This is a genomic window from Mycolicibacterium hodleri (assembly GCF_025822245.1).
Lineage (GTDB): Bacteria > Actinomycetota > Actinomycetes > Mycobacteriales > Mycobacteriaceae > Mycobacterium > Mycobacterium hodleri.
This window is the reverse complement of record NZ_JACKTL010000063.1, coordinates 1-45,027: the sequence shown is the minus strand read 5'-3', so window position 1 is coordinate 45,027 and position 45,027 is coordinate 1. Positions and strand designations below refer to the sequence as shown.

The window sequence follows — 45,027 nt, the reverse complement described above, 5'->3', positions numbered from 1 at the left end:
TGTGGTTCCCCCGAAATCGTGGAGGGTTTCCTATGCCGCTTCCGGCTTGGACTTGGATTCCCTGATCTCGTAGTTGACGGGCGATAACCCATCGGCGGCACTGTGTCGGCGTTGGTGATTGTAGAAGGTGTAACACCAGTCGATAACCACAGCCTGCGCATGGATAGTATCACGGAAACGGTTGCGCGACAGCACTTCCCATTCCAACGAAGAGAAGAACGCCTCCGCGGCAGCATTATCGAAACACGATCCGACCCGGCCCATCGACTGCCGAATCCCCAACTCCCAGCACAACTTCGTGAACGCGTGTGCGGTATAAGTACCAGGTTCAACCGGTCGACGCAACACCTCGATGATGGAGGTGCTTTCGATGGGACGACCACCAGGCTGGGCGGCAGCGTTGACAGGGCGGGCGGTGATGCGTTCCCCGGGTCGGCCTCCGATACGTCGGGATCTCGAACGGGCATTCTGGGTGCAGATCGCGGCCGGGCTTACCAGCGAGGACGCGGCGGTCGCGTGCGGCGTGTCGGGTCCGGTGGGGACGCGGTGGTTCCGCAACGCTGGCGGGATGCCGCCGATCGAGCTGGCCCCAGCGTCGGGGAGATACCTGTCCTTCACTGAACGAGAGGACATCGCCGTCATGCGCGCGAAGGGAATCAGCATGCGGCAGATCGCGATCAAGTTGAAGAGATCGCCGTCGACCATATCGCGGGAACTCCGCCGCAACGCCGCCACGCGGGGTAGCAATCTCGAGTACCGGGCGTCGACGGCCCAGTGGAAGGCCGACCTCGCCGCGCGACGACCCAAGACGGCGAAACTCGTTGAGCATGAACAGCTTCGCGCGTATGTGCAGGACAAGCTGTCCGGGGTTTTGCGAGACGACAATGGTGAGGTGGTGGGCCCGTTCGCTTCGTGGAAGGGCCGTAACAAGCCGCGGCGAGCCGATCGCCGGTGGGCAACGGCGTGGAGCCCGCAGCAGATCGCCAGCCGATTGCCCATCGACTACCCCGACGACGAGTCGATGCGGATCTCCCACGAAGCGATCTACCAATCCCTCTACATCGAAGGACGCGGGGCGTTGGAACGGGCGCTGGTGGCGTGCCTGCGGACCGGGCGGGCACTGCGCAAGCCACGGGCTCGGGCGAAGAAACTGCGCACCGGATTCATCACCGACGACGTGACGATCGGCGCCCGCCCCGATGAGGTCGAGGACCGGGCCACAGCCGGGCATTGGGAATCTCAATGCTGTTGTCAAGCCGCCAGTGCGGGGTTGGCGGTGTCGGGTTCGCGGTAGTGGGTGTGGTCGCGGAGCATGGCCCAGATGACGTTGATGCGGCGTCGGGCCAGGGCGATGAGTGCTTGTTTGTGCGATTTTCCTTCAGCGCGTTTGCGATCGTAGAACGCTCGGGAGGCCGGACTGTTCTTCAGGCTGGACAGCGCAGCCAGGTAGCAGGTTCGCAGCAGTCGGCGGTTGAAGCGGCGGGGCCGGTGCAGGTTGCCGCTGATGCGCCCGGAGTCGCGTGGGACCGGGGCCAAGCCGGCGACGCAGGCCAGCCGGTCGACCGAGTCGAAGCCATCGAGGCTGCCGCTGATCTGTGCGAGGAACGTGGCGGCCAGCACGGGCCCGAATCCGGGCATGCTGGTGAGGATTTCGGCGCTCCGATGGTGTTCGAAGCGGCCGGCGATGTCGGTGTCGATCTGTTTGAGTTCCTCGTCGATCGCGGTGATCTCGGCGGCGAGCCTAGCCACCAGCTTCGCTCCGATCGTCTGGGTGGGCAGTGTGCTCCGTTGAGCCTGGGCGGCATCGACGGCCATTTGGGCGACTGTGGTGCTGTTACGGGCGCCGCGTGCTTTGAGCCATGCCGCCAGTCTGGTGGCACCGATCCGGCGCAACGCCTCCGGGGTCTGATACCCAGATAGAAGCGTAAGTGCTGCTTTGCTTTTCGAGTAGTCGAAGGCTCGCTCGAGCGCCGGGAAGTACTCAAGCATCGTCGCTCGGAGACGGTTGATCGCCCGCACCCGATCACAGACAACATCAGTGCGGCGTGCAGTAAGCAACCGAAGATCGGTGGCGATCGGATCAGACCGCCGGACCGGCTGCAGATCGGTGCGCATCCGAGCCTGATCGGCAATGATCCGCGCGTCCTTGGCATCGGTCTTTCCATCGCCACGATAGGTCGCCGCTGCATGGTGCACGATGCGTCCTGGAAGATAGAGCAGGTGCTGACCATGGGCGGTGAGCAACGCGATGAGCATTGCCGCCCCACCAGCGTTCAAGTCCGTCGCCCAGCACACCGCAGCGCCGGCCGCGATACCGGCAACGGTGCCGATCAGCTCCAGCAGCGCCGTTTCATCGTTGTCCACCTTCGTCGACAGCAGCACATTGCCGTGCTCGTCGAGCACCACGCAGTGGTGTGACCGCTTCCCGGCGTCGATGCCGGCCCAAATCGTTGGCATGTTGGTGTCCTCCTCTCGTCGTTGTGCCAAACTGCCCTGACGATGACCGTGCCGACACGTCCTTAACCAGCGATCGACGTCGCAATTCTCAATCAGCGGTCGAGCCATCGGCGGGCAGCGGGCGGCCATTCCCAGTGAGCCGTCCCAGCGGCAGGGAGACCTGAGCCATACCCGCCACCCGAGGGTGATCAGGACCTTACGACGGCTCCGAAACACCCTTCCAACAACTTAAGGAGGGAGATCTCATCATTGGCCTCAACCGCTCCGCGGTCGGCACCCTGGTGGAGCGGACCAGCAGGTTCACCACACTGCTCCATCTGCCGCGCAAAGATGGTTATGGCGCAGCTCCGGTAATCAAGAACGGGCCGGCGCTATCGGGGTATGGATCGGAGTCGGTTCGCGACGCGCTCGCGGTGGCGTTGACACCGTTGCCGGAGCATCTGCGCAGGTCGGTGACGTGGGACCGGGGTAAGGAGTTGGCTCGTCATGCCGAGTTGACCGCGGCGATGGGAATCAAGGTGTACTTCTGCGATCCCTACAGTCCGTGGCAACGCGGGACGAATGAGAACACCAATGGGCTGCTGCGGCAATACTTTCCGAAAGGAACCGACCTTGCTCGCTACGATCGCAGAGAGGTGCAGGCGGTGGCCGATGCACTCAACAACCGCCCCCGCAAGATACTCGGGTGGAGAACACCCGCGGAAGTGCTTGCAGACCAACTACACTCAGGATCACGGCACGGTGTTGCGACGACCAGTTGAATCCGCCAGTACTACCGCGGTCGGTATGGAATATGACCCGCTCGGACTCCTCATCTCGCCAGATCGTTTGGCGGNCACCGCGCGCGGCCACCGCCATCTTGATCGCCGCACACGCCAGCTCGGCATCGGGGTGCAGGCCCATAGCCGCCCCCAACAGCCGGCGACTGTAGAGGTCGATCACCGTCGCCAGATACAATTTTTGTCCAGATCCGGTGGGGATCTCGGTCATGTCACCGACCCATTTGCAGTTCGGCGCGGACGCAGTGAAGTCCCGTTTGACCAGGTCAGGAAACTTCGGTGCCGTCTTGTCCTGCCTGGTCAACCCATTACGGCGCTTGATGCGGCGCGCCACCAAACCCTGACGGCGCATCGAGTCGGCCACCGTCTTCTCCGACACCTCCCACCCCAGATCACGCAGGTCAGCGATCAACCGCGGCGAACCATGCAGTCCCCTGGCCACCTGAAACGCCACAGCGACCGCCGCGTCGAGCTGCGCGCGGCGCCGATCAGTGTCGGTATGCAACCCATCGGTGGCCCCAGCACGGATGATCCACTTGTAGAACCACGACACACTGACACCCAACAACACGCATGTAATCGTATGCGGCACACGGTATTTGGTCCTCTGGTCGGCGATGAAACGTGCCACACTCACTTCGTCGCCTCCTTCACCCACAGGACCACTGATCGCTTGAGGACATCGCGCTCCATTCGGAGTTCAGCGTTCTCGCTGCGTAAGCGTTTGAGCTCCTCCACGTTGTCGCGCGTCAACTCGCCGCGGCCCTCCCGGGACTCGCGGTCCTGGTTCACCCAGTTGCCGAGCGTGCCCTCGTTCATCCCCAGATCCCGCGCGACCTGAGCGATCGGCTTACCCGTCTCACGCACGATCCGCACAGCCACAGGGTGTTGCCCCAACCGCTGCCGGGCAGTTCGTCGGCGTCGAACCCGCGCTGGAGGTCCTCTCCGGTGACGCCCCATAGGAACGTCTCGACACCGTATTCGGCACCGCCGGAGGTGGCGATGCGCGGCGCACGCTCCAGCGTGGACGCGACGACGGTGCGGTAGCCGCGCAGCGGCGGGTCGAGGACGTACAGCCCGGCGTCACCGAACCATTCGACGACCTGCTGGCCGTCGTGGACGACCCCGGCGGCCGGGCCGACGAAGCGTGCAGATCCCATGGTGTCGTTCATTGTCATCGCCCCTTCGGGGTTCGGTGGCTCCACCCTCAGGTGGAGCCGATTGGGTTATCGCGCGGCGCGATTCGCGTTACATCTGATTCTACCGGTGGGCACTGACAAGGTGCCCCGGCGTCACGGCCACGGGTCGTCCTCCGACCACCTCTCACCTGCCGCGAGGGGGTCGAAGTCCGGCGGCGCCATCTCGGGGTAACGAGCGCGGATCGCGTCCATCTTCGGTGCGGTGCGCTCGTAGTAGACCTCCCAGTGGTGGTCGCAACGGGTGTAGTGCTCGCCGCTTCCCGACAGCGCCGGCCGAGGGAATACGTCCCCGCTGCACCGTTCGGGGCCGTCCAGGCAGTCGTCGGTGTCGTAGTGGGTGCTCGTGTCAGACATTGAGGTGGCCCTTTCGTTGGTGACCGACCCCGCGGGGTTGGCCGTTTGTGTTGTCGGACGGTTGCATCCGGCGTTACACGACAACGCTATCAACGACCACTGACACGTCCGGTGGGTGCAGCCGGCCGCGATGAGGGTGGGGAGCCGTCAGGAACGGCGGTAGGTGGACTCCAGTTCGAGGGCTTCGCCGGTCTGCGCCGCGGTGCGGATCTTGGCCAGGGCCGCCTTCGTGATGCCGGTGTCGCGGTCGGCGGGGTCGACGTCGAGGCTGCCCAGGATGCTGTACAGCTCGTCGTCGGACAGGTCTCCGGCGCGGTGCAGGGTGATGGCCCCTATGAGTGCTTCGAGCATGACGCGTTCCTCGGGGGCGTACTTGGAGAACTCCGCGCCGGCCCACGCCATGGGTTCGTCGTCGGCGCGCCGGAGCCGGTTGAGTGCGCCGTCGACGTCCCCGCGGAAGCGGCGCAGGAAACCGGTTTCTTCGTCGGTGAGTCCGGTTCCGGCCAGTTCGGCATCGGCGTCGGCCAGCCACCGTTCCAGCATTGCGTAGACACCTTTGCGGTCAGCGAATGCCAGTGCGCGCCAGAAGGTTCGGAAGGCGCCCATGTAGCGCTTGTCCTGGGGGTGCCGAGGCACGAGGTGGGAGCGGATCACGATGTCGCCGTGTTTGGATTTGGCGACCTTGCCCACCCAGGCTGGGGTGAGGCGGCCCTCTGGGAACTCCACGGGCGTCGCCGGTGGGTACCAGGGCTGGGCCGGCGTGTACACGCGGCTGTCGGTCATGATTGAGGCTCCTTCGGTATGGGTGGGTCGTCCCGGCAAGGCCGGGTTGCGCTTCGGGGGTGGCGGCTAGCTGCGTCGATGGCATGTCCCCGCGTGCGGGCGGGGTGTCTGTTGATGGTCATAGCAATCCTTGCGGGCTCAGGTGCAGGCCGAGGATGATGCCGGTCAGCAGGGCCAGGACCATCAGTGCGGTCGCCAGCGCGGTGGCGGCGAACGGCCAGTGCCGTGGACTCATGGGGGTGGGCGCGACGCGGGTCCAGTAGTCCAGCGCGGCGTGCAGGGCGTCGGGGTGGGTCGGTGACTCGCGCATGGCGGTCTGGACCCATTGCCAGCGCACTCCGTAGGCCAGCATGAGCGCGGCGACCTGGGCGCGCAGAACGTCGCTGTCGGCGAAGCAGCGTGTGGAGGCGGTGCTGTTGGCGGGCTGGAGGAGTTCGGCGATGACGGGCCCGGGTAGGCCGACGCGGATCGCGATCTCGTCCTCTGTGAGCTGCATGTGGTGGTTCCCATCGGGGTCGTGGGACTGGGTACGCATACCCGGCCGGTTGCTGTTGTGGCGCGCCTTGGCGGCGGATTCTTCGTGGCTCACTGTACTGGGCGTCGACACTGTGCGGTCGGGCGTCCTCAGGTCAGGGTGTCGGGCTTCTTGACGGCATCCAGGTGTGCGCACACCTGGTCGATGGTCTCCATGCTCAGCCCCGCCCAGCGTGCCGATCCGCCGTCGCCGAAGTCGACCCAGATCGCGCCGTACGGCTCCGGTTGGATCGGCGTCGACGCCAAGGCGCGGGCATTGCCGGTGACGGTGGTCCGGGTGGGTTCGGTGTGTGTTGTGGCCATGAGCGACATCCTCTTTCGGTTGGCGACCTGACACGCATGTCTGGCCGGATGGTGGAACTGGTGATGGCGTTGACTCTAGTCGGGAGCACCGACAGGATCATTGCGCTCTGCTCGTCAGTCGCGGATGTTCAAGCTAATGATCGTCCGTACCGTGTAGGTGCGAGTGATGTTGCCGTCCCAGCCGATCAGGATCGTCTGAGCGATCTGTACGCCGAGAATTTCCTTCTGTGCCTCGATGTCGCCTGCGGCGTAGGCCTCGATGAAGTCGTCGGCGTCGACACCATCTAGCGTCACATTGCCTGTCAGGTGTTTACCGACGTCGAGGGTTTCTGGCTCATCCAGGCTGTGCTGGCCGTGCTGCAGATCCCCGGTGACGTCGAAATCGACGACGATGGTTTCCGAGGTGTGGATGGGACCGCCCGAGTCCCGCCAACGGCGGGCCTGGTGGGAGCTGATCTTGGCCTTGGACGCGAACTGCTTGAGGCCGCCGGCGCGGTCGATGGCGGCTTGGCGGTCGAGGCGCTGTTGGTCTGCCCCCTTCGGGGTCTTGCCCTTCGACGCGTTGCGGGTCACTGTGCTCGACGCTGGCCGCTTTCCGGTCTCGCGTTGCAGGCGCTTGCTCATCTCGTCGGTGCCGCGGCGGCGCGCTTCAGCCCGGCGCTTGGCTTCTGAGACGCCCTGCCAGCGCTGGGTTTTGCTCAGCTCGCGAAACTTGCGTTCAACGAGCGCTCGCAGTGCGGCGCCGAACCCCTTACCGGTCGACGGCTGGGGCCCTGAGCCGCCGCTCGGCGGCGGTGTGGTCGGGCTGGCCGCAGAGGACGGCGGCGTGGATGGCGGCGTCGGCGACGAGCTGGCGAAGCGGCCTTTCTTCACTGGTTCCCGCCTTGGTCCTCCGCGTCTGATGGCTTGTCGGCGCTGGTCCATTTGATGCGGTATTTACCGTTGGCAGTGGAGTTTTCGTCGAGGATCTGCGGATCGGCGCTTGGCGGTAGTCGGTAGATCCATGCATCGAGTTCGGCGGCGATCGGGTAGAGCCCGTGTTGGGCCGCGATGCCGGCGGCGTAGCGCATGGCGCGGAAGCGGGTGTCCGCGCGGATTGCGGCGTACCAGGCGGGTTGCTGGTGCTGACTCTGAAAGGGGGGCCATTTGCCGCTGCCCATGCGGCCCAGGTAGGTGGTGTAGATGGCTTTGATCATCTGCTGGTAGTCCAGCCGTTCGGCGTCGCGGGCCTCCTGGAGCTTGCCGCGGAGGGCATCGGCCCATCCGCGGAGTAGCCGGGACTGCTCCGGCCAGACCCAGGCGGTGTCGATGTCGAGTTCTTCGACGGCCAGCCCCGCGCCGCCAGCGTCCACGGGGGCCGTGAGGTGCTGGATGCTGCGGGTGGTGACCCAGATGGTGGTGGGCTCTTTCCAGTGCATGCCCGGATGCGGCAGCGGCAGTTTCGTGGTCAGACCGTCCATCTGCTCGGCCGGGGGAAGGTGTAGCCGCCACAGACCGAATGGGGGGCGTTGTTCGTGGAAGACGTCGACCTTGATCTGGTGCAGCTCTTTGGGCTTTCCGTAGCCGAGTTCGACTTGGCCTGCGGAGGCGAGGTAGGCCGCGCGCTGGTCTACCTGGACATCTACGGCGTTTTCTCGGGCGCGGTGCGGGCGGTGGTCCCACTTCACCGGGAGCGTGGGTTCCAGGTCGGCGCCGGCCTCGACGGCCACGTCGGTGGGCAGCGGGCAGGCTTCGATGGGTTTCGTGCGTCCGGAAGCCCGCTTGCGCTCTAGCAGCTGCGCCCCGACGTTGGCCCACCGCGCTGCAGGCACGAGGCCGGCGTCGCCCACGCCGGCGAGCCAGGCGATCCTGTCGGCGAGGATTCTGACTGCCTCGGTTTCGTCTTCGGGCAGTTCGGTGGGTGTGTTCTCCTTGCCTGCCACTCCCATGTCTCCGGGTTGCTGTGGGGCAGGGTCGAGGTACAGCAGCGGCATGAGGACGATCTGCGCTTTGCGTTTCGTGCCGTCGTGGTCCTCGAAACGGCATCCGAACCAACCAGATTGGCTGTAGGTGACCTCGCAGTTGAATGTGGTGGCGACCATGCCGGCGAGATCGTCGGGCAGGTTGTCCATGGGGACCCCGAGCGACACGAGCGCCTCGTAGGTGAACCACACCTGCGGCTGTTCTTTCGGGCTGGGGCCCCAGTTCCACACGAGGAACTTGTGCAGCGCATCCGCGCCGGGCATGGGGCCGGCCACGACCACGCCGGAGGGCTTGACGATGCCTCTGCTGGTGACGATGGCGACGCGGCCGTCGGCGACGATCGGGGTGTCGGTCCACTGCCGGGTCTTGGGTGTCCAGGGGGACGTGCCGTCGTCGCTGGTGGCGGCCTGATCCTCGCCGGCACTCTCGGCCTCGACGGCGGTGTCGAGGACTCGCTCTTCATAGTCGCGGACAGTGGATTCGAACCATCCTCTCCAGAAACCGTTTTCGCGGCTCTTGTCTCCGATCGTCATGTCGGAGGCAGGGAAGTCGGTCGGAAGGGCGCTGCGGCCCAGCCGGGCCACCACCTGCTGGCGGGACAGGCCTGCGAGGTCCTCGGGCGTGCCCTTGGTCTCGATGTACCACTGCAGAATGTCGCTGGTCTCGTCGTCGGCGTCGATGCGGTACGTGCGGCCGCCAACGGTCAGTCGGTAGATCATGGGGTTCCCCGTTCTGTTCAGCGCTGGTCTTTGCGCGGCGGAGGGATGTGCATGGCCAAGACGTCCGGCAGGCGGCCCTGGCGCCATCGCAGTCGCAGCGATTCCACTGCGCTGGCGGTACGGCCGACCTTCAAGGCCGCTTCCGGCACGGTCAGGTTCAGGTTGAGAGCGGTCTTGGCTTCGTCGACGCTCCACGGCTTCTTGACGTTCTTCGCGCGACCCGGAACCGCGGTGCGGGCCGCGCGGCGCTCTATGTAGCGGCGGCGCTCCTCGCGACGCCCCTCGGCGAAACCACCGTCGTAGTCCATGGCGCTCACGCTGCCACCGCCACACATCCCAGATGGCCACTCGGCTCCTGTGGCGTGGCGCTCATCTGCGGTCCCCCCTGGGTTGTTCGGCGGTGCGTCTGCATTTGCCTCGCAGCCTATCACCCCTCAGGTATTACGGTCGGGATACCTGAGTGATATGTTTGGTGTCGCGCGGCACCAAGCGCGGGCCGACCCGAGTTGTCAGAGCCCGCCGCTACAGTGCCCAACGAACGCCGGAACACGTTCTGGCGCTGAGAAACGGCCGGCCTTGAGGGGCTGGTCACCGAACCGAAAGGTGCCCCGATGGCTCCCACTCTCTCCGCCGCCCGCGCCGCAGTCCACGCCGTGCACGTCTTGAAGACTCTGCGCCACGGCGCCACCCCCGCCGCTGAACAACGCGCCCAGCTGGAGCAGTTCCCCGGCTGGGGCGCAGCAGCCCCGCTGTTCGACCCCCAGCCCGCCAACTCGTGGGCGGCGTTGGCCGACGAACTCGACGATGCGGATCCGGCGGCGATGAAAGCTGCCGCGCGCGTCGTGGATACGTCGTTCTACACCCCGCCGGCGCTGATCGGCCACATCTACGCGCTGCTGCAGCACGCGGGCTTCCGCGGCGGCGACGTCCTGGACCTCGGGTGCGGCAACGGCCGCTTCCTGAGCCACGCCCCTACTGCGCTGCCCATCACCTACACCGGCGTCGAGGTGGATCCGGTCGCCGCGCGCATCGCATCCGTGTTACACCCTGAGGCAACGATTATCGACCAGCGGCTACAGCAGGTGTCTCTGTCCGGCAACCGCTTTGACGCCGCGGTGGGCAATGTTCCGTTCTCGGCTGCCAATGTCTCCGATTCGGCGATCGCGTTCTACGGCCCCTTGCACGAGTACTTCCTGGTGCGCGCCGTGCGGGCGGTGCGCCCGGGCGGCTACGTGGTCATGGTGACCTCGCGGCACACCTTGGATGCGGCCAGCGGTCTGTCCTACTCGGTGCGCTCGCACGCTGATCTGCTGGCGGCTATCCGCCTGCCCGCCGGCTATTTCGCCAACGAGGGCACCGATGTGGTCGCCGACGTCCTGGTACTGCGGGTCCGCGGCGCCGACGAGCCGCGGCAGGGTTGGGACACCCGAACGCCCCACCTTTACCTGAGCAGCCCCGACGGGCACGGCCGCACGGACTCCGCTCGAGTGAGCGGGTTCTGGTCAGATCATCCCGAACTCGTCGCCGGCACGATGCGACTGACCGGGTTTCATCAGAACCCGGTCACCGTCGACGCCGACAACCCGCACACAGCAGTCGCCGCCGCATTCGCCGCAGCGCGCCGCCTGCTGCTGCCCTACCCGACCAGCGCTGCGGCCGGCCACCACTTCACCGACGTCACGCTCACCGACGCCGACGGACGCAAGGAGGGCTCGTTTCATCTCGTCGACGGCACGATGGCCCGCGTCGTGGACGGCCAGCTGCAGCCCGTCACGCGGCCGAGCAAGGAACTGCACGCGCTGGTCGCGCTGCGCGACGCCACGGTCGACCTAGTGACCGCAGAGGCCAACTGGGACACCCCTGGCGCGGCGCTGGACCCGCTGCGCGCCCTCTGCCGTGAGTCCTACCTGTCCTACGTCGAGCGCTTCGGCGCGCTCAACCGCGGCACACTGGTCGAGGGCAAGACCGACCCCGACACCGGCCTGCCCAAGCTGAGCTGGCGCGTGCCGCCCATGTCGGGGTTCCGGGGCGACCCGGACTCCGCTTTGGTGTTCGCGCTGGAGCGCTTCGATCAGGAGACCGGGGACGCCGCGCCGGCGGCCATCCTGCAGCGGCGAGTCAACCGGCGACCTGTTCCGGTGACCCGGGCCGACAGTGCCGGGGAGGCCATGGCCGTCTCCCTCGGTGAGGGCCGCGGCTTGGACCTGGCCCGGATTGCCGAACTCCTGGGACTGCCGACAGCCGAGGCCGCGTTCGCCGCCCTCGGCGACCTGGCCTACCGCGATCCGGCCACCGGCCGGGTGCACACCGCCCGCGACTACCTGTGCGGCGACGTCCGGACCAAGTTGCAGGACGCTCTGGCGGCCGCAGCAACCGACGCGTCCTACGAACGCAATGTGTCGGCGCTGCAACAGGTTCAGCCGCGCTGGCTGGGCCGCGATGAGGTGCGCATCGAGCTGGGCTCCCCGTGGGTGGCCGCCGGTGACATCGAGGACTTCTGCCGTGAGGTGTTCGGCGCATCCTGGGTCAGGGTCCACCACATCGCTCCTCTAGCGGCCTGGGAGGTCGAGGGCAACGCCCACAACATCTCCCCCGATGCCAAGATCACCTACACCACGACCCGCAAGTCTGCGTTCGACCTGTTGCAGGCAGGCTTGAACAGCAGCTCCCCCACTGTCTATGACGAGGTGTACGACCCTGCGGCCCGCACGACCCGTCGGGTGCGCAACGCCGACGAGACCGAGGCCGCTCAGGCGGCATTGACGGCCATCGAGCAGCGTTTCTCACTGTGGGTGTGGGAGTCGCCGCAACGCGAGCAGCGCCTTCTCGATCGCTACAACCAGGCGATGAACTCCCATGTACTGCGCCGCGATGACGGCTCGTACCTGACCTTCCCTGCCCTGGCCGACGATTTGCAGTTGTGGTCCTGGCAGCGCGATTTCGTCGATCGCGCCCTGTCCATCCCTGCCGCGTTCGCTGCCCATTCCGTGGGTTTGGGCAAGACCCGTACTGCGATCGCGTTGTGCATGACGTTGCGGCAGTTCGGGATTGCCAACCGTCCGCTCTATATCGTGCCCAACCACCTCATTGAGCAAGCCCAGAGAGAGGCCCTGCAGACGGCCCCGGCGGGCAAGATTTTGGTGGTCACTCGCGAGGACCTGACCCGATACGGCCGGCGGTTGTTCGCCGCTCGTTGCGCCACCGGTGACTGGGACATGGTGATCATGACCCACGAGACGTTCGCTTCCATGCCGGTCCCTGCCGAGGTGGAACGTGAATGGCTCGACGACCAGCTTGCCGAGCTGGAGGACTACAAGCGCAGCCAGGGCAACAACGGTAAGCGCATCGCCGCGGCCGTGCGCTCGCTGGAGGGCCGCATCGAGCGACTGCGCGATGTCGCCACTGACGACGACGCGATCACCTTCGACATGCTCGGGATCGACTACCTGGCCGTCGACGAGGCCGATCGGTTTCGGCGGCTCCCGATCACCACGCGCGCGGAAGGGTTCAGCATGGGCGCCTCCAAACGCGCCACCGACCTGCTGCTGAAGCTGTCGATGCTGCGCCGCGCCAATCCCTCTCGCCCGCACGCGAGCCTGTTCACCGGCACCCCCTACACCAACACGCTCGCCGAAGCGTTTGTCTGGCAACGGTTCTGCGACCCTGACCGCCTGACAGACTCGGGACTGGGCCACTTCGACGCCTGGGCGGCTCAGTTCGTCCGCTACGAAACCCTCGTGGAGGTCAGCCCGGACGGCTCGGGCTTCCGCAGCCGCCGCCGCCCGGTCGTGATCCAGAACGTGCCCGAACTCAGGACCATGATCGGGGCGTTCATGTCGATGGTGCGCAGCTCGATGACCGACCTGACACTGCCGACACCGCACCAGCACACCATCGTCGTCCAGCCCACGGACAACACTCGCGCGTTCATGACCACACTGGTCAAGCGTGCCGACGATCTGCGGGCTCGGCGAGTCCAACCGGATGCGGACAACATGCTGGCGATCTGCGGGGACGGCCGCAAGGTGGCGCTGGATCCCAACCTGGTCGGGTTCGCCGAGGTGGCCCCGAAACTGGAGGCCGTCGCGGAGAACGTCGCGGCGATCTATCACCGAACCCGAGATGCGGTGTACCCGAATTCATCTGAGCCGGGCGCGTTTCAGCTGGTCTTGTGCGATCTGGGCACACCACATCCCGGCGATGCGCAGAGCTACGGCAGGATCCGCGACGGTCTGATTGCCCGAGGTATCCCGGCTGATCGGATCCGGTTCATCCATGAGGCGACCAGCTCGAAAGCGCGCGAAGCGCTGTTCGCCGCGTGCCGCGACGGCCGTGTCTCAGTGCTGTTCGGATCGACGCCGAAAGTGGGTGTGGGCACCAACATTCAGAACCGCATGGTCGCCCTGCACCACGTGGACCCGACGTGGACCGCTCGGGACTGGGATCAGCGCAACGGCCGCGGTGTGCGCACCGGCAACCTGCACGACGACATCGACATCTACTGCTACGCGGTGCAGGGCTCTTTCGACGCCTACATGTTCCAGCTCGCCGAGCGTAAGAGCCGCGGCTTCGAACAGCTCTATCGCGCAGATAGCGAGGTGCGCGAGATCGAGGACCTGGGCGGGGACGGCACCTTGAGCTTCGGGGAGCTGAAGGCCGCGGCCGCCGGCAACTCGCTGCTGCTGCGCCAGCACGAGCTGCAGGTCACCGTCCGCAAGCTGCGCCTGACGCACTTGACCGCACGGCAGAACGTCAACGCCGCACTGCACGCCGCCACCGAGTCCGAGCGCCGCGCGGATACTCTGCAGTCGCGTGCCGAACGTCTCGCCGAGCTGGTCGAGTACCGCCCGCAGCTGGCCACCCTGGACCTGTCGCGTTGCGCCGAGGCCGCGGTAAGCGGCAACGGTCACCGCGCCCGCTGGTCCAGCGGCCCCCTGCTGGTGGAGATCGTCTCCGAGCACGGGGACCAACACCTGCAGGCGAGCTTCGGCTACCGGTCGCTGTGGACGCTGATGCTGCCCGCCAAGGTGCGCCGCCGCGGCGCCGAGGCCGTCGCCGCGTGGTCTCACCAGGTGATCACCGGGTGGCTCGATGGCGCGGTCGACGAGGCTGCCACCACCGCGGCCCGGGCGCAGGATGCACGCGATCGTGCCGCGCAGTCCCGCGCGGCGGCCGCCGGCACCGACCTGTCTGCCCCGGCCGAACTGGTCGCCGCGGAGGTCGAGCTGGCCGAGGTCAGCGCCACCATCAAGGCCGAGATCCTCGACGCCGAGACCGGCCCGCGCGGCGAGCAGGCCGCCTGACCCTGGGGTGTGGGGCTGCGACCGCGCAGCCCCACACCCTCGCCACCCGCTGTGGACCTGCGCCGATGTCACGTCCCCAGGCCTGAGCGCGCGCGCCTCTACGCCGGTTACGCTCGCTGCTGTGAGGCAGCCGGTGTGGGCGCAAGGAGTCACGCCATGGTGAAACGCAGGAGTCTTCCGTGGGCGCCGAACTGCGTGCCCGATATGCGCCGGCAGTGGTGCAACGCCCTGGACACCCTCGTCGAACGCCAGTCCGCAGCGCTGGCGGAGCCTTCCGACGCCTCCGGCGAGGGCGCCCGGCGGCTGCAGCGGCTGCAGGCCAAGCTGGCCGAGTCGCTGAGCCAGATGAGCGCGGAGGCCGACGCGATCAAATCTGCGTCGCTGTTCTGGGTTTCTCGCGACATGGTGGACGTCGCGCTCGACGCCGCCGGCTCCCTTCCCGAGTGGACGCCGGCGATCGCCGCTCCCGCTCCGGCAGGAGTGCTGTGCTGGGCCAAGCCGGCCGGCAGCGTTCCATGGAACGCGTTGAGCTCAACGGACCCCACCGAGGTTCCCTGGGACGGGCTGTGGTGGTGGTTTCGCCCCGACGGTGTACTTCAACTACAGCCACTCTCACGGCTGGCCAAGAATCCCGCGCTGATCGCCCCCTACGAGGTGTCCTCGCCACTGTGGGCCACCAACCCGACCCTGATGGTGCAGCCGTTGATCCCGCGTACCGCGGAGGTCGCGGGCGCCGCTGACGCCTCTCCGTTGGTCAGTGTCATCGGCGCGGCCTGGCTGCTGATGGGCCAGCCCACCGTCACTGCCACCCGGGTCTTCGACGACACCCCGCGGAGCCGCTCAGAAGAGCCCGCCGCGGCGCCGCGGAACCCGGACCGGGTGAGCATCATCGAGTTGCGCCGCCCGATGAGCCCGCCGCGCGAACACGACGGATCATCGGCTGACCGCAAATACCGGCACCGGTGGTGGGTAGGTGGCCACTGGCGCCAGCAGGCCTGCGGGCCCAACCACGCAGACCGACGGCCGAAGTGGATCGCCCCGTACGTAAAGGGACCCGACGATGCTCCACTGAAGACCGACCGCGTTCACGTGTGGCGTCGATAACTCAGCTCCCGCAACCCACTTCGGTGGCGCTGATGAGCGTCACAGGCCCTCCGCCCTGCAGAGATTCACTGGCGCGACGCACCATGTCCGTCGCCTTGGACGCGGCTCTATCGGAGTCCCAGTCACGGACGTAGACGGTGACGGTGCGCAGCGCGCCGCCGGCGGGGTCGACCTCGGTTTCCTCGATCTGCGTCTGTGGCAGCCCGGGGTTCATGGCCCCGACTTCCTTGAGAAGTCGCTTGAAGACGATCAGATTTGGTGCCGTGCACTGCATTACGACACATTGCAGCGGCGCACCTGGCGGCAGCGGCACTCCTGGCTGCTCATGGTTCCATCGCAGGCCGCTGGTGATGACGCCGCTGGGTTTCCCGTTGCTGTTCAGCCGGCGCGACGGTGGAACACCGCACGCCTCGGCGAATTCGTGCACATCGAAGTTGGGATCCAGATTCCGCAGCACCTGGGCGGTCACCGCCATCACATTCAGAAGCACGTTCTCGGTGCCGCGCTGGTCGAGCTGCGCGTCGGTGGCTCGGGAGTCCCAGTGCCGTTGGTGACCGGCGCGGTCGAATCGGTAGGGCGCATCCGACCAGTCGTGGGATGAGATCTCGGCGGCGCATTCACGCGCAAGACGACTTAACATCTGTCCTCCTAGGAGACAGTCGCTGCCCTCTCCCGATGAGACGACACTGTGCGACAACGCCAGCATAGCGGAACGTGGCGCACCGACCTCGGCATGCGCTGCCCCACGACTCGACGATCCGCACTTTGGAGCGGCCGGACACCTACGCGACGGGGTGCCCCATGGACTCTGCAACATCAGCTACCGCCAGTGCCGCGGCCGCCATCTCCCGTAGGGCCTTCACGGTGTAGGTGTTGCCATTCTCGTCGGTAATGGGCGAGAGCAGCGCCTGGTCTGCCACCTTTCCGTTGATGAGGAACTCGCCGTGTTGACCGTGGTAGAACACCACCTGGTCGTCGCGGTGGTGATCCGCCGGCAGTCCCGGGTCGGGCAGCTTGATGGTGAGCTTCTTAGCCACGGTGTCTTCCTCCTGCAGGCACGTAACTCGTGACACGGTTGTGCCGCTTGCTAATCCACGGCCTTGATGTACACGTCGAGGGCGTTCTGGATGGTGTCGTCCGCGCGGTAGTCGCGGCGTGCATCGTCGAGGAATTGTCGTCGTTCCTCGGCGCTGAACTGGCGGCCGGCGCCGCGTGGGTAGCGCTGTCGGGGTTCTCCTGGCGGGGCCCACCGCAGCGGCGGATGGGTGGCGATGAAGTGGGAGATCACCGCGAGTTGGCGTAGCTGCTCCTGGAGGGGCCCGTTCAGGTCGGGCCCGTAGATCTCGGTGGCGGTGGGCAGGCCGGCGCCGAAGGCCATGGCGGCGAGGTTTCGGCGGCCGGGCCGGCGGGATGCGGTGATGGCGTCCCAGACGGGTTGGGCGATCATCGTCAGGACTACTGGGTCGCCGTCGAGCATGGTGCAGGGCGGGTAGGTGCCGCCGTAGAGGTCCGAGCAGGTGGTGGTCCGCTCGCAGAGATAGAGCAGTGATTCGATGGCGATGTTGGGGTCGAACCAATGGGGATCACCGGTGTGGGTGTAGTCGTGGGCGTGAAACGACCGGCTCGAAATGCGTTGGACGCGAATGCTGTTAGTGCTTCGGCGTGGTGGTTTGTGGTGATCGCGTCGAGGCATCCGTACCCGTCGTAGAAGCCGTAGGTGCCGAGCGAGAGGGGATGGTAGTGGCCGTCGGCGGTGCGGCGCAGCAGTATCGCGGTTGCGTCGATGTTGGCCAGGCTCACACCGGTGATCAGGCAGGCGGTGTCATAGACGCTCATGACGCCTTCTCCTCCCCTCCGGTTTGCTGTAGGATACACTCAGAACGTGGCTGTGATCTTTTGTGGTCACCAGTTCGCCGCTCGTGTAGGCGGTTCAGAATTGTAATTGTGGTTTATACCAATATCTCTGGCCATGTTCGCAAACTTGGACATGTGCAACTGGCTGGCAACAGTGATGGATCGACACGGCCCTGCTCGGTGTTTGCCGATGATGATCTCTGCTTCCCCGGCCTGTGGGTGGTCACGTTCGAAGGCGTCTGGGCGGTGCAGCAGCATTACGACGTCGCTATCCTGTTCGATGCTGCCCGACTCGCGAAGGTCAGAAATCATGGGCCGCTTGTCTGTTCGCTGTTCCGGTCCGCGGTTGAGCTGGCTGATGGCGACGACTGGAACGTCGAGTTCCTTGGCCAACAGTTTGAGTGTGCGGGAGAATTCCGAGACCTCCTGCTGACGGCTCTCCACCTTCTTGCCGGAGGTCATCAGCTGCATGTAGTCGACGACGATCAGTTTCAGATCGGCCTTTTGCGCCAGGCGGCGGGCCTTGGCTCGGATCTCCATCATTGTCAGGTTGGGTGAGTCGTCGATGTAGAGGGGAGCCTCGCTGATGTCGCTCATCTTCTTGGCCAGCCGCGTCCAGTCGTCGTCGCTCATTTTCCCGGATCGCATGCTGGCGAGTTTGATCTTGGCTTCGGCGGACAGCAGCCGCATCACGATCTCGGACTTGCTCATCTCCAGCGAGAAGATGACGCTGGCCATCCGGTGCTCGATCGAGCAGGACCGCATGAAATCCAGTGCCAGCGTGGAGTTGTGGGTCGGCACCATGCCGTTGCCGGCCAGATAGAGGTGGTCGGCGTTGTCGACCTGCACACACCGTACGGCCACACTGGCGCGGGCGCGGACGGCGGTGACGGTGCGGTCGCCGGCCACGACGTGGATCGGTGCGCCGGGCCACTCCGGGGCCACGACGTAGCCCAGGGTGTTGAGCAGGTCCACGGCCAGGGTGCGGTTCTCGGGCAGACGCCAGGCCGCCTCGATGGTGAAGCTGTCACCGGGCCCGCCGGTGACGTGGCTGGCCTGCAGCAGCCCGCGCAGCATGGCGCGGCGTTGGCGTAGCGACCCCCGCAGGTATCGGGACACCACCGTGTCGTAGCCGTTGAGTGCGACGCTTCGGTCTCCGGCCAGCCAGCAGCCGACGGTGTACGGGTCGTCGGCCTGGGTGGCGATCTCAGGCAGCTCGACAGGCGCGGCGGTGGGCAGCGCATCGCCGACGCACAGTTGCGCGGTGATCAGGGTCCCGCGCCGGGTGGTCCACTGGTGCTGTTCATCGGCCGTGATGACGGTGCCGTCGGAGAACTCGACGTCGTAGCAGGGCCGGTTGTAGAGCACCTCGGTTGCGGCGACCACCCGGGTGGGATGGCCGTCGGCGCCGAGCAGCTGGTCTCCGACCTTGACCTCTCCCATCGTGGTCCAGCCGGTCGGAGTCGGCAGAGACGTGTTGAGCGCCAGCGCCTTTCCAACACCGGGCCGCGCCGCGACGGTGATCATTTGACCGGGATGCAGCCCGTTGGTCAGCTCGTCGAGTTCGAAGAACCCGGTGGGCACACCACGGGCGAGGCCTCCGTTGCTGCTCAGCTCGTCGAGTTCATCCATCGTCGGTTGCAGCAGGTCGGCCAACGCCACATAGTCCTCGCGGCGGTCGCGGTTGTTGACGTCATAGATCTCGGCCTGGGCGCGATCGACGACCTCGGCGACCTCGGCCCCCTCGGCGCCGGCATAGCCGTACTGAACAACGCGGGTGCCGGCTTCGACGAGGCGGCGCAGCGTCGCCTTCTCGGCCACGATGCGCCCGTAGTAGCTGGCGTTGGCCGCGGTGGGGACCACCGACAGCAGGGTGTGAATGTAGGGCGCTCCCCCGACGCGGCGCAGGCTGCCGCGTCGATCGAGTTCGGCGGCGACGGTTACTGCGTCGGCCGGTTCCCCGCGGCCATAGAGATCGAGGATGACGTCAAAGATGCTCTGGTGGCGGGGTTTATAGAAGTCGCCGGGCTGCAGAACTTCGAGCACATCGGCGATTGCGTCCTTGCTGAGCAGCATGGCACCCAGCACGGATTGCTCGGCGCTCTCGTCGTGTGGGGGCAGCCTGCCGTAGTCGCTGTCGGCGGAGCGTTCGCTGACCTGAGCGGGTCGGTGATCGAGGGCGGTCATGCGCTCCTCCTTCGCGGTCGTGGCGGGTCGTCCGTCGCGGGGTGGTCTGCGCGCACCTGCCGGCGCAGGGCCAGGACACGCTCGACGTCGCGATCGCGTTCGGCGATCTGCTCGCGGGTCATGGCGGGCACGTAGGTGGGACGCAGGCGCGGGCCGAACGCGGTGCGGCAGTCCTGGCAGGGCTGACCCCAGCGCTCGACGTGGTTGCCGCAGCTGGGGAGCACGCACTGGGGGCTGTCCGGGTGCGCAGCGCTGGCGGTCTTGCCCATCGCGTGTCTCCTTCCTGTGCCGTCATCCGGTGAGTACCGGCCGACCGGGCCGTTTCCGTCGCCGCCGCTCCACGCAACACTGTGAGCTGGTACGACGACAGGTCCCGCTGGTTATGCAGCTGCTGCGGCGGCGGCCGCCGGCCGCGCAGTGGCCGCGGCAGGTTGGAGGACACCGCGGAAGCTCGACGGCATGATCAGACGGGCGCCGGCGGGCCGGTGCAGGTTGTAGCGCTCATGCAAGGTGAGGGCAACGAACTTGGGCAGCGCTCCGCCACCGTGCTTGCCGTTGGACTTCTTGGCGCGCGCCAAGGCGCCGATCCGCTCGGGGGCGAGGTCGATCAGCGCGTCAACGAGGATGTCGCGCTCGAACTGTTCGTCGTCTCCGAAAGCGTCGAGCAGCACGGCCATTCCGCCGACCATCGGGGCGTCGTAGGCGCTCTGCTGGGGGCCCCAGGTGTCGTGTAGCAGTCTGAGGCTGTCGCGCAGCAGGGCGTGTCCGCCGCGGCTGCGAGCGACCTTCTCCAGCATGGCGGTGCACCTGATGTGTCCGTCCTTGGGTGCGTCGTCGACGCGCAGGCCCACCCGGGCCACGGTGGCCTCGATTGCGGCGACGTCAGGATCGTGCTGGGCGCGGCGGGCTTTCCACCGGTTCCAGGTGCTCAGCCGCCGGCGGTGGATGTCGATGCCGAGGAACAGTTCGGCCTCTTCGGCGACGGACAGGCCGCTGTGGACTCGGGCGGCGATGGAGGCGCGTGGATCGCGGGATGTCACTGTGGCCCAGCGGTGTTGGCCTTCGATGACCGCGTAGCGGGGGTGGTGTTCGGGGCCTCGGTCGGACACCTCGATGACACCGAGCAGCCTGGGGTCGAACGATTCGGTCATGGTGCGCACGCGCTGGGGATCCAGCGGCCGCTGGTAGGTGTGGTCGACGAACAGGTCGGTGACGGGGACGGCCAGGACGTAGGGGGCGGCCGGGTGCGGTGCGGTCATCGGGGTGCCTTCTTCACGGGTGCGGGTCAGGGGTGGCAATGGCCCAGGCGACGTGGCGGCGGCCGGGCCGGCGCAGGCGACGGACCTCGCCGCGGTGTTCGAGGACGAGGAGGTTGCGGTAGACGGTTTCGTTGACCAGTCCCGGCGCCCAGCGCACCAGCAGTTGGCGTATCTCAGCGGTGGTCAGGTCTCCGCCGGTTTCGGGTAGGACGGCCAGCAGATGCTTGCGCACCAGCTCGGGATCCAGGCGGTGGCTGCTCATCGTGGCGTCGGATGCTCGTCGGCGCGGTGGTTGAAGATCTCGACCTGGACCGCGGGGGGATGGGTGATGGCCGCGCACGCCGGGCACAGCGGTGCGCCGTCCTCGAGTAGTGCCGTCGGCGTCGCCTGGATGAGGCGCACCCCGCAGCGGGACCGCGGCGGCCGACCGAAGGCGACGTCGAGCAGGTGCTGCAGCCGCCCGACGCAGTGGATGACCGACGTGCCCTCGTAGCGCTGGCAGCGACACTGCGGCGCGCTGGGTGGATCCCAGTGCCGCAGCGAGCCGTGCAGGTAGTCCGGCACCCAGGACGCGGGAACAGCCAAAGCGGCGGGCGTGGTCATCGTCGACCGCTCCCCGCTTGTCCTGCCGCCCAAAGCGCCCGGTAGTCCAGGCGCGCGAGCACACGCAACTCGCGGGCCGGGACCTGCGGCAGCATCCGCGCCAGGGCGGCCGCTGCGGTGCCGTCGTACTCCATAGACGCCGGAAAGATCGCTTGCACGTCGCCGGGGATGTTGGCGATGAATCCCCCACCGGCGATGTCCTCACCGAGGTGCTGGATCTCCCAGCCGTACTTGCCGACCAGGCGTGCGAGCAGCCACGCGGCGGTACGCGCCCGCGTCATGGGCTGTTGGCCCGCCGGCAGGGTGGGCAGCACGTCGCCGCGACGCCAGTTGCGGTGATGGCGATGCGGAGAGCCCACCTGGGACTGCACCAGCCAGCACAGTTGAGTGAGCCACTCGTCGCCGGTCTCGGCGTCGTTTTGGCCCAGGCTCGCCACGGATCGCGCCAGTTCGAGCAGCCGGCGCGCCGAGGTGTTTCCCGGAACTTGTTGGCGCGCTGCGCGATTGCCTCGTAAATCCCAGCTCACGGTGACCGTACGTCGCGTGGGGGTGTGGGCGGTGACGAAGGCGGTGGCGGTGTGTGCGTCGAATTCGAGGCGCTTGGCGTGCCAGCCGTAGGCCGCGAGATCGACCGCGGTCCAGTAGGCGTCGACGACCTCTGCCGGCGGCTGATCCTTGCCGAGTCCGGGGATCTGCTGGCGGCCGGCGGCGCGCTGCGCGGGCCGGGTCATCCTGCCAACCTCGCGTCCTGGTCGTAGCCGTTGGCGGCGGCGATCGCTGCGACGCGTTCCGGTTCGTCGTCCTGTGCGGGCCTGATGTCGATACCGCGCTTGAGGCGACGTCGCTCGCGTTCAGAGAGTCCGCCCCAGATTCCGAAGCGCTCGTCGTGGTCGAGTGCCCATTGCAGGCACTGCTGTTTGACCGGGCAGCCGAGGCAGATCTTCTTGGCTTCCTTGGTTGATCCGCCCTTCTCGGGGAAGAACGCGTCGGGGTCGGTCTGCGGGCACAGGGCCCGCTCGTACCAGTCCTCGTCAGTGGGTGATTGCGGCTGGGCTTCCAGCATGGTGATCAGCTCGATCACGGCGGCTTCAGACATGGCGTCTACCTCCCGAGGTCAGTCGCTTTCGCGGTCCCGATTGCGCAAATCCAACCAGTTACGATTTGCGTATCTATGGGCCTAGATTAGTTCCTGACTACGACAAACACCCTTCCCGCTACAGGAAACATTGTCTGTGGTGGTGATTTTTACGGACGGCCTCGGACTGTCTTCGGGATGTCGTCGGCTGGACGCGGCGTGGCCTGCAGCGATGACATGTCCCCGCGGCGCTCGCCGTCAACGACGATCGGCGGCCTCAGTGAGGCCGCCGGTAGGGGGCTCTGTCATTTGCGCTGGCAGCGGCGCTGTCGCGGCTCGGGCAGTTATGAGTGGTTCGGGCGGTTACGAGCGGGACGGAAACCCGACTGCGGCACCGACTTCGCCGTAGACCTCCGAGATCACCAGCAGGTCGGTGTTCAGCTCGTCCAGTGAAGCGGCGGCCAGCTCGTTCTCGGCTGCGGCGGTGAAGAACTCACTGCCGGCGGATTCAGCGCTGCCCGCGTTGGCCTGCTGGGCGCGCAGTTGCAAGCTCTCCAGCGTGGCCACACATCGGTGCAGTACCAGCAGTCGGCCCAGGAGAGCCTCGGTCAGGTGCCGACGTTCAGAACGCAGCATGGCGTTGGCGTAACCGCTGGGTTCCGTCAGTTGCTTGAGCTTGACGCTGTTGGCCTCGTGCTCATCGAGACTGAAGGCGGCGCGGGCGATCTGGAAGATCTCCTCGTCGGCGTCGAATCGAGTTCGCACGACGTCGAGCCCCGGGAGTTTCCAGGCCCGACTCTGATCTAACTCGGTGACGATCGCGATCCCTTCGAGCAGGAAGGCGCCGCCGGCGGAAATGGCCCCTGCTCCCGCCAGCGGGTTCCAGTCCAGGGCCCGTTGGGAGGCGTTGACCTCGGCGGCCTGGGCCGCGCTGAGGTTGAGGGGGTCACGGCGAACCCACCACAGCAGCACCCCGTGCAGCAACGCCACGACGGCGCATCCCGCAGCGCCCCAGCCGGCGAGGGCTCCGATGCCGGCGCGGTCGTCAGCGGCGCCCGCACAGAGGAAGGCCACGAGGGCGAGGAGGACTGAGGCGGCGGCCCACGTGGCGGTGCTGCGCCGGGTCACCCACCGAGGAAGCCGATGCTGGCGCGGTCCGGCCTGGCCGTAGAGCGTGGCGGGCCCCATGCCGGCGGCCGCGCGCCGGGCGATCAGCGCACCGGTGGAACCGCTGAGATCGGCTTGGCGCAAAGGGGCGAGGTGTCGGCCACGCCAGAGCCAGCCGGGGCCGGTGGTGATGCTGCGGCGGTCTTGCGCCTGCCAGAACGCAAGCCGCATCCGAATGTGGGCCCTCAGCGCGTCGTGTTCGCTGTCCACGTTCAAGGCCCCTCTCCCGTTCCGGGGAGTGAAAGTCCCTCGGAGAAAGCAACTCCGGCATGGGGCACGTTGCCGCACCGCTACCGGGAAACCTCTTGCCAAAGACCCCTGTAAAGCACCATGCCGGAGTTGCGAGCCTCAGTCTATGACCTCGATCAGCTGGGATCGCCTGCCGCGAAGGGGTTGCTTTTCGCAACATCGCGCGTCGCGCAGACCGCCGCGTCAGGGCCTATTCGGGCAGGAACTCATCGGGCATGAAGTAGGACGGGGGCACGCCGAACAGTCGCGCCAGCTCGTAGACGACATCCAGACGCGGCGGTGCCTCGCCGTGGAAATAGCGGTAGATCTGCGTCTGCGACACCGGCAGATCAGGTGCCTGTTCCTTGAGCATCCGCTGGATCCGCAGGGGCGTGAGCTTGCGTACTCGGTCGGTGTCGAGCATGCGGACGTTCATGCTTCCAGCTAATTCCTGGAACTTCTTGGCGAAGTACTCGGTTGCGACATGCGGAGGGTCGATCGCGGCTTTGCCGCGTTGTTCGGCGCGCACGAGTTCGTGCGCCACGCCGTCCGGCTTATCCTCGTCGACGTCCTCGGCCTCGACGTCGGCAATGTTGTCCATATGGTTGGTCATCGGTCACCCAATCCTGCGTTGATGCCACTCGGCCGATCCCCCAACTTCTTTACCAGCACTGATCTCCAGCCTATCCAGTGGAGGCCGAATCGCCACCAGTGGGCTGCTGATCGGTCATATTTGGGACAGCAGTCACAGGCGGCGGCAGCGCCCGGGCGACACCGGGGATCTGCACACCTCGGCGTTCGAGGAACTCCTGGATGGCCAGTGACGCGGCATCCCCTTTGGGCAACTCGTACTCGTCGATAAATGCAGCAAACGCGTTGTGCACATTGGTATTGATGTGCACGTTGATTCCAGTGCGCTTGACCTTGCGGCTGCGCAGCTGCTCCAGGGCGGGATCGTGGGCCACGAAGTCGGCGACCTGGTTGCCGGCCGCAGCGGCCGGGGCCGCTGGCGCAGCCGCCGCAGTGCTGGAGGGAACGCCTCGCATCCGCGCTGCGTCCTGAGATACCGCCCGACCGCGAGCGGCCGGCAGTGGCATGTCTTTAGCCATGGGAGATCAGTCCTTCCTCCGCGATACGCACAGCGACGCGCTGATAGTCCTCAGCAGCAGTGCACGTCGGGTCATACACCGAGATGGGTTGGCAGTGCGCCTTGGCCTCCGTCACGCGGATCGTGCGGGAGATGTAACCCAGGTACTCCTTGGGCCAGGCTTCTTCGACAGCTCGACGGATGGACTTGGTGGCCCGCGATCCGCCCAGGTAATTGGTGAGCAGCACATGGGTGATCTTGATGCCCGGGTTGTTCAGGTCCACGTTCTCCACCGCTGCGTCCAGTGAGGCCAAAGCGCCCACCTCGTCGGGACCGGTCCCCACGGCCGCCAGCACCCAGGTCGCCGCCGAAAGTGCCGCCGAAGCAAGCTCATTGAGCGTGGGGCGGCAGTCGATGACGATGAAGTCGTACGCGGGCAACGTCTCCACTTCGCGGCGCAGGCGCATCTGCCCACCGGGCCCCAGGCCCTTGTCGAGTTCGTCGAGGGCTTCACGTGACGGAGCGACGTCGACCCCGAAGTCGGTGCCCTGGATGACGTCGTTGAGCGGCATACGGCGGTGCTTCTCGGGGTGCAGCACGTTGAACATCGTGGGCGTCGGGTCGCCGTCGGGCGGCACCTCCAAGCCCAGTCCGGAGGTGGCGTTGCCCTGCGGATCCATGTCGATGAGCAGCACGCGAATCGGGCGCGTCTCCTGCTCGGCCTCGTCGAACACCTGCAGCCGAGTCAGTTCGTAGCTCAGGTTCACCGCGGTGGTGGTCTTACCCACCCCGCCCTTCCGCATGGCGACCGCAATGACCACGGGCGGGGAATTCAGGGCCCGGACCAGCTTCGGAGTCTTTGGCATGCGCAAATCATAACCTTCCAGGGCTGGGGGAATGCCTCTGCTGCGGTAAAAAACTGCCAGCGACCAGGGGCCATACTGTCTCCGCAGGTCAAAGCATAATTCACAAAGGTTGTGCGCGACACGCGGGCTTGCTTTCACGAACCACTGAGAGCAGATTCACGGAGTTCTCACGGCCAGAATGGCGACGTCACCGCTGGTCACTGGCCCGACGACGCGGCACCCGTCGTTCATCTCACCGCCCCACGCCGGTTCTCTCCCTGCGACACGCCGCGACAGCCACGCGCGATCTCGCGCAAATCGCCCCCTCCGCGGGCCGGGATCGGCCCTGGATACGGCCATACCATTGGCCAATGAGCCATCGCGGCGACGACTTGACCTCCCCGGCCCGCGCGCTCAGCGCGGCGTTGACCGCCCTCTGTGAAGCCTCCACCGCTGACGAACAGTGGCGACGGTGGCAATATGCGCGCACCGCAGCCGACTACGCCGCCGAGGTGTGGTGGCACCCCGCGAGCAACGAAGACCAGCGCGCTGAGGCCTCCCGTTGCCTCAAGCTCGCCTACGACCTCGACGAGGACACCAAGGCGCGCCACGACCGGTTGCGCGCCGGCCTGATCCGCCGCCGCAGCTCCGCGCCGTAAACCCTGTCCACACAGCACTGTGCCCCGCCACTTCGGTAGCGGGGCACAGTGCGTTCGGCATCTCGGCCCGTCACTCCTCGGGTCGATAGTTGCGCGGCGGTCGCCGCGGCGGTGGCGGCGGCGCCGGCTCTGCGGAGCGCTGGCTGCGCCGAATGCGCTGCGGCCCACCCAAGTCGCGATGCCGGCCGCCGCCATCGCCGTTGGCCCCGTTGCCGTTCGCACCGTTGTTGTTGGCGCCGTTTCCGTTCGAGTGTCCGTTCGAGTGCACCCGGTCAAGTCCGCCTTGCTGTGCGGCGGCCGGAGCCGCCGACGGCGGCGGCGGTGTGGCCGACGGCTGAGCGACGGGGGCGCTGCGACGCGCCGGCGCGGGAACGGCGGCGGACGGAGCCGGTGCTGCAGCTGCCGAGCGCCGGCCGGTGCGAGACAGGACCGGTGCGGTGGAGACCACGCGCCGCGGCTGCGGAATGTCGTTGTGGCCCAGGCCGAGGTAGCGGTCCTCTTCGCGGGTACGGATCGTCCACACGGTGATTGGCTCGGCACTGCCGATGGCGACCTCCAGGACCTGGCCGGGCCCTTCCACGATGGTCATGTCCGCGCCCCCGCCCACGGTGTCGGGGCCCAACAGTCGAAGCACGGTGCGGGTGGGCACGGTGGTGACCGTGCGGCCGTCGAAGACTGCGACGTCGCTCGTGCGGGCGCCTGCGGTGGCGTAGAACAGTCGCTGGTCGTCGTTGACGGTGGCGACCAGCCCGTCCCAGCGCTGACGGTCGTCGGTGTGGATCGCCACCACCGCACCGGTGACGACTGCACGCAGGACGAGCTGGCGTGCCACTTCGACGCCGACGCGCGCGTCGATGCGGCGCCGTTTGGGCGAACCGGACTGATCCCACAGCGGCACCGCCGCCAACGTGCCCTCGTCGAGCTGACCGATGATCTGCCCGGAGGGCCCGATCGGCACCCGGACGTCTTCTACGGCGGAGAACGCGATGGTCGGCAGCGTGGCCTGCAGGCTGCGGTCCCCGGCGGGGATGGCCGCATCGAGCATCTGCCGTTGAATTCCGGTGGGGCGGGCGAGCTTTGCCTCGGCGAGCGGCTTGTAGGCCTTGCCGTGGTGGACGTAGCGGATCAGCACACCCACCTGGACCTCTGCGCCGCCTCCGGCGCCGGTCAGCCGGATCACCGTCATGGTTTCCTCGGTGCGCCAGGACCACCAGCGATCCAGCTGGCCTTGGGCGAGCAGCTCGGGGTTGCCGACGTAGGTGGTGATGAAGTTCGGTCCCGAGCGGATGTAGGACCACTTCTCCTGGTTGTCGACCGGCCCGACCGGGGCCAACAGCACGTCCCCCATCGCGTCGAGATCCTCCGCCGACAGCGCGTGCGCCGGGATTTGGTCCTGCTGCAGGCGCTGCACGACCCGGTGCGCCGCGGCCGCCAACGCCTTGGGGCCGGCGGTGCGCGACGGGCCGCGCTCGATGATCCGGTCGAGGTTGTCAAAGGAGTTGAGCCGCAACACCAGCCAGGTGCGGCGCTCTCCGACCAAGTGACGCGGACCCACGAACTGGGAGTACACCGTGCGGTAGGCCGTCCCTGGGGGGACATGGCAGCCCGCCTCGATGACGTCGATGTCGATGTTGAGCCCGTACTGGGTCATCAGCGAAACCACCAGCGACAGCGGCAATTCGCTGCCACTGACTGTGCGCCCACCGGCTTCGGTGGTGATCGCCAGCTGCGGGCCGACTTCGACGGCGGCCACCAAGGTCTTGCCGTCCCAGCGCACGCCGGCGTTGCCGGAGATGACGTTGATGTCGGTGGCCGTCGGCAGTTCCGGGGGAAGCGGCCGGCGGCGTTGCCGCAGGAACGACCACACGACGGCGAACCACTCGACAAGCAGGACCCGCCCTCGGATCGGAATGAACAGCGCGATCGCCGCGGCGACCAGAATGGTCACGGCCGCCCACACCGGAAGCGTCTTGTTCAGGGCGAAGGCAACGGTCACCCACACCGCGACGCCGTAGACCAGCGCCGAGACCATGGGAACCCGGATCCACCGCCCGCGGGCGCGCCTGGGGCCTGCCATCACTGCCTCCTTCGCACGCCGGTCGCGGCGACGACGATCAGCACGGCAACGACCAGAGCGGAGAGCGCCCCGATCACGATCGCCGCGGTCCACTTCGGCGCGGAGTCCGGCGGAGGCGGCGGCGCCGGCAGTGACAGCTCTGCGGCCTGCACGGTCACCTCCGGGGCCCCGTCGACCGGGATGTCGTAGGTCAGCGCCGCCACCGGGTCGATCAGACCTCGGCCCACGGCGTTGTCCACCCCGCGTGCCGGCGCGTGGGCGGTGGTGATGATGCGCGTGGCCACCTCGCGGGCGGACATCTGCGGGAAACGTGAGCGCAGTAGTGCTGCGGTCCCGGAGACGTAGGCCGCCGCGAACGACGTGCCCGCGATCGGCACGAGCCCGGCTTCCTCGCCGGGGACACCGTTGATCACACCTTCGCCGCTCGACGACAGCGACACGATGCCCGATCCGGGAGCAGCCACGTCGACCCACGGCCCGGACATGGTGTTCTCGGCGCGTGCGCCCTCAGGCGAGACGAACCCGACCGAGAGCACCAGGTCGTCGAACCAGGAGGGGGTGGACACCACGGTGACCCCACCCCAGTTGCGGGGGTCGTCGGGGCGGGTCGGGTCGGCGTCGGGGTTGCTCTTGCAGTTCTGGTTGCCCGCCCCGCTGTCGACCGCGGAGTTGACGTTGCCGGCGGCGGCGACGACGAGTGCGTCTTTTACCTCGGTGGCGTACTTGAGCGCGCCTCCGAGCATCGCCTGGTCGATGGGGGTGGTCACCTTCACGCACGACACCACGGAGATGTTGATGACCCGCGCACCCATGTTGGCGGCGTGCACGATGGCCCGGGCCAGGGTTCGGATGTCTCCGGCGGTGCGAGATTGGTTGGGGTCGTCGGGGTTTGAGGACTGGTTCTCGGGCATGTAGGCCAACGACGTCTGTCGGATCGCCAGGATCTGGGCGTTGGGTGCGACACCGATCAGTCCGTCGGTGGGCGCTGGCGCTGCACCGATGATGCCGGCCACGATCGTGCCGTGTCCCTCGCAGTCCTCAAATCCGTTCGCGCCGGAGGCGGGGTCCACGTAGTCGCCGCCGGCGATCATGCCGGGCAGCCGCGGCTGGGGCCGCACACCGGTGTCGATGACCGCCACGATCACTCCGGCGCCGGTGGAGAACTTATGGGCCTGCTCGATCTGCAGTGCGGTCAACGGTGGCGGCGTCTTGGCCAGATCGGAGTTCGGCAGCACACCCCCGACGACGCATGCGCCGTTCTTGCGCATGGGCCCTTCGGGTCCTGGCGGGCCGTCCGGCGGGGCGGCGGCAACATCCGGGTTGGGCGGGGTGACCGCGCCGGCGGTTCCCAGCGGCGCGACCGCGACCAACGAGGTGACTGCCGTCAGGACGGCCGCCGTCCGCGCAGCAAGCAGCATCGGGCGCACAGTCATAGCAGGTTCCGGAAGAAGTTGAAGGCTCCGACAATCCAGAACGCCAGCATCGCCACCGCGAAGTTCGCGAAGAACTCCAGATACTCGATGCGCCGCAGCGGGATCGGCGACTTGATCCGCCCGGGCAGCATCATCCCGGCGAGCGCGGCCAGGACCGTCACCAGCGCGACCCCGCCGAGAACACTGATCTCGGCGACCGCAGTGGAGGTCCCGGTGATCACGGTGAGGGTGAAGCCGACGAGCAACACGAACGCGCCCACGAAGAACGTCACGGCGTGGACCCGATCGGGCAGTGAGCGACCACGCAAGACCAGGACCAGGATCGACAGGATGGCGACCGCGACTTCACCCCAGAAGTAGTGCGTCGCAGGCTCGGTGGCCACAATCGCTCCAGCCACGATGGTGGTCACCGCGGCGAGGAACAAGCCGGTGAGGTACTTGTTCGCAACGCGCGACTGGCGTTCGAGTTGGGCGTCCTCGTCCTCCGAGAGCGCCACGGTGCGCACATCGTTGCCGTCGTCGAACACCTCGACGACCATCGCGGCTTCGTCGAGTTCGGTGCGGTCGATGTCCTCACCGGGCACCGGCAGGCTCGGGGGTTTGACCCCGGCAAGGGACAGGGCCAGACCCGGCGCCATGGCTACCAGGATCATGCCGACGACGACGGCGACCGTGCCGATCTGGCGCATGTCGAAGCCGGTGTAGGTGCGCACCCCGGCGGCGGCCGCGCCGATCACCGCCATCGTGACCACCGTGGTGTGCACGCTGATGCCAATTCCGGTCAGCCACAACACGATCAGGGATACCGCTGCGGTCGCGAAGGCCGCGGCGAAGACGTTGGCCGCTGTCCAGTGGCCAGGCGTGTTCTCGTACGCCGGCACCGCCACCCATCCCAGGGCGAACGCCAGCGGGACCGCGGCGATGCCGGCGGCGTAGGACACCTGCCGGATCGAGCGGCGCGACGCCACGATGGCTCCGATAATCGCCAGCAGTGTCAGCACCCCGGCCGGTGGCGCCCACCAGAGGCTCGACGGGGTAGACCACCACGCCGCGATCGTCAGTGCGGCGGTTAGGGCTGCGCCACCGACGATGGCGATCAGCCCGAGGGTGCGGGCGGTGTCGGCGGTGAAGGACGCGAACTTGACGGCATTGAATTCCGCCAGGGCGTCGCTGCCGTCCTCGATGATCGGTTTGAAGACCTCGTTGGAGTGCACCTCGCGCAGCAGCAGGCGCGCGCCGTCGAGGACGCCGGCCTCTGCCAGCGACAGCGTGCGCGCGAACGGCATGCCGCCTTCGACGGCCAGGGTGTAGACCCCGGTAGTGGTGAAGTCGACGTTGAGCCCTTCGTTGCGCAGCGTCTCCGCCAGGAAGGGCACCAGCCCCTCCATGACGATCGACAGCGGCGCGTGCGCGGCCAGCGACGTGTCGACGTTGTAGTTGCCGACGTGGATGGCGACGCGGATCTGCTCGGGGACCGCTTGAACTGCTGTGCCCGTGGTCTCGGGCTGCCTACCGGGATCGGCGGGCAGGGACTCGACCGGCAAGACGACTGACATACGTTGCCTCCCTTGGCGTTAGCTCGCTGCGGCTACCGGAGCCGGCGGCTGGGGCACGGAGAAGTCGTCGGCCAGCATCGCTGCCAGGTTCTCGAAGGCCTGCCGAGTCTTCTTCCTGAGCTTGTCCAGGTCGACGCTGAGACCCTCGTCGAGGTGCGCATCGAACGGGATGTGGTGCAGCTTCAGCTGCTGGCGAGCCAGCACTGTGGTCAGCGCCTTCATGTCGAGCCGGGTGTTGGCCGTGGTCTCGTTGACCACCAGCACCGTGCGGGCCAACAGGCCCTCGTAGCCGTGGTTGCGCAGCCAGTCGATGGCCTGACCGGCCTTGAATGCACCCGGGTTTGACGCTTCCACAAGCAGCACAAGGGCATTGGACTTGTCGAGCATCTCGCGCACCACATGCGAATTGAGTGCTTTATCGCCATCCCACAGCAGCATGCTGTAGTAGTGCGAGGCGATCTCGTAGACGTCGCGGATGTCTTCGGGGACGAGCACACGCTCGCCGTCAGGCCGCCACCCATTGGCCAGCACGTGCAGGTCTGTGTCGGTCGTCGACAGGAACCGCTGCACCTGGTCGTGCTGACGCAGATCGTCGGATTCGGTGTCGAGCATCTCCATCATCGACAGGTTGTGCGGGTGCACCGCGGTCCGCAGCGGCAGGTCACCAGCATCAGGGTCGGCATCGACGGCGATGACTCCATCGGCGCGGATCGAGGAGAACACCTGCCCCAGCGTCGCGGTCACCGTGGTCTTCCCGGCCCCGCCCTTGAGGGTGAGGACGGTGATGGCGTACATCGTGTCCTTGGGTGCGCGGATGCGCTTGTAGACCTCTCGGCGGCGGCTTTCCTTCTTGCCGGGCTTGAGCTTGAACCCGCTCTTGTTCATCGCCCCGCGCCAACCGGTGTTGGCCACCGGCGCGCGGTCCTCGTTGGCGGTCTGGATCAGGTCCTGGCGGATGCCAGCCGAGGCCGCCTGGATCGGCGCGCTGGGGCGGCGGTACTGATCTGCTTCGACGCCACGTCCCGTCGCGGCTTGCCGATCGGGCACCGCCTGGCGCACCCGGTCGACGTCGGGGGTGACGGGGATCTGCTGGGTCACGTCGGGCCGCTGATACTGCTCGGGTTGCGTCTGCGGCTGCGGGCGCCGCGGGGCCATCTGCGGACCCGAGTGCTGGCCCTGCGGGGCCGCGGAGGGCTGCCCCCAGGGTTGTCCCGGGGAGGCACCCCACTGCTGGCCGCTGTTGGTGAAACGCTGATCGGACTGCTGCGGTGACCCGTTGGCCGGACGGGCCGCCGGCGCACCCCACGGGGGCTGCTGCTGCTTGGGGTAGGGCGTCGTGGAGCCACCGTCGCCGCCGAAGCTGCGGTCACCGGCGGGTGCCGGTGCGGCCGGAGGTGCCGGCGGAACGCTGGGCCGGGCGCCCCAGTCCCCGGCGCCCGAGGGCGCGATCGTCGTGGGCGGGGGCCCGGGCAGATCCTCGGGCTTGGCCTCGAGTTCTGATGGTGTGGACTGCGCAGGCTCTGCAGAACTCTCCGGCTCCGACCAGTGCCGGCCGTTACCGGTTTCCACATTTTCGGCCATTCGGCTCACCTCTCCCCGCAAAATCTGACGGCGTGACCGGGCAGTGTTCCGGTCGCTTGACTGCTGTCGCCCTGGGTTTGCCCCGAGGCCATTGTCCCAGCGTTCACCAGCACACTAGCGCACCAAATTGGTCGAACTCGGGGCCGAAGAGGGCCCATTTTCCTGCACCGATGCACCGGCCTGTCACCTCTGGTCACCGCGGGCAGCGAACCAGTCCCGGCTGGGGGTCAACTGCACCAGATCAGCCATGGCCGCCCGGAATCGGGCGTAGGTCCCGGGACCGAAAGTCACCCACAGGCGGGAACGTGAGCCATGTCCGCCCACCGCGGACACCACCCGCCCGAACGAGGTGTCGGCCACCCCCACCGCAGCTTTGGTGTCGACGGTCTGGATACCGCGGTTCTCGCGCATGACGATCTCGCAGCGCTGCCCGGTGTAGGAGGACACTTCGTTGAGGATTTTGGCGGTCTGCACGTCGACGCCGAGTTCCCCGCGCAGCGTGCGCAGCATGTCTCCGGGGGTCGATGACGCCGACAGTTCCGCGACTTGATCCAGGGGCAGCGTCACCGGCTCGAACTGCGCCGGCAGGGGCGCCAGCACTTCAGCGGACTCACGCATCGCCGACCAGATCGGGGTGGACACCACGTCGTCGAGAGAGTTCGTGGTCGACCACACCGCTTGCAGGACCAGTTCGTCGTTGCGGCGCAGCGCCATGACGTGGGTGTCGCCGCGGCGCGCGACAACGGCACGCCGCATGCGGTCTTCTTGCATCCCCCGCAGCGTGACCTCGATGTCGGGGCGCTCCAGCACCCGCATCCAGGACGCCAAGGTGGGGTCGACGTTGGCGTCGAGATCGATCAGCCCCGAGTTGACGAGCAGGGGAACGGTTTCGTCGTCGACGCGCGCCTGGTCTTCGGGGTAGTAGACGTTGTTCATCAGTGCCAGCACCGGCGGCAAGCTGTCAATGTCCATCAGCCGTTTGATGAACAACGCAGAATCCACGCTTAGGTGCGCTGCGGCCAAGATGTCGCGTGCCATAACCGCCGATGCTACCGGCGGATGGCAGCTATTTTGCCTGTCGGACAGCACTTTTCATCGCTGCCCAGTGATTCGCATGGCCTCCAAGACGCAGTAGGGCGCCTCGTCCACTCGTGGGTGGAATCGAGGCGCCCTACCGAAAGCGGCGAAGACAGACCGATCAGGGAAACTGCTTGCTCATGTTCATCTCGTTGGTTCCCATCTCCGACGCGCCGCGGCTGTAGGCGATGCCGCCGCGGCCGGTGACCTCGATGGTGTCCTGGCAGACGTGCTGGAACTTGGTGAAGCTCTCCTCGAACACCATGGCGGTGTCACCGGTGAAGCTCCCCAGCAGGGTCTGCTTGTTGGCGATCCCGGCGTCGAGCAGACCCTGGGCGGTGGTACCGCACTGCTGGATCTGCATCGCGATGGACTCCATCAGCGGATAGTTGTAGTAAACGTCGTCAGGACTTCCTGCAGGCATTTCGTATCTCCTTAAGGTTCAGTGGGTTTCAGGCTGGGCAGAGGACGATCAGTGGAACGGGTTGACGACGCCGGTGATCTGCTGGAAGTCGCCCGCAGCGGACGCTTCCTGTGCGTCGGTGGAGCCGATACCGAACTGCAGCGCCTCGCGGATCGAGTCGAGCACCTGGTTGTTGGTGACCGCGGTCTGGTGGACGTCGGCGATCCAGGTCTGGAACGACGCCGACATCTGGCCGCGGTTGGCACCCTGAGCGCTGTCGGCGATGGCCATCATCTGCTTGTTGTTCGCCTGAGCCGAGTCGACAAGCCCCTGGAAGCTGGCTGTCTGGGCGGCCTGAACGGCCATGTCCATGCTGAACGGTGAGCCACTACCGGCCATGAGGTTCTCCATTTCTGTAGGTGGTGGTGGAACTGCCATTCCTGGACTCACACGCCACCGTGGCGCGCCGCGCTCCGAACAGCCTTGAGCGCAAGTGTGTGGGAAGGCCGGTCATCAGATGGCCTCCTTCTTGTCATCGGCCTCCCGCTCGGCCACCAGCGCGCCGGCAGAGACCGTTTCCTCATCCTCGGGGGTGTGTCCCCACATCGGAATGAGTTCAGTGTCAGGACGTTTGACGATTGCGGGCTTCTCGTCGTCGCGACGACGCGCACCGTGCATCGGCATACCCGATCCACCGGGACGGGCCGCGGGGGCACCGCTCGGCGCCGCGGGCGCCTGCGGAGGCGCCGATCCCGGCATGGCGCCATCCCATCCGCCCGGGAACCGGAATCCGGTTGAGGCGCCGGACAATCCGCCCAGATTCGGGACCCGGATCGCCGAGGCCAGCCCGGCCCCGCCCGAGCTGCCGGCGAGGCGATCCAGCGTTGACGAGGAGGGCTGGGTGTCGAAGAAGCCGGGGTTGTCGAGGCGATGCTCGGGCGACACCTGACTCATCAGGTTGCTGATCTGGGAGCCGAACTGCTGGCCGAGCTGCTGGGCCTGCTGCATCGCCTGCTGGGGGGCCTGCATGACTTGCTGGCCGGCCTGGGCGGCCTGCTGCGGAATCTGTTGGATCAGCTGCTGGGCCATCTGGTTTTCCATCTGGCGCTGCGCGTTGCCCTCACGGAACCGCGCCACGGCGGCCTGGGCTTCGGCCTTCTGCGCGCCGTCTGCGGCGCGTTGCGCCATCCCGGCCGCCTGGGCCATCCCGATGCCCAGCTTGCTCTTGAGGATTGAGGCGGTGTTTTGGGCCTTGGCCGCCTGCAGGCGCACACGATCGGTGGCTGCCAGCGCCGCGCCGATGGCCTGGTTGACCACCGACGGAAAACTGACGTTCGTCGACAGCGGGGGCAGCTTGGCGAACGGATCGAACGTGGTGTTGGCGACGGTCTGGGCGAGATAGTTGGTCTGCACGGCGACGTCGCGCATCCACATTTCGAGGTACTGGCCCTCTTTGATGCCGATGGGGATGGTGTTGAACCCAAGGAAGTTGGTGGCGTGCAGGGTGGCGGTGGTGACCCGGTTCTCCACGATCTCGGCCATCTGCGCCATCGTCGTGTAGGCCTCGGCGAAAGACGCGGCCTGGGCGGCGGTGCGCGCGCCGGAGGTGATGATCTGGGCCTGCAGGAGCCGGCAGATGATGATGAACCGCATCAGGGTGGCCTGCATCATCTGGGCGGCGGGGCCTTGCCAGGACGCGGAGAGGTAGGCACTCATGGCGGTTAGTCGGTCGATGGAGATCTCGTAGGCGACCGCTGCGGCGGTGAATTCCGCTGATGCCGCGGTCATCGGGGCAGCACCGGCCCCGGACATGAGACGTCCGGTGATCACTTCAGGAGGTCCAAACACAGCTTTCCTCCCCTCCGTCGTGGTGCAACGCCGTCGTGGGAGCGGGCATGGTGCCCTCTCCGCGGAGCTGCACGCCCGCCGTCATGGTCTGGTTTGCGCCCTCAGCTACAGGAACTGCGTGCTGTTGGCTGCGTCGACTGTGGTGTAGCTGGCGTCGGTGATGGCCAGGGTGCCGGCGTACCGCGCCAGCTCCAGGAAGCCGAGATGCGCGGTGCCAAGGAGGTCGGCAGCGTGGGCACTGGTATTGGCGGTGGCCAGCGCGGACGCCTCATCGGTTCCCGCGGGCGCGGGCGCCATGATGACGGGCGCCCCTCCGTCGATGACGCCGGCGGTTGCGGCGGCGTTGCTCACGACGTCAGCCACGCTGGCCATCATGACCGGTGACGAAACATTGGTGATCACTAGCAAACCTCACTTCCCCGGTGCCGTGAAAGGCGCTTTCGCGGCAATGTTACCTGTGATGGTAAATCTCCCCAACAGCATACCGCCACCGTTGGGGGGTGGTGTCGCACTTTTTCCTGCTCGGAGGCTTGCGGTCGCTGACGCATCAGTCCCCCAGATTGTCGTCGTCGCTGTAGCGGATTCCCGACCAGGCGCTTTGAATGCGGCCCTTGCGCGCTAAGGCGGTCTCTAGGTAGCGGGCTCGGCCGGGGATGCCGAAGTTCTCGAACTTGTGCTCGCCGATCTGTCCGTCGAACTTCTGGCCGGAGAGCATCACGGTCGGGGCGGCATCGTTGATCAGGCGCTTGAGGATCGGGTCCCGGTTGACTCCCATGAAGAACTCCTCGGCCGCTCGTGCGATCACGAAGTGCCAGCCTTGAGCCAGCGGCTCGTTTTCCACCTGGGGCAGCATCTTGAAGATTTTCGGCGTCTCGGCGAGGTTCCGGGTGTTGGCGAACAGGTGGTAGTCGTCGGCGATCACGAAGATCTCCGGCCCGCTCCACCATGACCGGGCCGCCCGCGTCTCGGCGTCGATGTTCGGTGGCAGCTCGCGCCCTGAGATGTCGTAGCGCTCCCAGAGCTTGGACACCGCGGCGATCAGTTCGTCTTCGTTGGTGACGTACGCGAACAGATTGTTGTCGCGGATCTTGCCCAGGTGGCGTCGGCGTGGGTCGATGAAGATCACCGCGGCCTGGTCCACTCCGCCGGGGAACCGGCGGGTGAGGCTGTCGTAGAACGAGCCGACCAGTTCACTCTTGCCGGACTTGGCGCTGCCGACGATCAGCAGGTGCGGCTCGCGCCACATCTCGGCGTAGGCCGGGGTGAGCCGTTCCTCCTGGATGCCGAAGGCGATGCGCAGATTACGGCGCGGATCCCACTGGCCATTGTTCTGCTCGATCGACTTCTGGTCGGCCTCGATGACCATGGCTGCGAGCTGCTCGTGGGTCAACGACGTCGGCAGGGTGCGCAGCCGTTCGGCCGAGCTGGTGGCGAACTGCTCGGCGATCTGGCGGACCAGGGCGGTCATGCCCTCGGTGACGGTGGTGCGCTCGCCGATCCCGTCGATGCGCGGCAGCGCCACCAACCCGTACAGCTCCGACCCTGCGACCATGACGTGGCCGGGTTCCTTGCGCCGCTTCTTCGACAGCGCATTGCTGATGCGCGAGAACTCCGTATCGGAGTGCAGCTCGACGATTCCCTTCATGTGGGGTTCGATGCCGCGCATCTCCACCACGCGCGCCGTCGACAGGACCAGGTGCACGCCGTAGTTCAGAGCACCCACGATCAGCGACTCAATCTCGCTGCCGCGGAACTGCAGCACCTGCCCTTCGGCCACAGCCGCGTCCCACCCGTCGATCATGATGTAGACGTCGCCGTAGCGGTCATCGCGCAGCAGCGGGTAGTCGGGGTTGGTGCGCAGCTTGCGGTAGTCGGCCATGGTGCCGATCTTGTGGTCACGGAAGATCCGCTCACGGTCGCTGATCAGTGTCCGCACCTGGGCGATCATGCGGTTGATGGCATCGGGATCAGACCGACTCGCCCCGCCGCCCACATGCGGCAGATCGGCCAGCGGGCCCAGGCCGCCGCCGGCGTAGTCAACCAGGTACATCTGCACTTGCTCGGGGGTGTTGTGCAGGGCCAGCGAGCAGGCCAGCGTCTTGATGGCCGTGGACTTGCCGGACTGTGCGCCACCGATGATGAGGATGTTCTGGTCGGTGGTGTCCAAGCTCCACAGCGGCTGCGCGTGCTTGGCCGGGTCGTCGAACAGACCCATCGGCACCTTCAGCTTGGGCAGCGCGGTGTTGGCCGGCACCGCCCAGTGCTGCAGGTCCGGCTCGACCTGATCGAGGGTCTTGACCTCCAGCGGGGGCAGCCACATCCGGTAGGCCGGCGCGGCGTCGGCCGCGCGGAGCCGCTCGACGACGGTGGTGAAGACCGTCGGGGCGTTCTCGAGTTCCTCTTCGGTGCGCTCGGGCTCGCTGACCACCTCGGCGGCGTTGGCCGGATCCTTGGGCAGCGGCGCCTCGATCGCGGTGAACGCCTGTGGGCCGACGAATCCGCCGTCCTCGGCACGTGTTTGGGCACGTTCGACGATCACTTCCGAGGCCGGAGGGAAGTAGGCGGCGCCGGTGAACCCGGCGTAGAACTGGGTCAGCTCACCGGCACGATCACCGGCGCTGCCCAGCAGAATGCCGTGCCCGGGGGTACCCGGCAGGCGATAGGCGGCATCGGAGCTGTCGAGCAGGGCCCGCGATTCCTGGGCGGTCTGGGTCTTCAGACCGATCTTGTAGCCGATGTTGGATTCCAGGCCGCTCGTACGCCCGGAGATGTCGAGGTTCTGCGACGCGAACAGCAGATAGATACCCAGCGACCGTCCCACGCGGCCGATGCGCTTGAACAGGTCACCGTATTCGGGGTACTCGGCGAGCAGCTCGGCGAACTCGTCGATGATGACGAACAGCGACGGCAGCGGCGGCAGGTCCACACCGCGTTCGCGCAGCTGCTCGTAGTCGCGAATGTCCTTGACGTCGTAGCGATTACTCAGCTCGTCGGCGTTGCGCAGGACCTGGAAGCGCCGCGCGATCTCGCCCTCGATCATTTCGCTCATGCGGGTGACCAGGTGGGCTTCTTGCTCCATGTTGGTGATGACGGCGCTGACATGGGGCAGATCACCCATGCCCAGGAACGTCGGGCCGCCCTTGAAGTCGACGAGCAGCATGTTGAGCATGTCCGGGGAGTGCGAGACGCACCCGTTGATCACCAGGTTGCGCAGGAACTCCGACTTACCCGAGCCGGTTGTTCCCAGCAGCTGCCCGTGCGGGCCGGTGCCACCGTCGGCGGCCTGTTTGAGGTCGAGGTCCAGGCGGTCGCCGTTGGAGAGGAATCCGATGGGAATCCGCAGGCGCCGCTTGTCGCCGTAGCGGCTGATCGCGCTCCAGGTGTCCATCGCATCCAGCGCGCCGGGATCGCGGACACGCATCAGCGTGCCCCAGTCCCGGCCGCGCTCGGACTGCTTGGCCTGACGTCCCAGGCTGGTCAGCGACGCCACCTCGTACTTGGCGAGCTGGCGTGCCATGGTGCGTGCATCGGTCAGCGAAATCTGGTCGGCGACGGCCACTTTGGTGGGCTCAGCCAGGGGCTTATCAGCCTCGGTGCGCCACACCGTGCGGTCGGCGTCGCAGCGCAACACGATCCCTTCCCGCGACGTCAACGCGTCCTCGGGCGGGTTGACCATCAGCCATGTCACGCCGGCGCGCGGCTCGATCACCGAGTCGATGAGCTTGTCGGTGACTGCGGAGTCCACCACCACCAGCACGTGCCGGTACTTGTCGTTGGTGAACTCGACGTGCGGGTCGAAGTTCATCATGAAGTCGATGATCTTGGCGGGGTCGTCCTCGTCCTCGCCGCCGACGTCTGCGGTCAGTGTCGACCAGTCCGAGTACATCATTCGGGCACTGCCGAGCCGGTCAAGCTTGGAGGGATGCTGGGTGTGGGGCAGCCACTTCATCCACGACCACTGCGGTCCATCCGGGTCGTCGGTGAGCACGATCATCGCCAGGTTGTCGGGCCCATGGGTGATCGCGGCGTGCAGCAGCATCGCCCGCAGCATCCCCAACGAGACCTCCCGGTCTCCGGAGAACCCGATGACCGGGAACCGGGCGGTCGCCAACGCCAGCGGCATCGACGACACCGTGGAGTGGTGGCGCAGGAATCGAACGGTCTGAACCCATCCGACCGGCTCCAGGAATTCCCCCGGCGGCGCCTCAGGGGCGACGATCCGTGCAGCCAGCTCCACCTCGCCGAGCCCGTAGCGCAGCGCGGTGAATCCGTCGTTGGTGGGCGTCACTTCCCACATGCGTTCTGTCCCAATGAGGCTGGGCAGCATCACCGGATCGGGGAAGGCATGCTGCAGACCTTCGTGCATGCTCAGGCCGCGGTCGAACACCTTCTCCCTTGTCACACCCAGCCCGCGCGTCTGGGCCTTGCGGTCCGACAACAACTGGGCGCGCGAGGTGCCACCGCCGCCGCTCTGTCCGAACATCATTGTGCCCATGCCCATGAGCATGATCAGCGGGAACATCAGGAACATTGGGTTGAACCGCCCGGTGCGCATCATCATCGCGACCATGCCGGCCAGCACCACCACCATCAGCAGCGGCACACCGATGGTGCGCAGCTTCGATACCGGCTCGCCCTCTTCGATCTCCTTGGGCGCAGGGACATTGATCTCGTCACGCGAAATGCGCGGCGGCGCAACCGGCGTGAACGGTCGATTGAAGCTGGTACGCACTAGTTCGCTCCTTTGACGTCCAGGCCGGCGACAGTGGGGTTGGGCGGAACACCGTCGTGACGGATGAGCGCATCCTTCTGCGACAGCGTGGGCCCCGCGGCGAACAGTGAGACCACCACCCACGGCGCCGGCACCGGGTAGTGCAGTTTCAACGCGGTCAGGGTGACGTCTCCGGATTGCTGATCGGAGGTGTCCAGGCCGAACCGCACCCCGTTGTCGGCGACCCAAAAGTACGACTCACGCAGCCGGGAATCGGTTGCCGCGCTGGTGACCTGAACGAATCGACCGGTCGTGGTCGGCATGTACACCTGATCGGCGGTCATGCCTTCCGAGGTCGCCGCCGACACCATCGGGACCAGCGCCTTGACCTGCTCGGGGGCCAACGGCAGGGTCCGCCCGGTGATCACCTCGGTACGCGAGGTGGGCTCATCCCCGAAGTGCGACCACGACCAGCAGGTCACCGGCTCGTTGTCGGCGTCGACGAGGGTCACGGTGTCCTTGGGGTAGAACGACACCGCCAGCTGCGTGGACTTCGGGAACGCCGCCAGGTGGTCGGGACCGACCTCGACGGGCTCGGTGCCGACCTGGGGGTTGGCGGCCCGGATCATGGTCGCCGCGGTCAGGCTGACCTCCTGCACGCCATCGGCGAGCGTGGCGTAGTAGGTCTTCTGCCCGCCCAGGTCCCGAGCGCTCAGGATCGTGCCCACGGTCAACGGCTTGTCCCCCGCGAACGCCGGCCGCTCGCCCACCCCGGCGATCGCCGGCGCGATCAGCGGCGGCTCGGCGGGGATCGCGTTGAACAGGCCCTGCGAGATCGGCAGCACGAGATCATCGGCGCGCAGACCCAGCGCGTCGGCCACGATGGGGTCGGTGATGTCCACGGTCGAGCGCACGACCACGCCGTCGGGCCGCGAGTAGATCAGCCACGTGCGGTTGTCGTAGCCCACGAGCCGGGCCTGGTTACCGCCCATGGTGGCGGTGTCAGCACCCTTGGTCAGCGGCCCGCCGATGGCAGTCGTCGTGACCGGGGAGCGCGCGGTGGTGGGCAGCCCGGACACCGGGTCCAGCGGCACTGCGGCTCCGGTCATCGTCGTGTCGCACACCGTCCACACCGACCACGGATCTTGTGTGTCGCGAATGTCGTTGGGCGCACCGGTGATACCAACCAGCGATCCCTTCGGATACTTGTCGATCTCGGCGGCACTGGCCCGCACCGGGTTGTCGGGTTGCCCGACGATCAGCCGAGCCGAGGTCAGGTTGGTGACCGGATCCAGCCGGTCCCCAACCCGCACGTAGAGCGCGCCGGTGTCCTTGTTGGCGACGATCTTGGCGTCCTTGACCTGGCCGGCCGGGGAGAACAGCCCCCACACCACCGCGCCGATGCACACCACGACGCCCAGGGCGACACCGAGCACGAGCGGCGAAGCCTGCGCACGCTGAGGATCGTCGATCATGCGGGTGTCACGGCGCACCAGGGCGTGCTGCAGCCGCCGGTACAGGAACCGCCAGCCACTGACCTGATACTTCGCCGTGAGCCGGAACCCCCGGCGGCGCCGCTGTTCGGGGCCCTCCAGTTCAGCCACGACGATCCTCCCGACTACTCATGGAACGGAACTCCTTGCACGGAGCAGACTTCACGGAACGCCGAGGCCACGTCCTCAGCCTCGATCGTGACGAGCACTTCTTTGACCGATAGGTCGATCTCCGTGCTCGACGTGAGCCGGAAATCCCTTATCTCGGTAGCCTTTTCGGTGACATTGCGCACGAAGCGGGCATTGCCGGCCTTGTCGATACCAGACACCCGGCGGGGGTTGCCGCCGGAGTCCACGTCGTCGACCTGCATCGCCGCCAGCCGCTGCAGGTTAGCCAGCATCAGGTCCTGCGCCTGCGACGAGTACAGCGCCGATTCGGTACTGGCCATCAGGTCGGCGATCTTCACCAGGTCTTCGGGGGTATAGGAGTCGAAGTGGATGCGGGTGGTGAACCGCGACGCCAGGCCCTCGTTCATGGTGAGGAACCGGTTGATGTCGGCCTCGTAGCCGGCGATCACCGTCACCAGCTTCTTGTTCGGGTCCTCGGTCTTGCGCTCGTTCTCCAGCCGGGCCAGCAGCGTGTCGACGGCCTCCTGCCCGTAGGCGTCGCCGTCGGAGTAGCCCTTCTGATACAGCGAGTACGCCTCGTCGATGAACAGCAGCCCACCGAGCGCCTTGTCGATGACGGCGTTGGTCTTCTGCGCGGTCTTACCGAGGTACTGGTCCACCAGCTGGGGCCGCGAGGCCTCGATCACTTCTGGGCGGGCGATGACACCGAGCCCGAACAGCAGCTGCGCCAGGATGCGCGCCATCGTGGTCTTACCGGTACCGGGAGGGCCGGTGAAGATGTAGGCCGCGCCGACGTCCTTCTTGGCGATGCCCATCTCGGCACGCTTCTGGTCCATCATCGCCTTGGCTTCCAGCCGGCGGATCTGCTCCTTGACCCCGTGCATGCCGATCTGCTTGTCCAGCAGCGCCATCGCTTCCGCACGCACACCGTCGCGGCGCTTCTCGCGCGCCTCGACCTCCAGTGAGGCCGCCGAGCTGCCCGACTCGGGATCCCAGACATCGCTGCGGGTCGCCAACGACGACGCCGTGACGATCTCGATGACCTTCTCCGGGTCTTCGATCGCTTCCTGCACCTCGGGCGTATTGACCCAGGCCTGCAGTTCCTTGAACGCCGCCATCGCCTCGTCGCGCTGGCCCTGGGCCCGCATGGCGTAGCCGCGGCCGAGCCGCAGCTTGGCGTGGACGTCGTTGGGCAGTCCCGCTGTGGACAGCCCACTTTCGGCGTAGCGCTGAGCTTCAGCGGGATTTCCGGTGCCGACCAGCGCCCACACCTTCCACACCAACATGCCGGCGTTGAGGTACTTCACGAACTCCGGGTTGCTCTCCTGGGAGCGCCACTGCTGCTTGCCTTCGAAGCTGAGCACATCCGGCCAGCGCCTCGCCAGGCCCAGCAGCCCCAGCCGCACGTAATCGAGCAGGTCCAGATCCAGCGCGGACATGTTCGGCAGGCGGCTTTCGCGGGTGATGACCTCTTCGGCCTTGGCCAGCTGCGGTGGCTGCGCCTCGGCCAGCGCCACCGCGTAGGCCACGGCGACGTGCAGCCGCGTGTGGGTGGGCATCCGCAGCCCGAACGACCCCAACGTCATCGACGTGAACACGCTGAGATCGGCAACCGTCATGCCGGCGGTCTTGAGCGCAACCCCGAGGTTGGACACCGATCGGTAGGCGCCGGCGGTGACGTCAGCCGACGTGGACCCGGTGGCAAGCATCCCCAGCCACGCGTCACACATCCCGGGGTCGCGCTCGGCGGCTTGGCGGAACGCCTCGCGAGCCTCATCGGTCTGACTGTTGCGCAGGTACCTCAACCCCAGCGTGAACACGTCGAGTGGTTTCAGTCCGACACCTGCCGTCATCGCTCACCAAGCCTTCTCACCGCAGCGGAACATGCACCCCTCTGGAGTGCAGTTATGCGACGATCCTAGCCGGGGCGGAGGGCGTTAACCGGTGCCGACCGTTGACGAAAATGCGGCCCCCGGCAACGCCGGTGTAGTGGGTGGTCTTGGCTTCCTGGGCGCAGGTTTCCATCAGCGGGCAGCCCTTGCACAGCATCTCGGCCTCGGCGCACGCGATCCGGCACTGCGCTTTCGACGCTCCGGCAGCAAAGACATCTTCGGCGCGGTCTTCCCAGTCCATGACCACGGAGATGTTCTTCTTGCAGTTGGGCACGTTCGCCGCGGGCGCGGGTGCAGCGGCGCGAGCAGCTTGGCCTTGCCGTAGATCAGGTCCGAACGGTTGTCGTCGGCCATCTCGTATTCGTT

The 45,027-nt window shown here is 67.0% G+C and carries 37 protein-coding genes and 7 pseudogenes; 5 read left to right on the top strand and 39 right to left on the bottom strand.

Annotated features, from left to right (window positions below; genetic code table 11):
- Window positions 1-30: 30 nt before the first annotated feature.
- Window positions 31-321, bottom strand: a pseudogene (locus H7J06_RS32485) (integrase core domain-containing protein); the annotation flags it as partial.
- A 49-nt stretch (window positions 322-370) separates the two neighbouring features.
- Between H7J06_RS32485 and H7J06_RS26370 the strand changes: the two are divergent.
- Window positions 371-1,237: pseudogene (locus H7J06_RS26370) on the top strand (transposase); the annotation flags it as partial.
- A gap of 14 nt (window positions 1,238-1,251) precedes the next feature.
- Here the strand turns inward: H7J06_RS26370 and H7J06_RS26365 are convergent.
- Window positions 1,252-2,457, bottom strand: coding sequence for an IS110 family RNA-guided transposase (locus H7J06_RS26365; protein WP_264042356.1), 1,206 nt, complete (start codon window positions 2,455-2,457; stop codon window positions 1,252-1,254).
- 233 nt (window positions 2,458-2,690) lie between these two features.
- On the opposite strand from H7J06_RS26365, the pseudogene H7J06_RS26360 reads away from it, so the two are divergent.
- Window positions 2,691-3,218 (top strand): annotated as a pseudogene (locus tag H7J06_RS26360) (IS30 family transposase); the annotation flags it as partial.
- Window positions 3,219-3,225: 7 nt separating this feature from the next.
- Here H7J06_RS26360 and H7J06_RS26355 read toward each other — a convergent pair.
- The 10 genes and pseudogenes from H7J06_RS26355 to H7J06_RS26310 form a co-directional block, all read right to left on the bottom strand.
- A pseudogene (locus H7J06_RS26355) lies at window positions 3,226-3,873 on the bottom strand (IS3 family transposase); the annotation flags it as partial.
- Window positions 3,870-4,055 (bottom strand): hypothetical protein, encoded by a 186-nt coding sequence (locus H7J06_RS26350; protein WP_264042354.1) that lies wholly within the window; start codon window positions 4,053-4,055, stop codon window positions 3,870-3,872. The pseudogene H7J06_RS26355 and the gene H7J06_RS26350, both read right to left, overlap by 4 nt.
- On the bottom strand, window positions 4,052-4,408 hold the full coding sequence (locus H7J06_RS26345) for a hypothetical protein (RefSeq protein ID WP_264042353.1): 357 nt from the start codon (window positions 4,406-4,408) through the stop codon (window positions 4,052-4,054). The genes H7J06_RS26350 and H7J06_RS26345 overlap by 4 nt, the downstream gene beginning before the upstream one ends.
- Before the next feature lie 120 nt (window positions 4,409-4,528).
- Window positions 4,529-4,789 carry a hypothetical protein gene (locus tag H7J06_RS26340; RefSeq protein ID WP_076056685.1) on the bottom strand — a complete coding sequence of 87 codons (261 nt, stop codon included), beginning with the start codon at window positions 4,787-4,789 and terminating at the stop codon, window positions 4,529-4,531.
- A gap of 147 nt (window positions 4,790-4,936) precedes the next feature.
- On the bottom strand, window positions 4,937-5,572 hold the full coding sequence (locus H7J06_RS26335; RefSeq protein ID WP_076056687.1) for a hypothetical protein: 636 nt from the start codon (window positions 5,570-5,572) through the stop codon (window positions 4,937-4,939).
- Between the two features lie 118 nt (window positions 5,573-5,690).
- Window positions 5,691-6,068, bottom strand: coding sequence for a hypothetical protein (locus tag H7J06_RS26330; RefSeq protein WP_139334801.1), 378 nt, complete (start codon window positions 6,066-6,068; stop codon window positions 5,691-5,693).
- A 128-nt stretch (window positions 6,069-6,196) separates the two neighbouring features.
- Entirely contained in the window at window positions 6,197-6,409 is a 213-nt protein-coding gene (locus H7J06_RS26325) for a hypothetical protein (RefSeq protein ID WP_139334802.1), read from the bottom strand.
- A gap of 114 nt (window positions 6,410-6,523) precedes the next feature.
- Window positions 6,524-7,282, bottom strand: a complete 759-nt coding sequence (locus H7J06_RS26320) for a hypothetical protein (protein WP_076056693.1) — start codon at window positions 7,280-7,282, stop codon at window positions 6,524-6,526.
- Window positions 7,279-9,090, bottom strand: a complete 1,812-nt coding sequence (locus tag H7J06_RS26315; protein WP_076056695.1) for a hypothetical protein — start codon at window positions 9,088-9,090, stop codon at window positions 7,279-7,281. Before H7J06_RS26315 ends, H7J06_RS26320 begins: the two co-directional genes overlap by 4 nt.
- A gap of 17 nt (window positions 9,091-9,107) precedes the next feature.
- The gene (locus H7J06_RS26310) at window positions 9,108-9,398 is read right to left on the bottom strand and encodes a hypothetical protein (RefSeq protein ID WP_067391414.1); all 291 of its coding nucleotides are present in this window, start codon (window positions 9,396-9,398) and stop codon (window positions 9,108-9,110) included.
- Window positions 9,399-9,875: 477 nt separating this feature from the next.
- Between H7J06_RS26310 and H7J06_RS26305 the strand changes: the two genes are divergently transcribed.
- Window positions 9,876-14,393: a DUF8437 domain-containing protein gene (locus tag H7J06_RS26305; protein ID WP_264042351.1), complete on the top strand. Its 4,518-nt coding sequence runs from the start codon at window positions 9,876-9,878 to the stop codon at window positions 14,391-14,393.
- 156 nt (window positions 14,394-14,549) lie between these two features.
- Entirely contained in the window at window positions 14,550-15,497 is a 948-nt protein-coding gene (locus H7J06_RS26300) for a hypothetical protein (protein WP_046362144.1), read from the top strand.
- A gap of 1 nt (window position 15,498) precedes the next feature.
- Here the strand turns inward: H7J06_RS26300 and H7J06_RS26295 are convergent, their stop codons facing one another.
- The 14 genes and pseudogenes from H7J06_RS26295 to H7J06_RS26230 form a co-directional block, all read right to left on the bottom strand.
- Window positions 15,499-16,137 (bottom strand): hypothetical protein, encoded by a 639-nt coding sequence (locus H7J06_RS26295; protein ID WP_046362145.1) that lies wholly within the window; start codon window positions 16,135-16,137, stop codon window positions 15,499-15,501.
- 142 nt (window positions 16,138-16,279) lie between these two features.
- On the bottom strand, window positions 16,280-16,534 hold the full coding sequence (locus H7J06_RS26290; RefSeq protein WP_264042350.1) for a hypothetical protein: 255 nt from the start codon (window positions 16,532-16,534) through the stop codon (window positions 16,280-16,282).
- 50 nt (window positions 16,535-16,584) lie between these two features.
- Window positions 16,585-17,333: pseudogene (locus H7J06_RS26285) on the bottom strand (hypothetical protein).
- Between the two features lie 66 nt (window positions 17,334-17,399).
- A complete protein-coding gene (gene dnaB, locus H7J06_RS26280; RefSeq protein WP_264042347.1) occupies window positions 17,400-19,538 on the bottom strand; it encodes a replicative DNA helicase in 2,139 nt (712 codons plus the stop codon).
- Window positions 19,535-19,807 carry a hypothetical protein gene (locus H7J06_RS26275; protein ID WP_052765130.1) on the bottom strand — a complete coding sequence of 91 codons (273 nt, stop codon included), beginning with the start codon at window positions 19,805-19,807 and terminating at the stop codon, window positions 19,535-19,537. Before H7J06_RS26275 ends, dnaB begins: the two co-directional genes overlap by 4 nt.
- A 111-nt stretch (window positions 19,808-19,918) precedes the next feature.
- Window positions 19,919-20,797: a DUF6551 family protein gene (locus H7J06_RS26270; RefSeq protein WP_264042346.1), complete on the bottom strand. Its 879-nt coding sequence runs from the start codon at window positions 20,795-20,797 to the stop codon at window positions 19,919-19,921.
- Between the two features lie 13 nt (window positions 20,798-20,810).
- A complete protein-coding gene (locus H7J06_RS26265) occupies window positions 20,811-21,059 on the bottom strand; it encodes a hypothetical protein (protein WP_046362149.1) in 249 nt (82 codons plus the stop codon).
- A complete protein-coding gene (locus H7J06_RS26260; RefSeq protein ID WP_264042345.1) occupies window positions 21,056-21,400 on the bottom strand; it encodes a hypothetical protein in 345 nt (114 codons plus the stop codon). Before H7J06_RS26260 ends, H7J06_RS26265 begins: the two co-directional genes overlap by 4 nt.
- On the bottom strand, window positions 21,397-22,131 hold the full coding sequence (locus H7J06_RS26255; protein ID WP_046362151.1) for a hypothetical protein: 735 nt from the start codon (window positions 22,129-22,131) through the stop codon (window positions 21,397-21,399). Before H7J06_RS26255 ends, H7J06_RS26260 begins: the two co-directional genes overlap by 4 nt.
- An 89-nt stretch (window positions 22,132-22,220) precedes the next feature.
- A pseudogene (locus H7J06_RS26250) lies at window positions 22,221-22,496 on the bottom strand (WhiB family transcriptional regulator); the annotation flags it as partial.
- Window positions 22,497-22,838: 342 nt separating this feature from the next.
- On the bottom strand, window positions 22,839-23,852 hold the full coding sequence (locus H7J06_RS26245) for a hypothetical protein (protein ID WP_264042344.1): 1,014 nt from the start codon (window positions 23,850-23,852) through the stop codon (window positions 22,839-22,841).
- Between the two features lie 229 nt (window positions 23,853-24,081).
- A complete protein-coding gene (locus tag H7J06_RS26240; protein WP_081389627.1) occupies window positions 24,082-24,483 on the bottom strand; it encodes a helix-turn-helix domain-containing protein in 402 nt (133 codons plus the stop codon).
- 70 nt (window positions 24,484-24,553) lie between these two features.
- The gene (locus H7J06_RS26235) at window positions 24,554-24,979 is read right to left on the bottom strand and encodes a hypothetical protein (protein ID WP_076056714.1); all 426 of its coding nucleotides are present in this window, start codon (window positions 24,977-24,979) and stop codon (window positions 24,554-24,556) included.
- Window positions 24,972-25,823, bottom strand: coding sequence for a ParA family protein (locus H7J06_RS26230; protein WP_046362155.1), 852 nt, complete (start codon window positions 25,821-25,823; stop codon window positions 24,972-24,974). Before H7J06_RS26230 ends, H7J06_RS26235 begins: the two co-directional genes overlap by 8 nt.
- Window positions 25,824-26,173: 350 nt before the next feature.
- Here H7J06_RS26230 and H7J06_RS26225 point away from each other — a divergent pair, with 350 nt between their 5' ends.
- The gene (locus tag H7J06_RS26225; RefSeq protein ID WP_264042342.1) at window positions 26,174-26,461 is read left to right on the top strand and encodes a hypothetical protein; all 288 of its coding nucleotides are present in this window, start codon (window positions 26,174-26,176) and stop codon (window positions 26,459-26,461) included.
- Window positions 26,462-26,531: 70 nt separating this feature from the next.
- On the opposite strand, the gene eccE is transcribed toward H7J06_RS26225, so the two are convergent.
- The 13 genes and pseudogenes from eccE to H7J06_RS32715 form a co-directional block, all read right to left on the bottom strand.
- A complete protein-coding gene (eccE, locus tag H7J06_RS26220) occupies window positions 26,532-28,538 on the bottom strand; it encodes a type VII secretion protein EccE (RefSeq protein WP_264042341.1) in 2,007 nt (668 codons plus the stop codon).
- The gene (mycP, locus tag H7J06_RS26215) at window positions 28,538-29,956 is read right to left on the bottom strand and encodes a type VII secretion-associated serine protease mycosin (protein ID WP_046365673.1); all 1,419 of its coding nucleotides are present in this window, start codon (window positions 29,954-29,956) and stop codon (window positions 28,538-28,540) included. The genes eccE and mycP overlap by 1 nt, the downstream gene beginning before the upstream one ends.
- Before the next feature lie 11 nt (window positions 29,957-29,967).
- A complete protein-coding gene (gene eccD, locus H7J06_RS26210) occupies window positions 29,968-31,527 on the bottom strand; it encodes a type VII secretion integral membrane protein EccD (RefSeq protein ID WP_046365662.1) in 1,560 nt (519 codons plus the stop codon).
- 18 nt (window positions 31,528-31,545) lie between these two features.
- Window positions 31,546-33,108: a CpaE/TadZ family protein gene (locus H7J06_RS26205; protein WP_264042340.1), complete on the bottom strand. Its 1,563-nt coding sequence runs from the start codon at window positions 33,106-33,108 to the stop codon at window positions 31,546-31,548.
- 183 nt (window positions 33,109-33,291) lie between these two features.
- The gene (locus tag H7J06_RS26200; RefSeq protein ID WP_264042339.1) at window positions 33,292-34,146 is read right to left on the bottom strand and encodes an ESX secretion-associated protein EspG; all 855 of its coding nucleotides are present in this window, start codon (window positions 34,144-34,146) and stop codon (window positions 33,292-33,294) included.
- Window positions 34,147-34,306: 160 nt separating this feature from the next.
- On the bottom strand, window positions 34,307-34,609 hold the full coding sequence (locus H7J06_RS26195) for a WXG100 family type VII secretion target (RefSeq protein ID WP_046365665.1): 303 nt from the start codon (window positions 34,607-34,609) through the stop codon (window positions 34,307-34,309).
- Window positions 34,610-34,657: 48 nt separating this feature from the next.
- Entirely contained in the window at window positions 34,658-34,987 is a 330-nt protein-coding gene (locus H7J06_RS26190; RefSeq protein WP_131705569.1) for a hypothetical protein, read from the bottom strand.
- Between the two features lie 114 nt (window positions 34,988-35,101).
- Complete coding sequence (locus H7J06_RS26185; protein ID WP_046365667.1) at window positions 35,102-36,418, bottom strand: PPE domain-containing protein; 1,317 nt, start codon at window positions 36,416-36,418, stop codon at window positions 35,102-35,104.
- Window positions 36,419-36,541: 123 nt separating this feature from the next.
- Entirely contained in the window at window positions 36,542-36,808 is a 267-nt protein-coding gene (locus tag H7J06_RS26180; protein ID WP_256387026.1) for a hypothetical protein, read from the bottom strand.
- A gap of 175 nt (window positions 36,809-36,983) precedes the next feature.
- The gene (gene eccCa, locus H7J06_RS32480; protein WP_264042338.1) at window positions 36,984-41,168 is read right to left on the bottom strand and encodes a type VII secretion protein EccCa; all 4,185 of its coding nucleotides are present in this window, start codon (window positions 41,166-41,168) and stop codon (window positions 36,984-36,986) included.
- The gene (gene eccB / locus H7J06_RS26170) at window positions 41,168-42,751 is read right to left on the bottom strand and encodes a type VII secretion protein EccB (protein WP_264042337.1); all 1,584 of its coding nucleotides are present in this window, start codon (window positions 42,749-42,751) and stop codon (window positions 41,168-41,170) included. The genes eccCa and eccB overlap by 1 nt, the downstream gene beginning before the upstream one ends.
- Window positions 42,752-42,765: 14 nt before the next feature.
- On the bottom strand, window positions 42,766-44,622 hold the full coding sequence (locus H7J06_RS26165) for an AAA family ATPase (RefSeq protein WP_264042336.1): 1,857 nt from the start codon (window positions 44,620-44,622) through the stop codon (window positions 42,766-42,768).
- A 171-nt stretch (window positions 44,623-44,793) separates the two neighbouring features.
- A pseudogene (locus H7J06_RS32715) lies at window positions 44,794-45,027 on the bottom strand (hypothetical protein); the annotation flags it as partial.

Bases quoted from the DNA above. Each gene is read 5' to 3' on its own strand.
- H7J06_RS26365 (WP_264042356.1), bottom strand. From the start codon at position 2,457: ATGCCAACGATTTGGGCCGGCATCGACGCCGGGAAGCGGTCACACCAC.
- H7J06_RS26350 (WP_264042354.1), bottom strand. From the start codon at position 4,055: ATGAACGAGGGCACGCTCGGCAACTGGGTGAACCAGGACCGCGAGTCC.
- H7J06_RS26345 (WP_264042353.1), bottom strand. From the start codon at position 4,408: ATGAACGACACCATGGGATCTGCACGCTTCGTCGGCCCGGCCGCCGGG.
- H7J06_RS26340 (WP_076056685.1), bottom strand. From the start codon at position 4,789: ATGTCTGACACGAGCACCCACTACGACACCGACGACTGCCTGGACGGC.
- H7J06_RS26335 (WP_076056687.1), bottom strand. From the start codon at position 5,572: ATGACCGACAGCCGCGTGTACACGCCGGCCCAGCCCTGGTACCCACCG.
- H7J06_RS26330 (WP_139334801.1), bottom strand. From the start codon at position 6,068: ATGCAGCTCACAGAGGACGAGATCGCGATCCGCGTCGGCCTACCCGGG.
- H7J06_RS26325 (WP_139334802.1), bottom strand. From the start codon at position 6,409: ATGGCCACAACACACACCGAACCCACCCGGACCACCGTCACCGGCAAT.
- H7J06_RS26315 (WP_076056695.1), bottom strand. From the start codon at position 9,090: ATGATCTACCGACTGACCGTTGGCGGCCGCACGTACCGCATCGACGCC.
- H7J06_RS26310 (WP_067391414.1), bottom strand. From the start codon at position 9,398: ATGGACTACGACGGTGGTTTCGCCGAGGGGCGTCGCGAGGAGCGCCGC.
- H7J06_RS26300 (WP_046362144.1), top strand. From the start codon at position 14,550: ATGGTGAAACGCAGGAGTCTTCCGTGGGCGCCGAACTGCGTGCCCGAT.
- H7J06_RS26295 (WP_046362145.1), bottom strand. From the start codon at position 16,137: ATGTTAAGTCGTCTTGCGCGTGAATGCGCCGCCGAGATCTCATCCCAC.
- dnaB (WP_264042347.1), bottom strand. From the start codon at position 19,538: ATGACCGCCCTCGATCACCGACCCGCTCAGGTCAGCGAACGCTCCGCC.
- H7J06_RS26275 (WP_052765130.1), bottom strand. From the start codon at position 19,807: ATGGGCAAGACCGCCAGCGCTGCGCACCCGGACAGCCCCCAGTGCGTG.
- H7J06_RS26270 (WP_264042346.1), bottom strand. From the start codon at position 20,797: ATGACCGCACCGCACCCGGCCGCCCCCTACGTCCTGGCCGTCCCCGTC.
- H7J06_RS26265 (WP_046362149.1), bottom strand. From the start codon at position 21,059: ATGAGCAGCCACCGCCTGGATCCCGAGCTGGTGCGCAAGCATCTGCTG.
- H7J06_RS26260 (WP_264042345.1), bottom strand. From the start codon at position 21,400: ATGACCACGCCCGCCGCTTTGGCTGTTCCCGCGTCCTGGGTGCCGGAC.
- H7J06_RS26255 (WP_046362151.1), bottom strand. From the start codon at position 22,131: ATGACCCGGCCCGCGCAGCGCGCCGCCGGCCGCCAGCAGATCCCCGGA.
- H7J06_RS26240 (WP_081389627.1), bottom strand. From the start codon at position 24,483: ATGACCAACCATATGGACAACATTGCCGACGTCGAGGCCGAGGACGTC.
- H7J06_RS26235 (WP_076056714.1), bottom strand. From the start codon at position 24,979: ATGGCTAAAGACATGCCACTGCCGGCCGCTCGCGGTCGGGCGGTATCT.
- H7J06_RS26230 (WP_046362155.1), bottom strand. From the start codon at position 25,823: ATGCCAAAGACTCCGAAGCTGGTCCGGGCCCTGAATTCCCCGCCCGTG.
- H7J06_RS26225 (WP_264042342.1), top strand. From the start codon at position 26,174: ATGAGCCATCGCGGCGACGACTTGACCTCCCCGGCCCGCGCGCTCAGC.
- eccE (WP_264042341.1), bottom strand. From the start codon at position 28,538: ATGGCAGGCCCCAGGCGCGCCCGCGGGCGGTGGATCCGGGTTCCCATG.
- mycP (WP_046365673.1), bottom strand. From the start codon at position 29,956: ATGCTGCTTGCTGCGCGGACGGCGGCCGTCCTGACGGCAGTCACCTCG.
- eccD (WP_046365662.1), bottom strand. From the start codon at position 31,527: ATGTCAGTCGTCTTGCCGGTCGAGTCCCTGCCCGCCGATCCCGGTAGG.
- H7J06_RS26205 (WP_264042340.1), bottom strand. From the start codon at position 33,108: ATGGCCGAAAATGTGGAAACCGGTAACGGCCGGCACTGGTCGGAGCCG.
- H7J06_RS26200 (WP_264042339.1), bottom strand. From the start codon at position 34,146: ATGGCACGCGACATCTTGGCCGCAGCGCACCTAAGCGTGGATTCTGCG.
- H7J06_RS26195 (WP_046365665.1), bottom strand. From the start codon at position 34,609: ATGCCTGCAGGAAGTCCTGACGACGTTTACTACAACTATCCGCTGATG.
- H7J06_RS26190 (WP_131705569.1), bottom strand. From the start codon at position 34,987: ATGGCCGGTAGTGGCTCACCGTTCAGCATGGACATGGCCGTTCAGGCC.
- H7J06_RS26180 (WP_256387026.1), bottom strand. From the start codon at position 36,808: ATGGCCAGCGTGGCTGACGTCGTGAGCAACGCCGCCGCAACCGCCGGC.
- H7J06_RS26165 (WP_264042336.1), bottom strand. From the start codon at position 44,622: ATGACGGCAGGTGTCGGACTGAAACCACTCGACGTGTTCACGCTGGGG.